This window comes from Corallococcus terminator (assembly GCF_003611635.1).
In the GTDB taxonomy this organism is placed as follows: domain Bacteria; phylum Myxococcota; class Myxococcia; order Myxococcales; family Myxococcaceae; genus Corallococcus; species Corallococcus terminator.
This window is the reverse complement of the sequence record NZ_RAVZ01000028.1, coordinates 1-45766: the sequence shown is the minus strand read 5'-3', so window position 1 is coordinate 45766 and position 45766 is coordinate 1. Positions and strand designations below refer to the sequence as shown.

Genomic DNA, 45766 nt, shown 5'->3' with positions numbered 1-45766 from the left:
GTGGGAGGCCGGGGCTTCGTGGTGATGGCGGGGCCGTGTGCCGTGGAAGGCGCGGAACAACTGGAACTGTCAGCAAGGGCAGTGGCCCATGCGGGGGCCCACCTGCTGCGCGGCGGCGTGTTCAAGCCCCGCACCAGTCCGTATGCGTTCCAGGGCATGGGCGAGCCGGGGCTCAAGCTGCTGGTGGACGCCGGCCGCCGTCACGGGCTGCCCATCATCAGCGAGGTGATGGAGACCGAGCAGTTGCCGCTGATGGCGCAGCACGCGGACATCCTCCAGGTGGGCGCGCGCAACATGCAGAACTTCGGGCTCCTGCGCGCGCTGGGCCGGCTGCGCAAGCCGGTGCTGCTCAAGCGCGGGCTGTCCGCCACGGTGCAGGAGTGGCTCAACGCCGCCGAGTACATCCTCGCGGGTGGCAACGAGCAGGTCATCCTGTGCGAGCGCGGCATCCGCACCTTCGAGACCGCGATGCGCAACACGCTGGACCTGGCCGCGGTGGCGTGGGCGAAGGAGAAGTCGCACCTGCCCGTCATCGTGGATCCGTCGCATGCGACGGGGATTCCATCGCTCATCGCGCCCATGTCGCTGGCGGCGGCGGCGGCGGGCGCGGACGGACTTTTGATTGAAGTTCACGCAAGGCCGGAGCAAGCCTTGTGCGACGGGCAGCAGGCGCTGTCGCCCGAGGATTTTGCTGCGTTGATGCGACGGCTTCCCGGCGTGCTCGCCGCGGTGGACCGTCACCTTTGGACGCCGGAAGGTCCGGCACAGATCGCTGAGGCGCGATGAGCACAGAAGTCCGACAGATGTTCTCCTCCATCGCCCCGCGCTACGACGTGGCGAATGAAGTCCTCTCCTTCGGCGTGCACCGGCTGTGGCGGCGCACGGCGGTGAAGCTGAGCCAGGCGAAGGAAGGCAGCCATGTGCTCGACTGCGCCACCGGCACGGGCGACCTGGCGCTGGCGTTCAAGCGCAAGGTGGGGACCACCGGGCGCGTGGTGGGCACCGACTTCTGCCCGGAGATGCTGGAGAGCGCGCCCGCCAAGGCGGCCAAGGCGGGCCTGGAGGTGGAGTTCCAGGTACAGGACGCCATGGCGCTCACCCTCCCGGACAACAGCTTCGACGTGGCGTCCATCTCGTTCGGCATCCGCAACGTGGATGATCCGGTCAAGTGCCTGCAGGAGATGGCGCGCGTGGTGCGCCCGGGAGGCCGCGTGGTGGTGCTGGAGTTCGGCCAGCCCACCGGTCCCTACGGCGTGCTGTTCCGCTTCTACAGCAAGACCGTCATGCCGACGGTCGGCGGGCTGCTGACGGGCAACCGCGCCGCGTTTCAGTACCTGCCTCGCACCGCCGCGGCCTTCCCCGCGGGCGAGCGCTTCCTTTCCCTGATGGACCAGGCCGGCGCCTATTCTGAGCGCGCCGCCCACCCCCTGCTGTTCGGAACCGCCTACGTCTATGTTGGAACCGTCCGCTGAAAACCAACGCCGCCTTGTCGCACAGGTCGTTGCGTCGGTAGATCCCAGGCTCCAGCAGGTGCTCCAGGGGACGCTCTCGTCCCCGGGGCCCTGCCCCCGACCGCTGAACACCCAGACCGTGGTCATCGCCGGTCATCGCGCCGCCGGCAAGACGCGCCTGCTGCCGCTCGTCTCGAAGCTGCTCGGGCGCACCGGGTTGGATCTGGACTCGGAGCTGGAGCGCCGTCACGGGCGCCCGCTGCGGACCTGGGTCGCGGAGTCCCCCTCCACCTTCCGCGCCGCTGAACGCGAGACGCTGGGCCTGCTGCCCGGAGGCAGCGTGGTGTCCGTGGGCGGAGGCTTCCTGTCGCACCATCCGGACGCGCTCCAGGGCCACTTCACGCTCGTCGTCCCCGTGACCTTCGACACGTACCGAGAGCGGCTGACGGCGGACACCACGCGCCCCCGTCTGCGCGCGGACGTTTCGCTGGAGGAGGAGTTGCACTCGATGTTCCATGAGCGCGAAGCCCTCCATGCCCGCGTTCCCACCATCTCCCTGGCGGACTTCCTCCGGGGCTGCCTTGCCCAGGAGTCCACGTGAGGGCCACCCGGCGGATCATCACCCTGCCCCCCACCCTCACCGGCGAGGACGCCCTGGGCTTCGCTCGCGACGGTCTGCGCCGGGGCGCTGACGTGGTGGAGGTGCGCACCGACCTGCATGCCCCCGACGCCATCGACCCGGAGGCCCTGTCGCGCGTGATGCCGCTGCTGGTCTCCGAGCGCGGCAAGCCCCTGCCCACGCACTGGGTCCAGGCCGCGTGGCGCGTGGACCGGGACGTGGAGCGCGCCAATGCTCTGGATGCGCCCCCGGGCCGCCTGCTCGCGTCGCACCACGCGGAAGGGCCGCTGACGACGGCGGAGGCGCTGCGGCGCTGGTCGCGCCCGCTTCCGTCGGATGCGCTGGTGAAGCATGTGGAGCCCATGGACGTGCCCTCGGACCTGGAGGTGCTGCTGGAGACGCAGCGCCAGCTTGTGGCCCGGTTCGGCGCGGAGCGCGTGACGGTGCTGGGCATGGGGCCGGTGGCGCTTCCTGCTCGCGCGGTGCTCTCTTCCCGCAACGGGCTGGAGTACCTGGCGATGGGCGGAGCGTGGACGGCCGCGCCGGGCCAGCGCCTGCTGGACGACGTGGTGCGCGAGCACCGCAAGGCGAAGGGTACGGACACGCCGCGCCTGGGCATCCTGGGGACTTCGATTCCCCACTCGCGCTCGCCGCGGATCCACCGTCAGCCGTTTGATCGCATCGACCTCGCGGAGGCCGCGCCGGTGGAGGCGGTGGTGGATTCGCTGCTGCCGCACTACGCGGGCTTCGCCGTCACCAGCCCCTTCAAGATGCGGCTCGCGCGGCACACCGGTTCGTCCCTGGAGGCCATCAACACCCTGGTGCGCCGGGGCTCGCGGTGGGAGTCCTTCAACACCGACACCGAGGGCGCCCGCGCGGTGCTGGAGCGCCTGGGTTCGACGTCGGTGTCGGTGCTGGGCGATGGTGGGTCCACCCAGGCCCTGCGACTGGTGGCGACAGAACAGGGCCTTGCCCTGCGGGTCGTGCGCCGGGCCGAGGTCCAGGCCCCCCTCACCGGCGACTGGGTGTGGACGTGGCCGGACCGGGTGGCCCCGCCCGAAACCCTGCGATTCGAGGGGGCGCGCGTGGCGGTGATCGCATACGGTGCGCCCGGCCGGCGCGTCGCCGCGGAGATCGTTAGCCGCGGGGGCACCCCTCTCCTGCTCGGTGCGGCGTGGTTCGTCGCCCAGGCCCGGCGGCAGCGACAACTCTGGGAAACGGCGACATGAATACTTTTGGCACCCTCTTCCGGCTGACGACCTTTGGCGAAAGCCACGGCCCCGCGCTCGGCTCCATCCTGGATGGCTGTCCCGCGGGCGTTCCGCTCACGCGAGACCTGCTCCAGGCAGCCCTGGACCGCAGGCGCCCCGGGCAGTCCGCCCTGGTGACGGCGCGCAACGAGCCGGACAGCGTGGAGATCCTCTCCGGCGTCTTCGAGGACAAGACGCTGGGCACGCCCATCGCGGCCATCGTGCGCAACACGAACCAGCGCTCGCAGGACTACAACCAGTTGGCGGCCGTGGACCGGCCCGGCCACGCGGATGCCGTCTGGCGCGAACGCTACAAGCACCGGGACCACCGGGGCGGCGGCCGCACCAGCGGGCGCGAGACGCTCTGCCGCGTCATCGGCGGCACCATCGCGGAGGCGTACCTCGCCCGCGACCTGCCCACGCTGAGCACCGTGGCCTACGTGTCGCAGGTGGGTGAGCTGGTCGCCTCCGTTCCGGCGCCGGGCCTCACGCGCGCGCTCGTGGACGCGCACCCCACCCGCTGCCCGGACGTCAACCTGCGCGACGAGATGTCCCGACAGATCCTCGCCGCGAAGGAGGCCGGGGACAGCCTGGGCGGTGCCATCGACGTGCGCGTGGAGGGCCTGCCCGTCGGTCTGGGCGAGCCCATCTTCGGCAAGCTGAAAGCGCTCATCGCGCAGGCGCTGGGCAGCATCGGCGCCGTCACGGGCGTCATCTGGGGCCCGCCGGATCTGCTCCAGCGCATCGGGCAGCCCGGCAGCCAGTTCCACTCCGTGAAGGACGCGTACGGTGGCATCCAGGGTGGCCTCGCCAACGGCGAACCCATGCAGGTGCGCGCCTTCTTCAAGCCCCCCGCGACGCTCGCGGATCACGCCAAGGGCGGCCGTCACGACCCGTGCATCATGCCCCGCGCCGTCCCGGTGCTGGAGGCCATGGTGTCGCTCGTCATCGCCGACCTCGTCCTGCAACTCAACGCCCGGCCCCACTCCGCATGAGCTCCCTTCCTCCCGGTGCCTATCGCCCCCCGGCTGACCGCTGGGGTTCCTTCACGAAGCTCGCCTCCCGCCTGCCCGAGGGCAGCGTGGCCGTCGTGGACCGCACGGTCGCGCGCTTCCATCCCACGCTCATCCCCGCGCTGGAGGCCCGCTCGCCGCGCGCCATCATCCAGTTGGTCGGCGGTGAGCGCGCCAAGAGCATGGCCTCGCTGGAGAAGGTGCTCGCGGGCGGGCTGAACCTGCCGCGCTCCGGCACGCTCGTCGCCGTGGGCGGTGGCACCGTGGGCGACGTCGCCACGGTGGCCGCGCACCTGCTCAAGCGCGGCGTGCGCCTGGTGCAGGTGCCCACCACGCTGCTCGCGGCGGTGGACAGCAGCCTGGGCGGCAAGGGCGCGGTGGACCTCACCGTGCGCGGCCGCGTGGTGAAGAACCCCGCGGGCGTCTTCCACTACGCCGATGAGACCTGGCTGTGCCCGGAGCTGTACGCCACGCTGTCCGACGCGCAGGTGCGCGAGGGTTCCATCGAGGCGTGGAAGATGGTCGCCTCGCTGGATGCGGGCCTCTTCAAGCGCTACGTGCGCACGCCTCCCGCGCTGGAGAAGCTGGTGAAGGACGCGCGCGGCCTGAAGGAAGGCATCTGCGCGAAGGACCCCTACGAGCACCAGGGCCTGCGCCGCGTGCTCAACTTCGGCCACACCTTCGGCCACGTGCTGGAGAGCCTGTCGCGCTTCAAGCTGTCGCACGGCGACGCCGTGGGCCTGGGCATCCTCTGGGCCCTGGATGTCGGCCGGCACCTGGGCATCACGCCGGAGCCGGTGGCGCATGAAGTGGAACGCGCGCTGACGCGGGGCCCGGGCGTGCTGGGCCGCGACCATGCCGCGGAGCTGTCCCGCCGCGAGTCGCTGAAGGACGTGGCCGCGCTCCTGGACGCCGACAAGAAGGCCGGCGCGAAGGGCGAATTGCGCATGGTGCTGCTCACGGCCGTGGGCACCGCCGAAGTCGTGGATGTGATGCCGAAAACCTGGCGCGCCCTGTGGCCCGCCTGGACCCGTGGAGCCCGCCCTTGAGCCATGCCTCGCCGAGCCGTCTCACCGTCGACCCGAGCGCCCTGAGCGCCTCCCTGCTCACCCCGCCCGTGTCGAAGTCGGACGCCCAGCGAGCCCTGGTCCTGGGACACCTCACGGGTGCCTGGCCGTTGCCGTCGGTGCAGGCGGAATCGGACGAGGACCTTCCCGCAGACGTGCGCGTGCTGCGCCGGGGCGTGGAAGCCCTGCGCCAGCCCGCAGGCCCCGTGCGTGACGTGGACTGCGCGGACGGAGGTGCGCCGTTCCGCATCCTCGTCACCCAGGCCGCGGTGACGCCCGGGGCCCGCGTGCGCTTCACCGGCACGCCCCGCCTGGGCGAACGTCCCCACGGCCCGCTCTTCACGTCGCTGAAGCAGGCCCTGGCCTCCACGGGCCTGACGCTCACCGAAGGGACCCCGTGGCCGGTGGAGCTGCACGCGCCCCAGGACACGTCGAAGGTGGCGCCGGTGTTCCGCGTTCCGGGCGAGCAGAGCAGTCAGTACGCCTCCAGCCTCCTGCTGGGCTGCGCGGAGCGGTTCCTGCGGGAAAAGCGCGCGTGGAGCGTGGAGATCGAAGGCACGCTCACCAGCGCCGGCTACATGGACCTGACGGTGGCGTGGCTGCGCCGCTTCGGCTTCACCGTGGAGCAGTCCGAAGGCCGCTACGCCGTCACGGCGTATCAGGCCCCCGCGTCGGTGCCGTCCCTGCCCGGGGACTGGTCGTCCCTGGGCTACCTGGTGCTCGTCGCGTGGCGCACCGGCGGCACCGTGGAACGGGCCGAACCGGAGAGCGCCCACCCCGACCAGGCGATCCTCCGGCTGGTCGCGGATGTGGGTTTGCGAATGGTCCCGGCAGGCGCTGCTAATACCTGGCGCTTCGAAGGCGACGCGACCGGCGAGCTGCGTGCGACAGGCAAGGAGTGCCCGGACCTGCTGCCGACGCTGGCGGCGCTCGCGTGTGTGTTGCCCCGGCCCACGACGCTGACGGATGTGGGCATCCTCCGGGTCAAGGAGAGCGACCGGCTGGAAGGCATCCGGACCCTGGTGGCGGCCTACGGCGGCACCACGGAGCTGACGGCCGGCCCCGAGGGAGAAGTGCTGCGCATCGTGCCTCCGAAGACGAAGCCCGCGCGCTTCGCCATCGACAGCCGGGGTGACCACCGACTGGCGATGTCAGCGGCCACCCTGTGTGTGCTGTCCGGGGTGCCCCTGGAACTGACGGGGCCGGAGTGCGTGGAGAAGAGCTTTCCTGGTTTCTGGCGGCAGCTCGCGCGTTCGGGTGTTCGCTATTCCTGAGCGGGGCGAAACGCCCCGAAGGTTCGCCTCTCGGACTTATCGTTCTTTTTTGTTGAAAGCGTCCGCCGCCCTGTGAAATCTCCGCCCATGCCCAAGGACACGCTGACGATCACCGACAATCGGACCGGGAAGACGTACGAGGTCCCGATCGAGAACGGCTGTATCCGGACCCCCGACCTGCGCCAGATCAAGACCGGTAGCGATGACTTCGGTCTGATGGGCTACGACCCGGCGTTCCTGAACACGGCGAACTGTAAGAGCGCCATCACGTTCATCGATGGCGACAAGGGCATCCTGGAGTACCGCGGCTACCCCATCGAGCAACTGGCGGAGAAGTCCAGCTTCCTCGAGGTGGCGTACCTGCTCCTGAAGGGCGAGCTGCCCACGGAGAAGGAGCTGTCGGTCTTCACCGACCTCGTCACGCACCACACGTACGTGCACGAGAACGTGAAGTCCTTCATGGACGGGTTCCGCTACGACGCGCACCCCATGTCCATGCTCGGCTCCACCGTGGCCGCGCTGTCCGGCTTCTACCCGGACGCGAAGAACATCCGTGACGAGCGCAGCCGCGAGATCCAGATCACCCGGCTCATCGCGAAGATGCCCACCATCGCCGCGTTCTCCTACCGGCACACGATGGGCCTGCCGTACGTCTACCCCAGCAACGACCTGTCCTACGTCGCCAACTTCCTGACGATGATGAAGCACATCGGCGGGGCGTACAAAGTGCACCCGGTGCTGGAGAAGGCGCTGGACGTGCTCTTCATCCTCCACGCGGACCACGAGCAGAACTGCTCCACCACGTCGGTGCGCACGGTCGGCTCGTCGCAGGTGGATCCGTACTCCGCGGTCGCCGCGGGCGTGGGCGCGCTCTACGGCCCGCTGCACGGTGGCGCCAACGAAGCCGTGCTGCGCATGCTCCGCGACATCGGCCACGTGTCGAAGATCCCGGAGTTCATCAAGCAGGTGAAGGGCGGCGAGGGCGAGAAGAAGCTCATGGGCTTCGGCCACCGCGTCTACAAGTCCTACGACCCGCGCGCCAAGGTCATCAAGCGCGTGGCGGACGAGGTCTTCGAAGTCACGGGCAAGAACCCGCTGCTGGACATCGCGCTCGAACTGGAGCGCATCGCGCTCGAGGACGAGTACTTCGTGAAGCGCAAGCTGTACCCCAACGTCGACTTCTACTCGGGCCTCATCTACGAGGCGATGGGCTTCCAGGCGGAGATGTTCCCCGTCCTGTTCGCCATCCCCCGCACGGTGGGCTGGTGCGCGCAGTGGGAGGAGATGGTCACGGACAACGAGCAGAAGATTGCCCGCCCCCGTCAGATCTACACGGGCGCCACCCGCCGCGACTACGTCGCCCGCGAGAAGCGCACGGGCCAGAAGTAGCCATCGCTTGAATCCCTGAAGCACGTGAGGGGCGAAGGATCCGCAAGGGTCCCTCGCCCCTTTCGCTTGTCCGGACTCCGGCGTCAGTCATGGTGCGCGGCGGCCCCGTTCGGCTCGCGGTAGAGCGCCTCGATGGCGGCGGCGAACTTCTCCTCCACCACCTTGCGGCGCACCTTCATGCTGGGCGTGAGCTCTCCGCTCTCGGTGGTGAACTCGCAGGTGAGCACGGTGAAGCGCTTGATGGTCTCGAAGCGCGACAGCTTCGGGTTCACCTCGCGCTCCAGGGCCTCGTGCAGGTGCTGCTGGAGCCTCGCGTCCTTCGCCAGGGTGGCCACGTCCTCCGGCCAGCCGCGCTCCTTCGCGAGCCTCCGCACCCGGTCCGGCTCCAGCGTCACCAGCGCCACCAGGTAGTTGCGCCGGTCGCCCACCACCACCGCGTGGCCCACGGGCGACACGGCCTTGATCAGCTCCTCGATGTTCGCGGGCGACGTCTTCTTGCCGCCGGAGGTGACGATGATCTCCTTCTTGCGCCCGGTGATGCGCAGGAAGCCCGCGTCGTCCAACTGCCCCACGTCCCCGGTGTGCAGCCACCCGTTGTCCAGCAGGTCCTGCGTGGCGGCGGGGTTGCGGTGGTAGCCCAGGCACACGTTGCCGCCCTGGACGAGGATCTCCCCGTCCTCCGCGATGCGCACCTCCACGCCCAGCATGGGGCGGCCCACCGTGCCCAGGCGGGCGCACTCGGCGGTGTTCACCGTGGCGGGGCCCGTCACCTCCGTCATGCCCCAGGCCTCCAGCAGGACGACGTCGATGGAGGCGAAGAAGTCCAGCACCTCCCGGCCAATGGGCGCCGCGGACGTGGCGAACACCTTCGCCTCATTCAGGCCGATGCGGGTCTTCAAGGGCGCGAACACCAGCTTCTTCGCCAGCGCGTACTTGGCCTCCATCAGGATGGGCACGCGCTCCTGGTTGAGGACGCGCGTGTTGCGCTCCAGGGCCGTGCCCCGCGCCCACTCCACCAGCCGGCGCTTCAGGGGCGGCTGCGCGGCCAGCCCCTCCTCCGCCTTCGACTTGAACTTCTCCCAGACGCGCGGCACCCCGAAGAAGATGGTGGGCCGGACCTCCTGGAGGTTCTTGCCCAGCGCCTCCAGCGAGTCCGCGAAGTACACCTGCATGCCCATGAGCAGCGGCCCGTGCAGGGAGACCACCTGTTCGGCGATGTGGGACAGGGGCAGGTAGGACAGGAGCCGGTCGTCCTCCATGTCCCGGAAGTCCATCGTTTCGCCCAACTGCTTCGCCGTCCACGCGAGGTTGCGGTGGCTCAGGGCGACGCCCTTGGGCTGGCCGGTGGTGCCCGACGTGTAGATGAGCGTGCCCAGGCCGTCCGGGTGGAGCGCGTGGACGCCGTCCCAGTAGGGGCCCTCATCCGCCCTGCCCCCGGAGGCCACCACGTCCGCGTACGTCTCCACGCCTTCGGGGAGCGACATGGGCTCGTCCACGACGATGACGTGCTTGAGCGCCGGCAGCCGCTTCTGGAGCTCCAGGGCGGTGGCCAGGTGCTTCGCGTTCTCCACCAGGAGGAAACGCGCCTCGCAGTGGCCCAGGATGTAGGTGAGCTGCTCCAGGCTGCTGGTGGTGTAGAGCCCCACCGGGACGCCGCCCAGGGCCATGGCGCCCAGGGCCGCCACGTGCCACGCCTCGCGGTTGAAGCTCAGGATGCCCAGCGGGTCCCCTTCCCGGAACCCCCGCCCGTACAGCCCCAGGGCGAAGCGTTTGACGCGCTGGGCATAGTCGAACCAGGAGGTGGGCACGTAGGTGCCCTCTTTGTGGGACCAGAGTGCCGGCCGGTGTTCCAGCCGGGCGGCCTGGTCATGCAGCGCATGCAGCATCGTCTTGGGCAGGTCCATCGGCTGAACGTAGTGGAAGCGCCCGGGCAGAACCAAGTCTTCGCGTCTCCGACGTTGACAGCATGTTCACCTGCTTTGTATGCCGCGCCCGACCATGAGCATCGACTTCACCTGCCAGAAGTGCGAGGCGAGCTTCGAGTTGGAAGCCCAGGACCTCATCGAAGGGACGGAGAAGATCATCTGTCCCCACTGCGATACGAAGGCGCCCGCCAACCTTTCCGAGGACTTCGTCGCCGCGCTCACGGAGATGCGCGCGCAGATCGCGACGTTGAGCAAGAAGTACTTCGCCGTCACGTTGGCGCTGGAGGCCGAGGAGTTGGAGGACGACCTCGACGACGATGATGACGACGAGGAGGAGTCGGAGGAGGACGACGACGTCGACGAGGACGATGACGACGAGGAGTCCGAGGACGACGAGGACTACGACGACGAAGCCGAGGACGAGGAGCAGGACCGCTAGTCGCGCCTTGTTCCCGCCTGCCCGCCTGCCCTCCAACCCGGAGGGCAGGGCCCCGTGGGCTGCTCGCGTCGGCGGGAGTGCGCTGCCCTTTCGGTGAAGGGAGAGGTGCGTAGGTTAGGGATGTGAAAACGTCCAACCGCGCCAACTTCTTCGTCGCTCCGTTCACGGCCGTGGTGCTGGCGCTGGGAGGACTGCTCTTCCTTCCGGCCTTCGGTATCCCCGGCGCCATCGCGGCCTCCGGGCTGTCGGAAGGAAAAGAGAAACCCTGCCTCACCGAGAAGGGCAGTGACCCCAAGGCCTGCTCGGAGCTGGTGGAGTTGGAAGTGAAGGACGTCGTTCCCCTGATGGAGGCCCAGACGCACGCCGTCGTTCTGACCACCAAGGACGGCCAGACGGTGCTCCCCCTCTTCGTGGATGAAGGCGCGGCGGTCTCCATCGCCTTCCGCCTGGCCGAGCGTCCGCCTCCGCAGCCGCTGTCGCAGGACCTGCTGGACGACGTGGTGTCCAAGCTGGGCGGCAAGGTCACCGAGGTCCGCATCGACGACCTGCGGGACAACGTCTACTCCGGCCGCGTCTTCCTCCAGCAGGGCCAGAAGCAGCTCGCGCTGGACGCCCGGCCTTCGGACTCCATCGCCATGGCCATGCACAGCAACGCGCGCATCCGCGTGACGCGCAAGGTGCTGGCGCTGGCGGGCATCACCCGCGCTGAAATCGAGGCCCTCCAGCAGCAGCAGGGCATGGGCGTGGGAGGCAGTGGCCAGGGAGGGGACATGGACATGGGTCCCCTGCCCCCGCCGCCGCCCATGGGGCCCAGCGCCGGCACGCCGAAGCCGCCCTCGGAGGACATCGGCATGGACCGCTCCGCCCCGGAGCAGCCGATGGTGGCGCCCGTGGGCAAGGGTCAGCAGATCGACCTCTAGCTCCCCGCGGTCCCAGCAACGGCGAAAGCCCGGCCCCCACTCCCAGGGTAGCCGGGCTTTCTTCGTCTCAAGCGTCTGAGAGCCACGAATGGCGTGCGCCGGCTGGCGGTAACTTTCCGCCCAGCGCGTGGGTGAAGAGTTAGTCCTTCGGGCGCAAGCCTGTCAAGCCGGCCACCCCCTGGGGCTAGGATGCGCGGCCCTATGCGCAAGGCGAAGATCATCTGCACGCTGGGGCCCGCTTCGGACTCCAGGGACGTCATCGAAGGGCTGGTCCGCGCGGGCATGAACGTGGCCCGGCTGAACTTCTCCCACGGTACGCACGAAGAGCACCGGCAGCGCATCCTGCGCATCCGCGCGGTGTCGAAGAAGCTGGGCGTGCCGGTGGCCATCCTCCAGGACGTCCAGGGCCCCAAGGTGCGCCTGGGCAAGTTCGAGGGCGGCCAGTTGATGGTGACGGCCGGCGACACGGTGACGGTGACGACGCGGGCCGTGCTCGGCCAGGGCCGCGTCATCCCCACCCCCGTGCGCTCGCTGCCCCGGGACGTGGAGAAGGGGCACGTGGTGCTCCTGGACGACGGCCGGGTGCGCCTGCGCGTGCTCAAGGTGGACGGCCGGGACGTGTCCTGCCGCGTGGAGGTGGGCGGGCTGCTCAAGGACCACAAGGGCCTCAACCTGCCGGGCACGGCCATGTCCGTTCCGACGATCACGGAGAAGGACAAGCTGGACCTGGCGTTCGGCCAGGAGGTGGGCGTGGACTACGTGGCGCTGTCCTTCGTGCGCTCCGCCCAGGACGTGCGGCAGGCCCGAGCGCTGGTGGCCCAGCGCAAGACGCCCCTCATCTCCAAGATTGAAAAGCCCCAGGCGGTGGAGAACCTGGAGGCCATCGCCGCGGAGTCGGACGGGGTGATGGTGGCCCGGGGGGACCTGGGCGTGGAGATGCCGCTGGAGCAACTGCCGGCCATCCAGAAGCGCGCCGTGCGGGAGGTCAACCGCATGGGCGGCATCGTCATCGTCGCGACGGAGATGCTGGAGAGCATGGTGAACAACGCCCGGCCCACGCGCGCGGAGGTGTCGGACGTGGCCAACGCCATCCTGGATGGCGCGGACGCGGTGATGCTGTCCGGTGAGACGGCCGCGGGCCGCTACCCCACCGAAGCGGCGGCCACCATGGCGCGCATCGTGGAGGAGACGGAGCGCACGGGCACCACGTCCCTGGTGCACTCCCCCTTCGAGCGCTCCGAGGACCTGGGCACCGGCATCGCGGCGGCGGCGGTGGCGGCCTCGCGGCAGCTCAACATCGGGACCATCATCGCGTACACGGAGAGCGGCCACACCGCGCGGCTCATCTCCGAATTCCGCCCCGGCGCGCGCGTCATCGCGCTGACGCCCAACGCGGACACGGTGAACCGGATGGCGCTGTACTGGGGGGTGACGAGCCGGCTGGTGAAGCGCGTCGCGACCACGGACGCCATGCTCAAGCAGGTGCGCCGCCTCTGCCACGAGGAGCGCCTGTGCGAGCCCGGCACGCCCGTCATCGTGGTGGCCGGCGTGCCCCTCAACGTCCCGGGCAACACCAACCTGATGAGCATCCACCGCGTCTAGCGCGCGGTGGACGCCCAGACACCGGACAAAAGCCCTGCTCGACTCAGAAGGGCTTCTGCGCGAAGTCGTAGAGCTTCTCCACCGACAACTGGCGGTAGCGCTCCACGTTGAGGGCCCGCCGCGCGCACTCCCACACGAGGTCGCGCGCCGGACGCTCCGGCTCCTTCTTCTTGCGGCGCTTCACCTCGGCCTTGATGGACTTGAGCGCCATCGCCGGGTGGTAGCAGAAGGCCGAGGAGAACAGCAGGTGTCCACCGAAGGGGACGAGGCGCGCCTCCAGCACGTCCCCCGTCTCCAGGCCCGCGACGTGGCGGCGCTCCGTCACGTCGAAGTCCTTGCCGGTGAAGAGCTCGCGCAGGCGCACCATGCCCTTGCCCAGCTTGCGCACCTCGAAGAGGCCGTGCACCGTCTCCGTGAAGCTGCGGAAGGCGTTGGCCTCCTCCGGCGGAGCGGACTGGGTGCGCTGCTCGAACAGCTCCACGGCCGGCGTCTTGCCGGTGAGCGGCGAGACGCGGTCGTAGAGGTAGTAGTCCAGGAACGACGCCATGCGCAGCTCGAAGAACTTGTCGTCCTCGAACACCTCGCCGGTGAGGCGGAAGTACTCCGCCTTCGCGTCGAGCAGGTCCGGCTTGCGCGACTCCTCGCTTCCGAAGGCGATGAGCTGGTCCAGGTAGGGCTGGTACGACAACGGGGTCAGCGCGGTGTCCATATGAGCGGTGGGCGCCTTTTCATCCCGCCATCAGCGTCGCGAAGCGGCTGAACAGGTAGCGCGCGTCGTGAGGGCCGGGCGAAGCCTCGGGGTGGTACTGCACGCTGAAGGCCCTCGCGTCGGGAACGGCCAGGCCCTCCACCGTACCGTCGTTGAGATTGATGTGTGTCACCACGGCCTTGCCCTTGAGGCTGGCGTCGTCCACCGCGAACCCGTGGTTCTGCGCGGTGATCTCCACCTTGCCCGTCGTCAGGTCCTTCACGGGCTGGTTGCCGCCCCGGTGACCGAACTTCATCTTGTAGGTCCGGCCGCCCAGCGCCAGCGCCATGATCTGATGCCCCAGGCAGATGCCGAACACCGGCACCTTGCCCAAGAGCGCCGCCACCGTGCGGTCCGCGCCCTTCACCGCGGCCGGGTCGCCCGGGCCGTTGGCCAGGAAGACGCCGTGCGGCTTGCGCGCCAGCACCTGCTCCGCCGTGGTGTTGGACGGCACCACCGTCACGCGGCAGCCCACGTCCACCAGGTACTGGAGCATGGAGCGCTTGAGGCCGTAGTCGTACGCCACCACGTCGTACTTGAGCTCCGGCTCCGGGCGCTTGTCCCCGGGCGCCAGGAACACGTCCGGCGACGGCGTGGTGAACAGGTACGGCTCCTTGCAGGAGACACCCGTCGCCAGGTCCATGCCCTCCATGCCCGCGGCGTTCCGGGCGCGCTCGGACAGCGCGGCCAGGGAGACGTTCTCCGTGGAGATGATGCCCATCTGCGCGCCGTGCGTGCGCAGGTGGCGCACGAGCCTGCGCGTGTCCACGCCTTCGATGCCGGCGCGGCCATGGCGCGCGAGGAACGCGTCCAGCGTCTCCTCCGAGCGCCAGTTGGAAGGCGTCCGCGTGAGCGAGCGCACCACCATGCCCACCGCATGCGGCTGGCCTGATTCCTCATCCGAGGCGTTCGCCCCGATGTTGCCCATCTCCGGATAGGCCATGGTGACGATCTGCCCGACGTACGAGGGATCCGTGAGGATCTCCTGGTAGCCGTACATGGACGTGTTGAAGACCACCTCACCCACCATCTCGCCGGACGCGCCGAAAGCGCGCCCTTCGAAGGTGGTGCCATCCGCCAGTGCGAGCACCGCCCGTTTCGTCATCACCGCGACTCCTTGAGCTGACCGTCCTCGAACACACACCGGCCCCCCACCCACGTCTGCGCCACGCGACCCTTCAGCGTGCGCCCATGGAAGGGGGTATTGCGACTGCGGGAATAGAACCGGTGGGCATCCACCGTCCACTCCTCCCCAGGTGATACGACCGTGATGTCCGCTGGTGACCCGGGCGCCAGGTGACCGCCTGGCAGGCCGAATACCCTCGCGGGCCCTTCCGACAGCAACTCCACCGCCCGGCGCGGCGTGAGCACGCCCTCGTGCACCAGCGCCAGTGTGAGCCCCAGCGCCGTCTCCAGTCCGACGATGCCGTTGATGCCCTTCTCGAACTCCACCTGCTTGTCGGACACGCCGTGCGGCGCGTGGTCCGTGGCGATGGCGTCCACCGTGCCGTCCACCAGCGCCTCGCGCAGCGCCCTCACGTCCCCGTCACCCCGGAGCGGCGGCGCCATCTTCGCGTGGGTGTCGTAGTCCCCCACCGCCCGGTCATCGAGCGTGAAGTGGTGCGGCGCCACCTCGCAGGTGACGCGCAGGCCGCGCTTCTTGGCCTCGCGGATGAGCCGCACGCTGCCCTCGCACGACACGTGCGCGACGTGCAGGCGGCCCTTCGTCTCCTCCAGGAGCACCAGGTCGCGCGCCACCATGGCCACCTCCGCGGAGGCGGGGATGCCGCGCAGGCCCAGGCGCGTGGACGTGGCGCCCTCGTGCATCGCGCCGCCCGCGGACAGCGTCAGGTCCTCCTCGTGCACCATCACCGGCACGTCGAAGAGCGTGGCGTACTGGAGCACCCGGCGCATCAGCGCCGCGTTCATCACCGGGCGACCATCGTCGGTGAGGGCCACGCAGCCCGCGCCCACCAGCTCGCCCGCCTCCGACAGCTCCTCGCCCTTGAGGCCCTTGGTGATGGCCCCCGCCGGGTACACGTGGCACAGGTCCGCGTCCCGAGCGCGTGACAGCACCAGCTCCGTGACGAGCGCGCTGTCGTTGACGACCTTCGTGTTGGGCATGGCCACGACGCCGGTGAAGCCGCCCGCCACCGCCGCGCGGCAGCCGGTGAGCACCGTCTCCTTGCCCTCCTCGCCCGGTTCGCGCAGGTGCACGTGCAGGTCGATGAAGCCCGGCACCAGCCACTTGCCGGTGGCGTCCACCACGCGCGCGTCCTTCGGCGCGGGAAGCACGGCCTCCGACACCTGGGCCACCCGTCCGTCCGTCACGAGCACGTCACGGATGCCGTCCACCCCGTTGCGCGGGTCGATGACGCGCGCCCGCTGGAAGAGCACCGACGTCATGATGCGCACCTCTCCAGGATGGCCCGGCGCACCGCGACGCCGTTGGACACCTGCTCCAGGATGACGCTGCGAGGCCCGTCCGCCACCACCGGGGACAGCTCCACGCCGCGGTTGATGGGGCCCGGGTGCAACACGGGCGCGTCCGCCTTCATCCGCTCCACGCGGGCGGGGGTGAGGCCGAACAGGCGCGAGTACTCCCGCTGCGAGGGCAGGAAGGCTTCCGCCATCCGCTCCGTCTGCAGCCGGAGGCACATCACCGCATCCGCCTGGGGCAAGACAGCATCCAGTTGGTGCGTCACCTCCCCGCCCATCTCCTCCAGCCCGGGGGGTAGGAGGGTGGGCGGCCCGCAGAGCACGACACGGGCCCCCAGCGCCTTCAGGCACACCAGGTTGGAGCGGGCCACGCGGCTGTGCAGCACGTCACCCACGATGAGCACCGTGCGCCCTTCCAGGGAGCCCCAGCGCTGGCGCAGGGTGAAAGCGTCCAGCAGCGCCTGGGACGGGTGCTCGTGGGCGCCGTCGCCCGCGTTCACCACGGCGCACTTCACGTGCCGGGCGACGAGGTGCGGCGCTCCGGAGGAGCGGTGCCGGATGATGATGACGGCCGGGCCCAGGGCCTCGATGTTGCGGGCGGTGTCCAGGAGCGTCTCCCCCTTGGATACCGACGAGCCGACGAAGCTCCAGTTGAGGACGTCCGCCCCCAGGCGGCGCGCGGCCACCTCGAAGGAGGAGCGCGTCCGGGTGGAGTCCTCGAAGAAGAGGTTCGCCACGACCTTGCCGCGCAGCACGTGCGAGGCATCCGGTCCGCCGGGCAGATGCGCCTGTGCGCGGTCGAGCAGCGCTTCCAGCTCGTCCCGCCGCCAGCCTGCGATTCCGAGAAGATGTCTCATGGGCCGGGGCCGCCGCGTACCGCGCGCCGCACGTTGCGTCAAGCGTGACGCGCGGCGCTCCGACAGGGACGTTCAGCGCACCGGTTCGAAGAAGCGCTCCACCCGCAGGCCCGTGCCGCCAAACAGGTTGCCCAGCAGGCCGCCCCAACCGAGCGACAGCCACACCACCATGGCCTTGCCCTTGATGTGGCCGTACGGCACGTATTCCACGTCGTGGTGGCCGGGCGCGCCCAGGCCGTAGCGGCTGTCCGCGCTGTTGTCGCGGTTGTCACCCATCACGAAGACGCTGTTGGCGGGCACCGTGTAGGGACCTTCACGCTCACGGCCCGGCAGGCGCAGGGGGTGCTGGAGCGCCGAGTGCACCACGCCGCCAATGTCCTCGCGGTAGAGCACTTCCTCCTGGTCGAACCAATTGCCCGTCGTGTCGTCCTGGTTGTGGACGATGTAGTCCGCCGACACCAGCGTGCGCGGCTGCGGCTGGCCGTTGATGTGGATCACCCCGTCGAGGATCTCCACCACGTCCCCGGGGATGCCGATGACGCGCTTGATGAAGTCCGTGGACTCGTTCACGGGGTTGTTGAAGACGATGACGTCCCCGCGCATGGGCGCCCGCACGATGCGGAACGGCACCACGTTCATCAGCGGGATGCGCACGCCGTAGATGAACTTGTTGACGAAGACCTGATCGCCAATCTGGAGCGTGGGCAGCATGGAGCCGGACGGGATGCGGTACGGCTCCACCAGCACCGTGCGGATGACCAGCGCGATGAGCAGCGCCTTGGCGAAGCCGCCCACGAAGTCCCACGCGGACTGCTTGCGGTACGCGCCCAGGTGCTCCTGGGTCATCAGCTCCAGCGCCTTCAGCTCGGCGCGCAGCACCTCCGCGTCGCCCGCCACCGCCGCGTTGTCCACGCGCAGGGCCTGCTCGGTGATCTTCTCCGCCACCGCCGGAGACACCTTGTCCTTCATGCGCTCCAGGATGCGCTCGTCCTCCGCGATGAGCTCCCGCGCCTCGTGCCGCAGCGTGCGCAGGAGCGACTCCTTCTTGGAGGCGGTGCGCCACACCAGCAGGCCCACGAAGGCGATGACCATCAGCAGGCCGAACCCCTTGATCAGGGGCTGCGCCCAGGACGCCGTGTCCGGCGCCATTTCGATCAGCGTGACGTAGGGCACGAACGCCAGGCCCACGCCGCACAAGGGGGCCCAGAGGCTGGTGAGCAGCTCGCGCCACAGCAATTGACGGCGGGCCTTGAGCTGCTCCGGCGTGCGACGCGCGGCCATGGCCGCTCCCAGCTTCGCGGAAGGACTGGCCGTGCTCATAGGGCTACTGCTCCGTCTTGAGGACCGCGAGGAAGGCTTCCTGCGGAATCTCCACCGTGCCGACCTGCTTCATGCGCTTCTTGCCCTCCTTCTGCTTCTCCAGGAGCTTGCGCTTGCGGCTGATGTCGCCGCCGTAGCACTTGGCGAGCACGTTCTTGCGCATCGCGGAGATCGTCTCACGGGAGATGATCTTCGCGCCGATGGCGGCCTGGATGGCCACCTCGTACATCTGCTTGGGAATCACTTCCTTGAGCTTCTCGCAGACCTCGCGGCCGCGCTGGTACGCGCGCTCGCGGTGCACGATGACGCTCAGCGCGTCCACCGGCTCCCCGTTGATGAGGATGTCCAGCCGGGCCAGGTCCGCTTCCGCGTAGGCGGACAGCTCGTAGTCGAGGCTGGCGTAGCCGCGCGACACGCTCTTGAGCCGGTCGAAGAAGTCGAACACGACTTCCGCCATGGGCATCTCGTACGTCACCTGCACGCGCGTGCCGCTGGAGCCCAGGTACTTCATGTCCTTCTGCACGCCACGCCGGTCCTGGCACAGCTTCAGGATGGCGCCCAGGTGCTCGTTGGGCACGTGGATGTGACAGGTGAGGATGGGCTCCTCGAACTTGGTGATGTTCTGCGTCGGCGGCAGCTTCGCCGGGTTGTCCACCAACATCACTTCGTCCTTGGTGGTCGTGATGCGGTAGACCACCGACGGCGCCGTGGTGATGAGGTTGAGGTTGTACTCGCGCTCCAGCCGCTCCTGGACGATCTCCATGTGCAGCAGGCCCAGGTAGCCGCAGCGGAAGCCGAACCCCAGCGCCGTGGACGACTCCGGCTCGTAGGTGAAGGCGGAGTCGTTGAGCGTCAACTTCGCCAGCGCGTCGCGCAGGTTCTCGTAGTCGGCGGAGTCCACCGGGAAGATGCCGCTGAAGACCATCGGCTTGACTTCCTTGAACCCCGGGAAGGGTTCCGCCGTGGACCGCGCCTCTTCCGTGACGGTGTCGCCGACCTTCGCGTCCTGCAGCTCCTTCACGTTTGCGACGAGGACACCCACCTCGCCGGCCATGAGCTGCGTGACGGGGCGCGAGAACGGGCTGAACACGCCCAGCTCCTGCACCTCGAAGGCCTTGTTGTTGCTGAACATCTTGATCTTCTGCTTGAGCTTCAGCGTGCCTTCCAGCACGCGCACCAGCACCACGACGCCCCGGTAGTTGTCGTACCAGGAGTCGAAGATGAGGGCCTTGAGCGGCGCGTCCACGGCACCCGTGGGCGGCGGCACCAGCTTCACCACCGACTCCAGGATGTCGTGGATGCCGATGCCCTCCTTCGCGGAGGTGGGCACCGCGGTGGACGCGTCGATGCCGATGACGTCCTCGATCTCCGAGCGCGTGCGCTCCACGTCCGCGCTGGGCAGGTCGATCTTGTTGATGACCGGGATGATGGCCAGGTCGTGATCCAACGCCATGTAGACGTTGGCCAGCGTCTGCGCCTCCACGCCCTGGCTCGCGTCCACGACGAGCAACGCGCCCTCGCACGCGGCGAGGCTGCGGCTCACCTCGTAGGCGAAGTCCACGTGCCCCGGTGTGTCGATGAGGTTGAGGACGTAGTTCTGGCCGTCCTTGGCGGTGTACGTCATCCGCACGGACTGGGCCTTGATGGTGATGCCCCGCTCACGCTCGATGTCCATGTTGTCGAGGAACTGGGCCTGCGCCTCACGCTTGGTCAGCGTGCCTGTTTTTTCCAGGAGGCGGTCGGCCAGCGTCGACTTTCCATGGTCGATGTGGGCGATGATGCAGAAGTTGCGGATGTGCGCGTTTTCAGCCGGCATGTTCAGGGCGCTCGATCAGTCGCGAAGCGGGCGTAGGTAACACCGAACCGCCCTAAAATCCACGACTGCGCACACGCGCCCGCCCGGCCTTCCACCCACCGGACGACGGCCGTTCCCCCCGCCACCCAGGCCAGGGGGAGGCTGCCGCCACCGGGGCGCTTCCCGACTAACCCCGGACCCGAACGGGACCGGCCTTGTCGCGGAAGAACTGGAGGGTATGGCGCAGGCCGTCCGCCAGTTGCACCGTCGGCTCCCAGCCCAGGACCTTCTTGGCCAGCGACGCGTCGATGCAGGAGCGCATCTGTTCGCCCGGCTTGCCCGGCGCGTGCGCCACCTTGAGCGAGCTGCCGCCCGCCTGCGCGATGAGCTCATAGAGGCGGTTGATGTCCGTCTCCACGCCGGTGCCGATGTTGGCGGCGCCCACGTAGTCGCTCTGGAAGGCCAGGTAGTTGGCGCGCGCCACGTCCGGACCGAAGACGAAGTCCCGCGTCTGCTTGCCTTCCCCGAAGATGGTGCAGCCCTGCCCCGCGATGACGCGCTGGCTGAAGATGGCCACCACGCCCGCCTCGCCGTGCGGGTTCTGACGGGGGCCGTACACGTTGGCGTACCGCAGGGCGACGAAGGGCACGCCGTACTGGGCGCGGTAGTAGCCCAGGTACAGCTCGCCCGCCGCCTTGGAGACGCCGTAGGGCGACACCGGCCGCGTGGGGTGGGACTCCGTGGCGGGGAAGTAGTCCTGCTCGCCGTAGATGGCGCCGCCGGTGGAGCTGAAGATGACCTTCTTCACCTCGCTGTGGCGCGCGGCCTCCAGCAGGTTGAGCATGCCGCGGATGTTCACGTCCGCGTCGAAGCCCGGGTCGTCCACGCTGCGGCGCACGTCCATCTGGGCGGCCAGGTGACAGATGACCTGCGGCTTCTCCGCGCGGATGAGCTCCGCGGCCTCGCGGCTGCGGATGTCGTGCACGGCCAGCCGCACGCGCGGGTCCAGGTTCTCCTTCTTGCCGCCCGACAGGTCGTCCAGCGCGATGACCTCATGGCCATTGCGCAGGAACTCGTCACACACGTGCGAGCCGATGAAGCCCGCGCCGCCGGTTACCAGGACTTTCACGCCGTTCTCCCCCGGGCCCGCCGCCGCCAGGGGAGCAGGGCCGTCGAAACCTTCGCGTTCACTCGCGCGCGGCCAACCTAAGTCCCGCTGGGACGACCGGCAACCTCTCGGAAGTACGCGATGGTCTCCTTCAGACCGTCCTCCAACAGGACCTTGGGCTCCCACCCGAGCAGCGTGCGCGCGCGGGTGATGTCCGGCTGACGCTGCTTCGGATCATCCTTGGGCAGCGGGTGGTAGACGATCTGCCTACCTCCGCCCGCCGCGTCGCGCACGGCCTCCGCGAACTGCTTGATGGTCATCTCGCGCGGGTTGCCGATGTTCACCGGGCCCCGGACATCCGACAGCACCAGCCGCACGAGGCCGTCCACCAGGTCCTTCACGTAGCAGAACGAGCGCGTCTGGCTGCCGTCGCCGAAGACGCTGAAGTCCTCGTTCTTGAGCGCCTGGCCCACGAAGGCGGGCACCACGCGGCCGTCGTTCAGGCGCATGCGCGGGCCGTAGGTGTTGAAGATGCGCACGATGCGGACTTCCACGCCCCGGCTGCGCTCGTAGGCGGCGCTGATGGCCTCCGAGTAGCGCTTGGCCTCGTCGTACACCGAGCGCGGCCCGATGGGATTCACGTTGCCCCAGTAATCCTCCTTCTGGGGGTGCACCAGCGGATCGCCGTAGACCTCCGACGTGGAGGCCATCAGGAACACGGCCTTCTTCTTCTCCGCCAGCTTGAGCGCGTTCTCCGTGCCGATGGAGCCCACGCGCAGCGTCTCCAGGGGGAGGTTCGCGTAGTCGATGGGCGAGGCCGGCGAGGCCAGGTTGAGGACGTAGTCCACCGGACCGTCCACTTCGAGGCCGTCGATGATGTCCTGCTTCACGTACTGGAAGCCCGCGCGCGGCTTGAGCGTGCGCACGTTCTGCTCGTTGCCGGTGATCAGGTTGTCGACCGCGATGACGGACTCCGCGCCGTCGTCCAGCAGTCGCTCACACAGGTGCGAGCCGACGAATCCAGCACCACCCAGCACCACCGCCCGCTTGCCACGCATGCTCGTCACGTCACGCCTCGTTCTTCAGGAGAGTTCGTCGAAGGTCGACTGGCCCGGCAGTTGCGCCTTGTACTTCTCCAGCACCAGGTCGATGCCCTGCCGGATGTACTCGGCCACGGGCACCTTCGTCTTCTGGTTCAGCGCCTTGAGCAGTTCGTTCTGCTCCGGAGTGATGTAGATGGTGGTGCTGACTTTCTTTCGGGCCATGGCGATACGTGAAAATATATGGAATGACGTGGCCTGCGAAAGCACGGAGTGCGAGCGGCGCGAACAAGGCGCCCTGCCCGCCCGGGAGGCAGCGTGATTCCTAGCAACCGTTTGATTTTCCTGGGATTCCTTGTGGCTGGAACCCTGTCCGGGTGCGCGTCCCAGAAGCCCGCGGAGAATCCTGACGCGGCGCGCAAGCGCCCGGAGGCTGAAGCCATCCGGGGCAAGCCCGCCGAAGGGGAGACCGTCACGCAGTTGGACGCGAACGGCGACGGGCAGACGGACGTGTGGGAGTTCCGCCTGAAGGACGTCCTGGTGCGCAAGGAGCTGGATCTGAACTGGGACGGGCGCGTGGACGTCACCCAGTACATGGATCCGCAGGGCGCGAAGGTCCGCGAGGTGATGGACCTGGACTACGACGGCAAGGTGGACGCCACGTACCAGTACGCCGAAGGCAAGCGCACGCAGGGCGAGCGGGACCTGGACGGCGACGGCAAGTCGGACTCGTGGCTGTACTACGAGAACGACACGCTCGTGCGCAAGGAGCGCGACGCGAACCACGACGGCCGGGTGGACTACTGGGAGTACTGGGAGGGCGGTCAGGTGGACCGCATCGGCGAGGACCTGGACGGCGACGGCACCGTCGACCAGTGGACCCGCAACCCCAAGACGAAGCCCGCCGCGGAGTGACGCCTCGACGCGGCCGGCGCGCTCCCGGGTCTCCTCGGGTGGGCGCCGGCGCGGAAGCGGGACGGCTGACCGCTACGCCTTGCTGGTGCCGGCGCGGCCGTACGAGTCTTCCAGCCGCACGACGTCATCCAGCTCGGGGGTGCTGACCTCGAGGATGTCGCAGTCGGTGATGGCGACCATGCGGTGCTTGGTGAACGGCGTGATGTGGTAGCTCTCGCCGGGGTTCATCTCCTTCTCGATGAGGCCCTGGCCTTCGTCGACGACGAAGAGGAGCTTGCCGCTCTGGACGTGGATGGTCTCGTCCTTGCGTTCGTGGAACTGGAGGCTCAGCTTGTGCCCCGCCTTCACGTGCAGGAGCTTGCCCACGTAGCGCTCCGTGTGGGCCCAGATCAGCTCATGGCCCCAGGGCTTCTCCACCCGCTTCGTCGTCGTCATGGTGCTTCTTTCTTCCTTGCCCAGCGCTAGTTCGTGCCGGCCACGTAGGCGTCGAGCTGGGTTTCGCGCTTGAAGTCCGTCAGGTACCGGCCCGCCGCCTCCTTCGAGGCGAAGGAGCCCATCCGGACACGGTACCAGGTGCCCTTGCCGGGCACTTCCGCAGCCAGGATATACGGGGCATAGCCTCGGTCGCGCAACCGGGCGGCGAAGCGGTCGGCATCCGGGCGGCTCTGGAACGCGGAGAGCTGGAGCGTGAACGCCCCACCCTTCACGGCCTCCGCCGGGCGCGGGGGCTCCGCGGGGAGCTGCTGGGCCCGGGCGATGGCCTCCTTCATCCCCCCGTCACGTGCGGCGGTGCGGGTGGGAACCGGCGTCTCCTCCACCTTTCCCTTCACGGGCTCCGGCTTCACTTCCGGCTTCGCGGCGACGGCGACCTTGGCGGGCTCCGGCTTCACTTCCGGCTTCGCGGCGACGGCGGGGGCGTCGTCCGACACGTCATCCTGCGCGGGCAGCTCGCCGGTGTCGGGGTCCGGCGTGGGGGCCAGGGGCTTCGCGGCGACCTTGGCGGGCTCCGGCTTCACTTCCGGCTTCGCGGCGGCGGTGGCCTTGGGGGCCTCCGGCTTCGCGGCGGGCTTGGGCGCGGGCAGCGGCGGCAGCGGGTCCGCGGACGCCTTGCGGGTCAGCTCGTCCGGGAAGGTGAGCGGCGGCTCCTGGCGCGCGTCGTGGAGAACCTGCGCGTTGGCGTCCAGCGCGGAGAGCAGGTCCGGGGCGGCGGCCGTCTGCGCGTCGCCGGAGAGCTTCTTGCCCACCACCACGCCCAGGACGAACACCGCGCCCATCACGACAATGCCGGCGATCAACAGGCTGACGATCTGGCGATTGTCCAACGAGACGTCGAACTTCTCCTTCATCCGGTGGGCGTCACGCATGGCAGGGCGAACCTCAGTCGCGCGCACGGGCCGTGTTACGGCCTGTAGCGACAGCGTGCGCGCAAGCTACGCCCCACCCCCATGCGGGTCAAATTCACGGAAGGGGGGTCTTGACGCCGCTTCAAGGCGACGCGCGCGAGGCCAGAAGTCGGGCCCCGGCGCGGTCGGACAACCTCAGACGATCCACCCGCCGCCGAGCACCCGGTCGCGGTCGTAGACCACCGCGGCCTGCCCCGGCGTGACGGCGCGCGCGGGCGCATCCAGTTGCACCGACACGAGCCCGTGCGGCGAGATGTGCACGCGGCCCGGAGCCCCCGCGTGGCGGTGGCGGATCCGCACCTCCACCGCCTGTTCCGGCGGGGGCGGCGCGTCCACCCAATGCGGCTGGAGCAGGCCGAACTGCGCGCGGCCGGTGCCCTCCGCGGGGCCCACGACGACGCGGTTCGTCTCCGGCTCCAGGCGCTGCACGTACCGCACTTCACCGCCGCCCAGGTTGAGGCCCTTGCGCTGGCCCACCGTGAAGCGGTGGATGCCGTTGTGCGTCCCCAGCACGCGGCCCTCCGGATCCACGACCTCGCCCGAAGGCTGCGGCCCGGCGACCTTCTCCACGAACCCGGCGTAGTCCCCGTCGGGCACGAAGCAGATCTCCATGCTCTCCGGCTTGTGGGTGGTGGGCAGGGCGTGGCGTTCCGCGACGGCGCGCACCTCCGCCTTCGTAAGGTGGCCCACGGGGAAGAGCACGTCGCGCAGCTCCTCCTGGCCCAGCGTGAAGAGGAAGTAGCTTTGGTCCTTCGCGGCGTCCGCGGCGCGGCGCAGGTGGAAGCGGCCGTCCACCTCCTCCACCTGGGCGTAGTGGCCCGTGGCCAGCCGGGCGCCCAGGGCGCGCGCGCGCTTGAGGAGGAAGTTGAACTTCACGTCGCGGTTGCAGGCGACGCAGGGGATGGGCGTCTTGCCGCCCAGGTACGACTGGACGAACGGGTTGACCACCCGGTCCTGGAAGATCTCCTCGGCGTTGGCCACGTAGAACGGGATGCCCAGTTGCTGGGCCACCGCGCGGGCATCGTCGATGTCATCCGGACTGCAGCAGCTTCCACACTTCGCGTTGCCCTCGTAGGACCACACGCGCAGGGTGATGCCGATCACCTCATGGCCCTGCTCCTTGAGCAGGGCGGCGGCGGCCGAGGAATCCACCCCACCGCTCATGGCAACGACGACTCGCATGGGGCTCCTTCCTACACGCCCCCGGGCCTGGACGCACGGCCGGAAGGCACTCCAGGCCCCCTTCCCTGCCCTCCAGCCGGGGGGAAGGTGGCCTTTCAGTCGCTTCGCGTCGTGTTCCACGCCGTCAGCAGCGCGCGGAGCTGGTCGGCCGTGTTCCGCGAAGGGTCGTCCAGCACCGCCTCCACGAGGTGGCGGGTCGCCTCGCCCACCTTCGGGGACGGCCCGATGCCCAGCGTGGACATGATGTCGCCCCCGGTGAGCGCCAGCTCCTTCGCGGACAGGGGCGGCTTCGCGGCCGCGAGCAGTCCCAGTCGCTCGGCCAGGGACGCCAGCGCGGGGAGCTGGTCCGGCGCCCGGGCCTGGACGCGGGCCTGCGCCACCGCGAGCAGCGCGGGGAGCTGCGCCGGGCCCACCCGCGCGAGCAGCCGGCGCAGGGACGGATCCGTGTCCGACAGGCGCGTCTCCAGCTTCGCGTGTTCGATGAGCAGGCCCACGAGGTCGGCGGACTTGTTCGGGAACTTCAACCGCATGCACAGCTCACGGGCCTGGGGTCCCGTGACGAGGTCCGCGAGCAGCGTGGCCATGCGGACATCCAGGTCCAGCGGCGCGGCCTGCGTGGCGACGCGGGCGAGCCGGGCGGCTTCGGCATCCGCGCGGGCCAGCTCCGGCAGGAAGACCTCCAGGAGCCCCGTCTCCGCGAGGAGCTGGAGCCCTGCTTCGGCGCGCGGGGACAGCAGCAGCTTGCAGAGCTCCTCGCGCACGCGCTCCAGGGCGACCTTGCGGAAGACGGCCAGGGTCGCGGGGATGGCGTCGCGGGTGTCGGGCTCCAGCGTGAAGCCCAGCACGGCGGAGAAGCGCACGGCGCGCAGCGGGCGCAGGCCGTCCTCGGAGAAGCGCTCCAGCGCGGAGCCCACGCATTTGATCAACCGGGCCGGCAGATCCACCTGTCCGCCGAACGGATCCACCAGCTCCTTGTCCAGCGGGTTGTACGCCATCGCGTTGATGGTGAAGTCGCGCCGGGACAGGTCCTTGACGATGTCTCGCTCGAAGGACACGGAGCTGGGACGGCGGCCGTCCAGATAGTCCCCCTCCGAACGGAACGTCGTCACCTCCACGTGGTTGCCCCCGGTGACGACCGTGACCGTGCCGTGCTGGATGCCGGTGGGGATGACCTTGCGGAACGCCTTCTGGACCTCCTCCGGAAGCGCGCTCGTCGCCACGTCGAAGTCCTTGGGGTGGACCTGGCGGACCATGTCCCGCACACAGCCGCCCACCAGATAGGTGGCGTGGCCCAGCTCGCGCAGGCGGGCGATGACTTCGAGCACGGGCTTGGGGATGTCGGCGTTGTGGAGGTTGGCGATCATGGCTGCTGGGGGTGGGAGGAGGCGGGCGGCTTACGTTGCCCCCTTCCAAGGGGCATTGCCAACCGGATCGCCCGGGGGGTGCCCGTCTGGTAACGGTGGGAAGGCCATGTCTGAATCCCGCACCCTCGCGGTGCACGTCCACGATGCCTGTGACGTGTACGTGGGCCGAGCCTTCCGCGTCTGGACGAAGCCCGGTCCCCTCAACCCCGTCCCGGGCCGCTTCGGCAATCCGTTCAAGCCCGGAGGCGTGAAGACGCAGAAGGCGATGCTTCGCACCTACTTCGAACCCTGGCTGTCCGCCCTCCCCGCCGACGAGGCCGCGCGGATCCGCGAGGAGGCGCTGCGCCGCATGGGCCCGGAGCCGGACGCCTTCGAGTCCTTCCGCTGGTACCTGGAGCTGCGCACCCGTCACGACGCGGACTACCTGCGCGACGTTCGGGCCCTGCGCGGCAAGCGCCTGGGCTGCTGGTGCAAGCCGGGGCCCTGTCACGCGGACGTGCTGGCCGCCTGGCTGGAGACCGGCCCTGGCGGTCGTCCGGCCTCCTCGCGGGAGTAGAACCTACTGGCCAGATGGTTTCCTTGATTTATAAGTAGGCAGGTATTTCACGCCTTTCAAGGAGAACACGATGAGTGAAATCAACATCCGCCGTGGGTCCCGTTTCCGTCACGCCTGGGCCCTGGTGATGGCACTGCCACTGGCCTCCGCGTGCAGCCCGGCTCCGGAGGCTCCTGAAACAGAGGCCGAAGCGGCACAGGCGCCAGCGCCGCTCATGTCCGCGATCACCAACACGTCCTTTGAAACGAATACCAGCGGCTGGTCTTCGTGGCAGGGAACGTTGACGCGGGAAGCCCGGACGGGAGCACCGGATGGCCAGTACGTCGCTCGCGTCACCGTCGGCGGCGCGGCCACCCTGTATTCGCTGGACGGCGCGCAGAGCGCCATCGCCAACGCACCGCAGGGCCAGACGTATACGGCGACGGCGTATGTCGCCGCGGGCAACACCGGCACGGTGGGCAAGCCCGTGAGCCTCATCCTCCGGGAGAAGAGCGCCTCCGGCACCACGTACAAGCTCTTCACGGCGGACGCGACGCTGACCACCGCCTTCCAGCGGCTCACCATCACGGGGACCGTGGAGCGCGTGGGTGACACGGTGGATGTGTATGTCCTCCAGAGCCAGGCGACGTCGGGCAATGCCATCCTCGTGGATGCCGTGACGCTGGTGGCCGGGGGCGGCTCGGGCCCTTCAGGCGAACCGATGCCGGTGGGCGACCTCACGAACTGGCGGCAGGTGTTCACCGATGACTTCACCACCTCGGTGCCGGTGGGCCAGTTCCCGGCGGCGGTGTCGTCGAAGTGGAGCGTCTATCTGGACGGTTGGAAGGACACGAGCAAGCACGGCACCTATTCCCCCTCCACGGTCGTCAGCATCCAGAACGGCGTGCTCAACAAGTACCTGCACACCGTGAACGGCGTGCACCGGGTCGCCGCGGTGCTCCCCAAGATTCCGGGCGCGACGGCGAGCGGCGGACTGCCCGCGGGTCGCTTCGCGGTGCGGTTCAAGGCCGACCCGGTGCCCGGCTACAAGACGGCGTGGCTGCTCTGGCCGGACAGCGAGGTGTGGCCGCGCGACGGGGAGATCGACTTCCCGGAAGGCGACCTCGACGGCACCATCGCCGGGTTCATGCACCGGCAGAACGGCACCTCCGGCGGGGACCAGGACGCGGTCTCCACCAGCGCGCGTTTCACGTCATGGCACACGGCCATCATCGAATGGACCCCGGGCCGGTGCCGTTTCATCCTGGATGGGACGGTCATCCTGGACAAGACCAGCCGCGTGCCCACCACGCCGATGCACTGGGTCCTCCAGACGGAGACGGACCTGAGTGGCACCGCACCCTCCTCCAGCGCGGCCGGCAACGTGCAGATCGACTGGGTCGCCGTCTGGGTTCCGAAGTGACACCCACGGATTTCATGTTTCACGCGTTACACTGAGACTCCGCGTGCGATGCTCCTGGCTTCACCCCCCAGGAGCACCTCATGTCCCTGTCGTATTGGAAGTCGTGGGTTGTCGTTCCCTTGATGTGTTGTTTCGCTTGTGGTCCCGCAATCACACCCACGGAGCTGGAGATGCCGGAGGACGGCGTCGAAGCCTCCCAGTCATCCGCGGTCGTCGTCAGCGGGGGCTCCCTGCTGTCGGCGCGCTATCAGCACACGGCCACGTTGCTCGGCAACGGCAAGGTGCTGGTGGCGGGTGGCGGAACGCCTTCCGGCGAGATGGCCACCACGGAGCTGTATGATCCGGCCACCCTGACGTCGAGCAGCGGCCCGTCCATGGCCACCGCGCGCCGCTCCCACACCGCCACGCAGCTCCAGGACGGCAGCGTGCTCGTCGTGGCCGGCATCGGAGGAAGCGTGATCGCGTCCGCCGAGCGCTACCTGCCGGGCACCAACACCTGGACCGCCGCCGCGCCCCTGCCGCGCAACAGCTACGGGCACAGCGCCACGCTGCTCGCGGACGGGCGGGTGCTGGTGGTGGGCGGGGTCGGCATCGTCACCAATGCCCACCTCTACACGCCGTCCACGAACACCTGGGCGGCCACGGGCTCGCTCAACGCCGGGATGATGGGGCACGCCGCGGTGCGACTCGCGGACGGGCGGGTGCTCGTCGCGGGCGGTGGCAACTACACCACGTCGTCCAGCAACCACGCGGAGATCTGGGACCCCGCCACGGGCGCGTGGACCACCGTGGCCTCGATGAACACGGGCCGCAACGGCCACACGCTGCACCTGCTCGCCAATGGGAAGGCGCTCGTGACGGGCTATGCGCGGGCGGCGGAGCTGTACGACCCGGCGACCAACACCTGGACGAACACGGGCAGCACGGCCGTCACGCACTCGTCGGCGCCGTCGGTGGTCCGGCCTGACGGGAGCATCCTGATGGCGGGGGGCTCCTTCAACACCTACGGCGTGGAGCTGTACACGCCCGCCACCGCCGGATGGATCACGTTGGGGGCCATCACCCAGGGCCGCACCGATCACCCCACCATCGCGCTGGCGGACGGGCGCGTCCTGTTCATCGCCGGGACCACCTACAACGCCCAGGGCAACATGCAGGCGCTCTCCAGCGTGGAGGTCTACGATCCAACCGCCACCTGCGCGCCCACGACCTGCACGGCCCAGGGCAAGAATTGCGGCACCATCTCCGATGGCTGTGGCGCCACGCTGAACTGTGGCACCTGTAGCACCGGACAGACCTGCGGCGGCAACAACGTCTGCTCCTGCACCCCGACGACGTGCGCCGCGCAGGGCAAGAATTGCGGCACCATCTCCAATGGCTGCGGCGGCACCCTGAGCTGTGGCGCCTGTGGCACGGGACAGACCTGCGGCAGCAACAACGTCTGCGTGGCGAGCGCTCCCTCCTGTTCCCACAACGTCTGCACCACGGGCGCCGCACTGCCCCGGACGTGCAGCGGCTGTGTCAACACCGTGTGCTCGCAGGATCCGTATTGCTGCAACACCGCCTGGGACAGCCTCTGTGTCAGTGAAGCCAGCCAGTGGTGCGCCATCGCCCAGCCGGGGTGCGTCACCCCGATGTAGGCAGGGCCCGGGGTCCCTGGGACGACTCGAAAGCCCATCCCGGGGATTCCGACCCGGAGCAGGACGGCTGGGATTAGGCTGCGCCGCGAATGAAATACGCCTTCGTCTTCACCACCGCCGCGGCCCTCCTGGTCTTCCTGGCAAGCACCCTCCAGGGCCTCGGGTGGCTGCTGCTGTGGCCAGCGGTGAGCTTCGCCGGGGTGGCGCTCGCCTACGCGGGCCTCGGTCCGGGCGTCTTCGGCAAACAGCCAGACGGGAGGATGCGGCCGGGGGCGGTCCTCGCGCTCCTGCCCTACCTGGGGCTCACCTGGAGCACCTGGCACCTCGCGCGGATCCTCTCGCGCGAACGGCCCCACGATGAAGTGGCGCCGGGCGTCCGGGTGGGACGCCGGCTGTTGCCGGGCGAGCTTCCCGGGGGCACCGCGGCCGTGCTCGACCTGACCTCCGAGTTCATCGAGCCTGCGGGAATCCGGGGGACCTGCCGCTATGTGTCGCTGCCCATCCTGGATGCATCGACGCTGCCCCTGGAGCAGGTGGTCCCGGTCCTGCGGGAGTTGGCCACCCTGCCCGGCCCCATCTACGTGCACTGCGCCCAGGGCCATGGTCGCACGGGCATGATCGCCGCCGCGCTCCTCGTCGCACGGGGGGATGCGCCGGATGGGCGGACGGCCCTCGCGAGCGTGCAACGCGTGAGGCCCGCGGTGCGGCTGTCCCCCGCGCAGACACATGCGCTCGACCTCCTGTCGGAGGCGCTGCGGCGCCCGCCCGCGGCGTGACAGGCCCTCCCGGAAAACGACACGCCGGACGGGGAGACCCTCCCGCCCGGCGTGGAACCTGCTCAGGAGACCTGCGGACGCCGACTACTTTCCGGCGACGAAGGACTCACCCAGGATGGTGAAGTCCTTGGCGGCGGCCTTCACGTCGATGCCAGAGAAGCCGGTGTAGGGGTAGTGACCCTCCTTCACCTCTTCGACGATCTCCAGGTAGTCGCCCTTGAGCTGCTTTCCATCCACATCCAGCGTGAAATCACCCGGCCGGCCGCGGAAGCTCCAGACGCAGGCGCCCGTGGTGATGGAATCGAAGAAGCCCGTGGAGGCGTGATTCCGGAAGCCGATGTTGATGGGGTGGAAGCGGATGTGGATGTCGTACCACGAGGAGTTGACGCCGTAGTCCCACTCGTAGTGCTGGAAGCCCAGGAAGCGGTTGTTCTGATACAGGTTCACGCGGTACGCCGAGCCGCCCGGCGTGCCCGTGAACGTGGGCTGGAGGACCACCTCATCCCCGTTGCCCGTCAGGCCGATGCGCAGCGAGCTGACCACCTGGTCACCATCGCGCGCCGTCAACTCGAGGCCCTGCGCCGACGCGCCAAGCCCGATGATGTCAGGCGTCAGCTCCCAGCTCGTGGCCCGGGGGAACACGCTGGTGAAGCCGTCCGTCTTCACGTCCGCGAGCCCGGAGACCGCGATGCCCTTGCCGCTCTTCGCGACCTTCGCACGGCCCGTCGCGCAGTTCTTGATGCCGGAGAAGCCTTCGACGCACTGCTGTTCGGCCTTCGCTTCCTGCGTCGAGAGCGCGTCACCGGCCGGTGACTGCGTCTCGTCGCCCTGGCAACCCGCGGCGGTCAGGCTCAAGAGCGCAGCCGCCACCAGGCGGCACGTCAGTTGGATATTCATGGATGGGACCTCTCGTTGGGGGGATGGAGAAGAACTGTCTGCCGGGTCCGATGACGACCCGGCGCGGACCCATGCACCCTTCGAGCCAGGGCTACCGCAACGCGGCATTTCCTCTGAGACACACCGACATACCCGCAGGGAAACCGGCGCTGAGTAGCAGGGTGCGCCACAGATTCACGCGAGCCGTAACATGTTTCGCTACAGCCCAACACACCCCGAGTCACCCTGGCTTCACACAGCGTTGACTCCCGCGGGATGTGGCTGCGGAGAAGTCAAACACCACGTCACCCACCGCACAATCACCTGCACTGAACGGTGCCCCTCCCTGCAACACGATTGAAGGCCCATCCGCATTCCCTCAATGCTCCCTTCTTCCTATTCCTCCACAAGGCGGAATCATGCCCATACGCAAATCCCAGAGACTCGCCAATCCAATCAAAACCCTACCAGACTCCGTCAAACTGACCGATGGCAAGCAGTACGGGATTCACGACAGCAACAAGAAAGCGACAACAGGCAACAAGGAAACGGCATCGCTGTTTGTCAACACGACGGCTCCGAAGCCGAAGACTTTCGAAGGAGTACTTACCAGTCCGACCCGCTACCAACGAGGAAGCGACTCCTTCGAGCGACGCCAATACCCCCAGGCTCCCCAAGACTGCATGCACAACGCGGAGCAGTTCCTGCACTCAAAGGAACTTCCGCTGCCCAACAAAAAGCAATACACCCTTGCCAGCAAGGAAAAGGTGACGGGGCAAGTGCTGGGTGATAGCGAAGCCAAGAACATCAAAGCTTCTCAAGATGCCATGGAGAAGAACAAGAAAGCAGTGGGCGTCGGCGCGAATCCCAAGCCCGGGGAAGCCTATGGAATCATCAGACAACGAGCCGAGCCGGATGTTGTTCAGTCCCCGTACCACTTCGCGCCCGTGGTCGCCAGGGACGGCAAACAAACCCTCACCGTGGAGCAGACGGCGGGGAGAGCGGACGCCAAAACGACAAACACTGCCCACCCCATCCTCGACATGTACAAGGTCGGCGACACCAAGGACTCCTTCCAGGGGAGGTATGGCACAAAGGATGGGTACGGCGAGGATGCCATCGCCATCGTGGCCCAGAAACACGGGCCGGAAACACGAGACGTGACGCCTGAGCCTTCGGAACGTCCGGCCAAGCGCCGCAAGCTCTTCTGACCGCGCCGCGGCTGTAACATGTAACGTTACAGACCGATACACGCAGGGTCACGACGGCTCCACTCTCAGCGCGCGCTTGCGGCCTTCTTGCGGAATTCGATGATGGGCGACGCATCGAGCTTCCACTCGCCGTTGACGCGGCGGACTTCGATCTGCACCGGTGCGGCCGAACTCTGGAGTACGACCCGCTCGGGCTCCTCCAGCAAGCGGGTGATCTTCATCTCCCGGTCATCACTGCGCCCACCCAGCCTCTGCGTCCCGCCGCCACGTCCAACTCCTTGCTCGCTGTTAAGCACGGCTTAAGAGCCTATGGGGTCCCGTGCGCCTAATCCAGCGTGGGACCTGAGCGTATCTTCCTCCGTGAGTAGGTTTTGGTCTGGCAGGAAGATGTTGAACCCAGGAGTGGAAATGAAAACGCTCGCCACGACGGTCTTATCGCTCGCGCTGCTCGGTCCCGCGCTCGCGCAGAGCGTTGCTCCCGGTGGCCCCAAGGGGGTGGTTGCTCCCCCGGCTGCTTCGAGCGGCAATGCGCAGAAGCTGAACATCGCTCGAAACGGCTCGCAGGCCTCCTACAAGGGGCCCGCCGAGAACTTCACGGGCTCTGTCCGCGTCGACCCGTTGTTCCAGCCAAACGCTCCCTCACGCACGGCGGGCGCCTACGTCACGTTCGAGCCCGGTGCCCGCTCCGCATGGCACACCCATCCGCTCGGGCAGACGCTGATCGTCACCGCCGGCTCGGGCCGGGTCCAGCGCTGGGGCGACCCGGTCGAGGTGATCCGACCCGGAGACAGGGTCTGGATCCCGCCCGGGCAGAAGCACTGGCATGGCGCCTCCCCCACTACCGGGATGACCCATCTCGCCATCCAGGAGCAGCTCGAAGGCAAGAGCGTCGAATGGCTGGAGAAGGTCAGCGACGCGCAGTACGGCAGCCTGCCCCAAGGAGAGAACCCATGAGCAACCCCAAGCCTGAATCCGCCGCGCAGAAGGCCCTTGGCGACTTCGCGCCGAAGCTGGTCGAACTCACCGACGAGGTGCTCTTCGGAGACGTCTGGGAACGGCCGCAACTGTCCAAGCGCGACCGCAGCCTGATCACCTGCGCGGCACTCGTCGCGACCGGCAAGACCGAACAGATGGACTTCCACTTCCCGCGCGCCCTCGAAAACGGCGTGACGCAGGAGGAACTCGTCGAACTCATCACCCACCTGGCGTTCTACACCGGCTGGCCCAACGCCATGTCGGCCGTGACGCGCGCCAGGGCGCTGCTGGCGAAGAAACAGCCCTGAGCCCTACAGCGTCTTCACGGACAGCTCCCGGGCCACTTCCACGAAGAGGCGCAGCGGCGTCGAGCGCTGCGCACGGCTGGGGTAGTAGAGGAAGAAGCCGGGGACCGTGGGCGCGTACGCTTCGAGCACCCGTTGCAGCCGTCCGGTCCTCAGATGCTCGGTCACCAGGGGCTCGAAGACATACGCCAGCCCCACTCCCTGCTCCGCCAGGGGTACCGTCAGATGGCTGGCATTGGTGACCACCCCGCCACGCACCGGCACGCGCCAGTTCCTGCGGCCCCGCTCCAGCTCCCAGGCGTAGAGCGCTCCAGTGGACCGCATGCGGAAGGTGATGCACTCGTGGTTCAACAGGTCCTCGGGGCGCTGGGGCGTGCCGTGGCGCGCGAGGTAGTCCGGCGAGCCCACCACCACGAAGCGGAACGCATCGGTGAGACGCACCTGCACCATGTCCCGCTCGATGGCCTCGCTCAGCCGCACGCCCGCGTCGTAGCCCTCCGCCACGATGTCCACGAAGCGCTCCTCGACGACGACCTCCACCTCCACCCGCGGGTGCCGCAAGCGGAAGGCGGGGACCACCGGGGTGATGATGTACGGCACCGCCGCCGTGGGCACCGACAGCCGGACACGGCCCACCGCCTCTCCCGGTTGCGCGGAGACCTCGGCCAGGGCGGTGAGCGCCTGCCCCAGCGCCGGGCCCGCCCCCTCCACGAGCCGCCGTCCCGCGTCCGTCAGCGACACGCTGCGCGTCGTGCGCGTGAGCAGCACCACGCGCAACTGCCCCTCCAACTGCCGCACCGTCTGGCTCACCGCCGCCGTGGAGACGCCAAGCTCGCGCGCCGCGCCGCTGAAGCTGCGCAGGCGGGCCACGGCGAGGAACACCTGGAGCTGGGAGAAGGGAGCCGTATTCATGCGCGAGAACCACCTTCGAGGGCTGCTGGGAGCGGTTGCTCCACCGCTTGCATGCGGCCACGCTACCGGAGCACGTCCGCCGCACTGTTAAGTCTCACTTAAGAGCCTATTGCCTCCTCCGTGCGTAGTCATCCCCGGTGCTGGCGCGTACTTCTCTTCGTGAACGGGGCTCAACAGCAACAGCCCCAGTCCCCCCACGGAGATTTGAAGAACATGCTCACCGTCAATGCCTACGCGGCCACGTCCGCGACCGCCCCGCTCGGTCCGACCACCATCGAGCGTCGTGACCTCGGCCCTCGCGACGTCCTCATCGAGATCAAGTTCGCCGGCATCTGCCACTCCGACATCCACAACGCTCGCAACGAGTGGGGTGGAGCGACCTACCCCATCGTCCCCGGCCATGAGATTGCCGGCATCGTCTCCAGGGTCGGCGCCGAGGTCACCCGCCACGCCGTCGGCGACCGAGTCGGCGTCGGTTGCCTGGTCGACTCCTGCCGCGAGTGCGTGAACTGCCGCAAGGGCGAGGAGCAGCACTGCCTCAAGGGCTTCATCGGGACCTACGGCGGCGTCGGCAGGGACGGCAAGCCCACCCAGGGCGGCTACTCCACCCACATCGTCGTGGCCGAGGACTTCGTCCTGAAGATCCCCGAGGGCATCTCGCTCGACGCCGCCGCGCCGCTGCTGTGCGCCGGCATCACGACGTACGCGCCGCTGCGCCACTGGGGCGCCGGTCCCGGCAGGAAGGTCGCCGTCGTGGGGCTTGGCGGGCTCGGGCACATGGCCGTGAAGATCGCGCACGCGATGGGGGCCGAGGTCACCGTCCTGTCGCAGTCGCTGAGCAAGAAGGAGGACGGCCTGCGCCTGGGTGCGGACCACTACCACGCCACGAAGGATCCGGAGACGTTCCAGAAGCTCGCCGGAACGTTCGACCTCATCGTCAACACGGTGAGCGCGAAGATCGACCTGGACGCCTACCTGTCACTGCTCGCCCTGGACGGGACCTTGGTCAACGTGGGCGCCCCCGCGGAGCCGCTCTCGCTCCAGGTGTTCTCCCTCATCATGACCCGCCGCTCGTTCGCGGGCTCGCTCATCGGCGGCATCCAGCAGACGCAGGAGATGCTCGACTTCTGCGCCAAGCACGGGCTCGGCTCCGACATCGAGGTCATCCCGGCCACCAAGATCAACGAGGCCTACGAGCGCGTGCTCGCCTCCGATGTTCGCTACCGGTTCGTGATCGACATCGCGACCCTGAAGTAGCCCCACGGCCTCCCCACCATGGTGAATTTCTTCATCCGGCGGCCCGTGTTCGCGGCGGTCCTCTCCATCCTGCTCACCCTGGTGGGGGCCATCGCCATCCCCAACCTGCCCATCGCGCAGTACCCGGACCTGGCCCCGCCGCAGGTGACGGTGACGGCCACCTACGTGGGCGCCAGCGCCGAGGTGGTGGAGAGCGCCGTCACCATCCCGCTGGAACAGGAGATCAACGGCGTGGAGGGCATGCGCTACATCTCCTCCACTTCGAGCAACGACGGCACCAGCGCCATCACCATCACCTTCGAGCCCACCCGTGACATCGAGGTGGCCACGGTCGACGTGCAGAACCGCGTGGGCCGCGCCGCCGCCCGCCTGCCCTCGCAGGTGAACCAGACGGGCATCGTCGTCAACAAGGGCGCCAACCAACTGCTCATCTCCTTCGGCCTCTACAGCCCCGATGAGCGCTTCGACGCCGAGTTCATCAGCAACTACGCCGACATCAACCTGAAGGATGCCCTCAAGCGCGTGCGCGGCGTCAGCGACGTGCGCCTGTTCGGTGAGCGCAGGTTCAGCATGCGCCTGTGGTTGGACCCCACGGAGCTGGCCCGCCGCAAGCTCACGCCCCAGGACGTGGCGCGCGCGCTCCAGGAGCAGAACCTCCAGGTGGCCGCCGGTCAGGTGGGCCAGCCTCCCAGCCGCTCGAATCAGGACTACCAACTGGCGGTGCGTGCGAGCGGCCGGCTCATCGAGCCCGAGGAGTTCGACGAGATCGTCGTGATGCGCGGCTCCGACGGCCAGTTGGTCCGGGTGAAGGACGTCGGCCATGCCCAGATGGGCGCGGAGAACTACAGCCAGTTCTTGCGCTTCAACGGCCGCCCTGCCCTAGGCCTGGGCGTCAACCAGTTGCCCACCGCCAATGCGCTGGAGGTTCGCGACGCGGTGGCCCGGGAGATGGAACGGCTGGGGCAACAGTTCCCCTCGGGGCTGGAATACCGCGTCTCCACCGACACGACGCTCGCGGTGCGTGCCTCCATCCATGAGGTGCTCAAGACGCTGGTGGAGGCCATTGCCCTGGTCATCCTCGTCATCTTCCTCTTCCTGCACGGCTGGCGAAGCGTGCTGATCACCGCGCTCACCCTCCCCGTGTCGCTGGTGGGCACCTTCGCCTTCGTCAAGCTGTTCGGCTTCTCCATCAACACCCTCACGCTGTTCGGCCTCACCCTGGCCACGGGCCTGGTGGTGGACGACGCCATCGTCGTCATCGAGAACATCGAGCGGCTGATGGTGGAGAAGGGCTTCAGTGCCCGGAAGGCCGCGCGCGAGGGCATGAAGGAGGTGGCCGGCGCGGTGGTGGCCATCTCCATCGTGCTGGTGGCGGTGTTCGTCCCGGTGGCCCTGTTCCCCGGCACCACGGGCATCATCTACCGCCAGTTCGCCCTCACCATTGCTGCCTCGGTGGGGCTGTCCACGGTGTGCGCGCTCACGCTCACGCCCGCGCTGTCGGCCCTGCTGCTCAAGCGCCACCACGGGGAGAAGTGGATCTTCTTCCGCAAGGTGGATCAGGTGCTCGACGGGACGAAGCGCCTCTACGGCGGGATGCTGCGCCGCCTGCTCAAGCACCCCTTCGCGGTGATGCTCGTCTTCGTCGGCTTCCTCGGCGCCACCGTGGCCCTCTTCAGGGTGGTGCCCACCGGCTTCATCCCGGACGAGGACCAGGGCTACTTCATCATCTCCGTGCAGGGGCCCGAGGGCATGTCACTCACCCGTACGGAGAAGGTGGTCAAGGAGGTGGAGACCATCGTGAGCGCGCAGCCTGAAGCGCGCGTCATGTTCGTGGTCGGCGGCACCTCCCTGGGCAACAACGGCCCCAACCTGGCCCAGGTCTACGTCAACCTCCAATCCTGGGAGCAGCGCCAGGGCGAGGCGCATTCGGTGGCCGCGATGGTGGAGCGGCTGCGCGGCCCGCTCGCGGCGATTGGTGAGGCGAAGGTGGTGCCCCTGCTGCCGCCCGCCATCCGAGGCGTGGGGGCGGTCGGCGGCTTCCAGTTCATCGTCGAGGACACCTCGGGCGGACGCGGGCTGTCCGAGCTGGCCACCGCCGCCCAGGAGCTGGTAGGGCGCGGCGGTGAGGACGACCGCCTGCGCGGCGTCTTCACCTCCTTCACGGCCGACACACCGCTGCTGAACGTGGAGGTGGATCGCCAGAAGGCCAAGGCGCTCGACATTCCCATCGATCAGATCTTCGGCACCCTTCAGCTCTACATGGGCAGCCAGTACGTCAATGACTTCAACTACGCGAGCCGCACCTACCGCGTGTACCTGCAAGCCGCGCAGCAGTTCCGCGACACGCCGCAGGACATTGGCGCCTTCTATGTCCGCAGTGACAACGGGGAGATGATTCCGCTCGAGTCCCTGGTGAAGGTGACGCCGACCACGTCCGCGCAGATCATCCGCCACTACAACCTCTTCCGCTCCGCGGAGCTCAATGGACAGGCAGCCCCCGGCGTCTCCTCCGGGCAGGCCATGTCCACCCTGGAGGCGCTGGCCGCTCAGGTGCTGCCCCAGGGCACGAGCACGGAATGGTCCGGCCTCTCCCTTGAACAGAAGGAGAGCGGAGGCCAGACGATCGTCATCTTCGGACTGGGCCTGCTCTTCGTCTTCCTGGTGCTCGCCGCCCAGTACGAGAGCTTCACCCTGCCCCTGGTGGTCATCCTCTCGGTGCCGCTGGCGGTGCTGGGCGCCCTGGGATTGCAGATGCTGCGCGGGCTGCCCAACGATGTCTTCTGCCAGGTGGGGCTTGTGATGCTCGTGGGTCTGGCGAGCAAGAATGCCATCCTCATCGTGGAGTTCGCGGAGCAACTGCGCGAGCAGGGACGCAGCGCAGTGGAGGCCGCCATCGAAGCCTCCGAGGTGCGCCTGCGCCCCATCCTGATGACGTCCATCGCCTTCCTGCTGGGCGTGGTGCCTCTCATGCTGGCCACGGGCGCCGGTGCCGCTTCTCGCAACAGCCTGGGCACGGCGGTCTTCGGAGGCATGCTGGTGTCCACCGTCGTCAACCTCGTCTTCATCCCCAGCCTCTACGTGCTCATGCAGAAGCTGCGGGGCGAGTCGAAGCGGGCGCTCGATGAGGAGGAAGACGAGGAGCTGTCCGCGGCGCACCCTTGAACGCACTGCGTTGCCCTTCGTCGAATGACAAACATCTCACCGGCCAGAAGCCAACCCAGCCTCCCGGTCTGGCTCGACTGTTGCTGATGCCTCTCTTCGCAGTCCCTGAAGGAGAGTCAGCGTGAGACGGATGACAGGTGCAGTGGCGTTGTGGGGAATGGGTGTGGTGCTCGCGACCTTGAGTGGGTGCGGAGCGCCACTGGCAGTGGAAGAGAATTCACACGAGCCGGGGGCGGAGACGGTCGGCACGGAGGGCGCCGCGTTGACCACGCGGACGGTCGTCCTGGAGCCCACGGCGGACGCGCACGTGGAAGCCGCGTTCCCGACGACACGCTTCGGCTCTTCCTCCACCTTGAAGGTCGCGCAAACGCCCACGGCGCTGACGTACCTCCGGTTCTCGGGGGCCCAGCTCCCCGTCGCCGGGACGGTGACGTCCGCGCGGCTGCGCCTGTTCGCGCTGAACAACGCCTCAGAGGGCGTCGCCGTGCACAGCCCAACGGGTGTGCACACCTGGAACGAGGACGTGACGTGGGACACCCGGCCGAGTTGGAGCGATTCCTGGCTCACCTCCACGTCGGGGTCCGTGAGCAGCGGAACGTGGGTGGAGCTCGACGTGTCGGGCACGTACTTCCCCAGCCGCTACTACAACGTCAGCTACCTGCTCTCCGCGAAGGGCACGGACAGCCTCACGTTCGCGTCGGGTGAATACGCCGAGGTGGGCTTGCGACCGCAGTTGGTCCTCACCGTCGAGTCGGGCGAAGACAACCCACCGCCGCCCCCCGCGCCGCTCACGCTCTCCGGCGCGCCGGTCTCCTTCGCCGCGAGCGCCGACACGTTCGTTTCGGCGGACAGCCCGACCGTGGCCCAGGGCAGCGCCACGACGTTCAAGGTGGACAGCGCGCCCATGCAGGAGGCCTACCTGCGCTTCCCGGTGCAGGGGCTGACGGAGGCCGTGCAGCGCGCGGTGCTGCGCCTGTACGTGAGCTCCGGTTCGGATGAGGGCCCGGCCGTGTACGCGCTGACGGGGCAGCCCTGGAGCGAGTCGATCGTCACGTGGAATTCGCGGCCGGCCCGCACGGGCAGCGCGGTGGATGCCGCGCAGGGCGTCGCGACGGGGAGCTGGGTGGACTACGACGTGACGGACCTGGTGCGGGGCAATGGGGACATCTCGTTCGGGCTGTATTCCACGTCGAGCGACGGCGTCACGTTCCACTCGCGGGAGAGCGCGAATGCGTCACTGCGTCCCCAACTGCGGGTCTGGACGGGCGCGTCGAAGCCCGCTCCAACGGATGCATGCCTGACGCGCACGGAGTACGTCGCGGACCCGCTCCCCGCGCTGCACGACACCTACGCGGCGGCGGATGCGCCGGACACGAAGTTCCAGCACCGCGCCTCGCTGCGGGTGGACGCGGATCCCCGGGAGGAGGCCTTCCTGCGCTTCGATGTGCAACTGCGACCTGAGCGCATCCAGCGGGTGGCGCTGCGCCTGTATGCCATTGACGGCACGGGCAACGGCCCCCGGCTGTACCGGGCGACGGCGTTCGAGGGGGCGACGACGGATTGGAACCACCGCCCGACGGCGCAGGGCGAGCCGCTCGTGGACCTGGGAGCGGTGTCGCGGGATGCGTGGGTGGAGCTGGATGTGACGAACGTCGTGACGGCGTCCGGGACGTATGCCTTCGCGCTGCTGCCGGACAGCACCAACAGCGTGGGCTTCGCGTCCACGGACGCGGAGGAGCACGGCATCCTCGGTGGCGCGCCCCGGCTGGTCGTCACGTATGAGAGCGCTCCGTTCTGCTCGTACCGGGGCACGAAGCCCTCGGGGACCACGGCCTGGGTGCGCCAGGAGGGAGGCGCGGAGCCCGAGTCTCCCCGTCACGTGGCGCCCGCGCCGGATGGCGGGTTCGCGGTCGTCACCCGGTTGTCCGGCACGGCGCCCCTGGCCCCCGCTTCGGGCCACAGCGTCTCCCTGCACCGGGCGGATGGGAGCGTCGCGTGGACGCGCTCCTTCCCGCAGGCAGGGGTGCTCCTGGAGAAGGTGGTGGTGACCGCGGTGGGCAACGTGCTGGTCGCTGGCAGCTACACGGGGGCGCCGGACCTGGGCAAGGGTGCGCTGCCCCAGGGCTCCGGCATCGTGGTGATGAAGCTCACGCCCACGGGCACGGTGGACTGGACGCGCGGCTTCCGGGCCTGGTTCGACACCACGGACGACCACTACGACAACCCGATGAACGTGCTCGACCTGGCCACGGATGCCCACGGCAGCGCGGTGCTCGTCGGCACGTTCTGGGGCTACACGGACTTCGGCACCGGGCCGGTGTACTCGGGCAAGCCGTTCCCGTACGACGACGATTACCCGAACTCCTATGTGCTGAAGCTCCAGTGGGACGGCGCGCACCTCTGGTCGCGCGTGCTGGCAACGCCGTCCCTGACGGGCACCCAGGCGAGGAGCGTCGCCGTGGATGCCAGTGAGCGCGTCATCGTGGGCGGCGTGGCGGGGTACGACACCGACTTCGGTGGCGGCGCGGTCGCCGGGCGCGGAGGCTTCGTCGCCCGCTATGGCGTGGGCGGCGACTTCGGCTGGGCGCGGGTGTTGAGCGCTCCGCGAAGCGACGTGTCCTCCGTGGCCGTGCTGCCCGACCAGCGCATCGCCTTCACCGGGAACTTCAACGGCTACCTGTCGTTCGCCGGGCAGGGCTACGTCAGCCGTGAGCCGGAGGAATATGACGGGCCCAGGGATGCGCTCGTGGGCGTGCTCACCGAGGCGGGCGGAGACGTGGCCCTCCGTCAGTTCGCGCACTCCGGGTTCACGGACATGGTGGTGGACGGGGCCGGGAACATCGTGACGACCCAGGACGGCGACGGGAACCTCGTCGGGCTGGGCGAGGTCGGCTCGCAGCAGGACATGCTGCCCCGGCCGACGCTGGCGGCCTTCGGTCCCAACCTGGAGTCCCGGTGGGTCCGCGTGCTGGGGCCCCTGTCCACGTATGGCCTGCACCTCGCATCCTCGCCGGACGGCCTCGTGGTGGCGGGCACCCTGGCACAGGCGTTCGAAGTGGACGGCACCTGGTACACGCCGCGCGCCCGGAGATCCGACGTGCTGCTGATCAAGCTGAAGGAGTAGTCACCCGGGCCTCGGGGCTCCCGCCTGCGAGCGGGGCCCCGGGGCGCCGGCGCCTCTCACAGCATCTTGCAGTAGTAGACGCTCATGTCGTCGCACCACCAGCCCCGGCACTTCGCGCCGCGGATGAAGTAGCCCTCGGGGGCCCACCAGAAGCTGGTCTCGTCGGAGATCCATCCCGACCAGGCACAGTCCCCTACGGTGCGCCCGGTGATGTATGTGCATTCCAGCGACACGCTGTCGCAGTAGCCCCCGGAACACGACAGGCCCGTGACCCAGGAGCCCGAGGGACAGAGGGTTGGGTTCACCGTCTCCTCGGAGAACGGCTGCGTCCACGTCACGTTGGCGTACCCGGAGTTGCGCGGGATGTTGTTGCAGACGAGCCCCACGTTGTCGCAGTTGAAGCCGCCACACCCCAGGCCATACGCCACCGACGTACCGCTGCAGTGGATGGGCGGCTGCTCCTCCGACGTCGAGCCCGCGTAGCTCGACGCCTGCTGGACCTCGGACCACTGCGCCTCGTCGCCCGGGAGGCCCTCCTCCTCCAGGCCGGGGCCGCAGCCGGGGAAGGACAACACAAGGGTCAGGGCGGCGAGCAGCGTCAGTCGCTTCATGGGGGCGTTTCCTCTCAGGGAAGGGACCTTCCCCGGTGTTACGCCCGCGCCCTGGAACATTCCCGCGGCCCTACAATGCTGGCGTGATGTTGTATGCTTTGACCCAGCCCCCCAGGAGGTCCCCCCCTATGCCGTCCAAGCTCAAGCTGCCGTCGCTCAAGACGTCCACCGCCAGCACGCCGCGCACGCCGGCCACGTCCACGCCGAAGTCCGCCGCGAAGCCAGACGACTGGTACATGAAGAAGCCGCTGGGCGCCCCGAAGCTGGTGAGCCAGCCCGCGGATGAGAAGAAGCTCACGGACGCCATCAAGCGCGACCTGCTCAGCCCGGGCCTCAAGGTGCGCACGGAGGAGGTGGCGCTGGAGGACGACCGCAAGGTGCGCATCACCACCGTGGGACAGATCAAGATTGGCGAAACGGACAAGCAGCCGGGCTTCACCCGGGCGGCGCTGACGGACCTGCAGAAAATCTCCAGCACCCAGACGGGCCGCATGGAGCTGGAAGGCATCAACCGCCACTCGGGCCTCAACGGCACCACCGAGAAGCACGTGCAGATCTGGAAGAAGGACGAGAGCGGCACCACCGACAAGGCGGCCGCCAGCAAGCCGTTCGGCATCCAGGAGGGCGCCAAGGTGGAGTACAGCCCGCAGAACGGCATCCCCGATCCGAAGCACGCCTCGCACAAGGAGAAGTACGGCGCGTGGGGCACGCCCGACAACAAGCCCTCCGACTCCACCCTCCTCCATGAGTTGCACCACGCGCGCGAGTACGTGGACGGCACCATCGACACCAAGAGCGCGGTGAAGCGCGGCAACAAGTCGGACCTGGCGCTCAGCGAGATGAGCGCCGCAGGCCTGGATGGCTTCAAGGACAGCGCGTTCATCCAGGGCAAGGCGCCGCTGACGCGCCCGTCGGAGAACACCTACCGCCACGAGCAGGGCCTGCCGCAGCGCACCTTCTACTCGGACAAGGCCGAGGTGAAGAACACCGGCGTCAACCGCCTGCTCAAGGGCCCCGTCAACCTGGAGCCCAAGCTGTCCACCGAGGACGCGGCGAAGCTCGCGACCTACAAGGACAAGACGCCGGTCATCAAGGAGTAGCCCGTCCTGGGCCAGGCCAGCTTCCTGGACGGCGCGCTAGGCCTTCCTGGACAGCCAACTGACGATGAGCGAGGCCAGGGTCTCCGCCGCCGTGGCCTCATCGACGAGGCCACGGAGCATGTCGCGTGAGATCGCCTCCGCCGCGCCGATGATGCCGACGCAGCGCAGGTGCAGCGCGTCCTTCTTCAGGTCCGAGTAGGGTGCGAGCGCTTCGCGATAGATGGCCACGTAGCTGTCGAGCAGCGCGCGATGGAAGGACTCCATCTCCTCGTCGCCCTTCAGCGCCGCCGTGATGGCATGCCACTCCGGGCCGGCCGACGTGCAGCAGTGCATGTAGGCGGCGCTCATGACCCGGGCGACGTCCTCCAGCCGCTTGCGCGTGCGCTTGAGCGCCTCCAGGAGCGCCTGGACCTGGCGGGCGTCAATCTGCTCGTAGAGGGCAATCAACAACCCCGACCGCGTCTTGAAGTGCTCGTAGGCAATGGGCTTGCTGACGCCAGCCCGCTCGGCCACGTAGCCGAGCGTCAACGCGTCGGTCCCCTGCTCTCGAACGATGGTCTGCGCGATGTCGAGCAACTGCTCGCGTCGCTGCGCCTTCGGCAACTTCCTGGCGGGGGTCTCACTCATGCGGGTGACGTTTCGTAATCCCCCCGGGTGGCCACCTCCAAGAAAACATGGCGAACCTACTATTGGTAACTTACTTATCGTAGCGAAGGTCGAATCCGTACCCGCCCTGCCC

General features: G+C 68.7%; 42 protein-coding genes. 23 read left to right on the top strand and 19 right to left on the bottom strand.

The genetic code is table 11. The features are described from left to right. From aroF to D7V88_RS06730, 8 genes are all read left to right on the top strand, one after another. Positions 1-786, top strand: a 786-nt coding sequence (aroF, locus tag D7V88_RS06765) for a 3-deoxy-7-phosphoheptulonate synthase (protein WP_244238028.1), incomplete at its 5' end; no start/stop codon positions are given. Further along, positions 783-1472 carry a bifunctional demethylmenaquinone methyltransferase/2-methoxy-6-polyprenyl-1,4-benzoquinol methylase UbiE gene (gene ubiE / locus D7V88_RS06760; protein WP_120539774.1) on the top strand — a complete coding sequence of 230 codons (690 nt, stop codon included), beginning with the start codon at positions 783-785 and terminating at the stop codon, positions 1470-1472. The genes aroF and ubiE, both read left to right, overlap by 4 nt. Before the next feature lie 118 nt (positions 1473-1590). After that, positions 1591-2052 carry a shikimate kinase gene (locus tag D7V88_RS06755; RefSeq protein ID WP_244238027.1) on the top strand — a complete coding sequence of 154 codons (462 nt, stop codon included), beginning with the start codon at positions 1591-1593 and terminating at the stop codon, positions 2050-2052. After that, positions 2049-3299: a shikimate dehydrogenase gene (locus tag D7V88_RS06750; RefSeq protein WP_120539772.1), complete on the top strand. Its 1251-nt coding sequence runs from the start codon at positions 2049-2051 to the stop codon at positions 3297-3299. The genes D7V88_RS06755 and D7V88_RS06750 overlap by 4 nt, the downstream gene beginning before the upstream one ends. Next, the gene (aroC, locus tag D7V88_RS06745) at positions 3296-4315 is read left to right on the top strand and encodes a chorismate synthase (protein ID WP_120539771.1); all 1020 of its coding nucleotides are present in this window, start codon (positions 3296-3298) and stop codon (positions 4313-4315) included. The genes D7V88_RS06750 and aroC overlap by 4 nt, the downstream gene beginning before the upstream one ends. Next, positions 4312-5382 (top strand): 3-dehydroquinate synthase, encoded by a 1071-nt coding sequence (locus tag D7V88_RS06740; protein ID WP_120539770.1) that lies wholly within the window; start codon positions 4312-4314, stop codon positions 5380-5382. The genes aroC and D7V88_RS06740 overlap by 4 nt, the downstream gene beginning before the upstream one ends. Beyond that, positions 5379-6674 carry a 3-phosphoshikimate 1-carboxyvinyltransferase gene (locus D7V88_RS06735; RefSeq protein ID WP_120539781.1) on the top strand — a complete coding sequence of 432 codons (1296 nt, stop codon included), beginning with the start codon at positions 5379-5381 and terminating at the stop codon, positions 6672-6674. The genes D7V88_RS06740 and D7V88_RS06735 overlap by 4 nt, the downstream gene beginning before the upstream one ends. Before the next feature lie 87 nt (positions 6675-6761). Then, the gene (locus D7V88_RS06730; protein WP_120539769.1) at positions 6762-8063 is read left to right on the top strand and encodes a citrate synthase; all 1302 of its coding nucleotides are present in this window, start codon (positions 6762-6764) and stop codon (positions 8061-8063) included. 83 nt (positions 8064-8146) lie between these two features. Here the strand turns inward: D7V88_RS06730 and D7V88_RS06725 are convergent, their stop codons facing one another. Next, entirely contained in the window at positions 8147-9967 is a 1821-nt protein-coding gene (locus tag D7V88_RS06725) for an AMP-dependent synthetase/ligase (protein WP_208726155.1), read from the bottom strand. Between the two features lie 94 nt (positions 9968-10061). On the opposite strand from D7V88_RS06725, the gene D7V88_RS06720 reads away from it, so the two are divergent. From D7V88_RS06720 to pyk, 3 genes are all read left to right on the top strand, one after another. After that, positions 10062-10427, top strand: coding sequence for a hypothetical protein (locus D7V88_RS06720; RefSeq protein WP_244238026.1), 366 nt, complete (start codon positions 10062-10064; stop codon positions 10425-10427). Positions 10428-10549: 122 nt separating this feature from the next. Then, on the top strand, positions 10550-11347 hold the full coding sequence (locus D7V88_RS06715) for a bifunctional nuclease family protein (protein ID WP_208726153.1): 798 nt from the start codon (positions 10550-10552) through the stop codon (positions 11345-11347). Between the two features lie 201 nt (positions 11348-11548). After that, on the top strand, positions 11549-12949 hold the full coding sequence (pyk, locus tag D7V88_RS06710; protein WP_120539767.1) for a pyruvate kinase: 1401 nt from the start codon (positions 11549-11551) through the stop codon (positions 12947-12949). A 43-nt stretch (positions 12950-12992) separates the two neighbouring features. On the opposite strand, the gene D7V88_RS06705 is transcribed toward pyk, so the two are convergent. From D7V88_RS06705 to D7V88_RS06665, 9 genes are all read right to left on the bottom strand, one after another. Beyond that, a complete protein-coding gene (locus D7V88_RS06705; protein WP_120539766.1) occupies positions 12993-13658 on the bottom strand; it encodes a DUF7986 domain-containing protein in 666 nt (221 codons plus the stop codon). A gap of 19 nt (positions 13659-13677) precedes the next feature. Beyond that, positions 13678-14802: a glutamine-hydrolyzing carbamoyl-phosphate synthase small subunit gene (gene carA / locus D7V88_RS06700; protein ID WP_120539765.1), complete on the bottom strand. Its 1125-nt coding sequence runs from the start codon at positions 14800-14802 to the stop codon at positions 13678-13680. After that, a complete protein-coding gene (locus D7V88_RS06695; RefSeq protein ID WP_208726151.1) occupies positions 14802-16103 on the bottom strand; it encodes a dihydroorotase in 1302 nt (433 codons plus the stop codon). The genes carA and D7V88_RS06695 overlap by 1 nt, the downstream gene beginning before the upstream one ends. Further along, positions 16100-16993: an aspartate carbamoyltransferase catalytic subunit gene (locus D7V88_RS06690; protein WP_120539764.1), complete on the bottom strand. Its 894-nt coding sequence runs from the start codon at positions 16991-16993 to the stop codon at positions 16100-16102. The genes D7V88_RS06695 and D7V88_RS06690 overlap by 4 nt, the downstream gene beginning before the upstream one ends. A 72-nt stretch (positions 16994-17065) precedes the next feature. Next, a complete protein-coding gene (gene lepB / locus D7V88_RS06685) occupies positions 17066-18313 on the bottom strand; it encodes a signal peptidase I (protein WP_120539763.1) in 1248 nt (415 codons plus the stop codon). A 4-nt stretch (positions 18314-18317) separates the two neighbouring features. Beyond that, positions 18318-20129 carry a translation elongation factor 4 gene (gene lepA, locus D7V88_RS06680; protein ID WP_120539762.1) on the bottom strand — a complete coding sequence of 604 codons (1812 nt, stop codon included), beginning with the start codon at positions 20127-20129 and terminating at the stop codon, positions 18318-18320. 166 nt (positions 20130-20295) lie between these two features. Continuing rightward, complete coding sequence (locus D7V88_RS06675) at positions 20296-21237, bottom strand: NAD-dependent epimerase/dehydratase family protein (protein WP_120539761.1); 942 nt, start codon at positions 21235-21237, stop codon at positions 20296-20298. A gap of 77 nt (positions 21238-21314) precedes the next feature. Beyond that, positions 21315-22274: a UDP-glucuronic acid decarboxylase family protein gene (locus tag D7V88_RS06670; RefSeq protein ID WP_120539777.1), complete on the bottom strand. Its 960-nt coding sequence runs from the start codon at positions 22272-22274 to the stop codon at positions 21315-21317. Between the two features lie 24 nt (positions 22275-22298). After that, entirely contained in the window at positions 22299-22481 is a 183-nt protein-coding gene (locus D7V88_RS06665) for a ribbon-helix-helix domain-containing protein (RefSeq protein ID WP_120530896.1), read from the bottom strand. 132 nt (positions 22482-22613) lie between these two features. Between D7V88_RS06665 and D7V88_RS06660 the strand changes: the two genes are divergently transcribed. Next, positions 22614-23171 (top strand): hypothetical protein, encoded by a 558-nt coding sequence (locus tag D7V88_RS06660; protein WP_244238025.1) that lies wholly within the window; start codon positions 22614-22616, stop codon positions 23169-23171. Positions 23172-23243: 72 nt separating this feature from the next. On the opposite strand, the gene D7V88_RS06655 is transcribed toward D7V88_RS06660, so the two are convergent. From D7V88_RS06655 to D7V88_RS06640, 4 genes are all read right to left on the bottom strand, one after another. Then, the gene (locus tag D7V88_RS06655; protein ID WP_120539759.1) at positions 23244-23606 is read right to left on the bottom strand and encodes a cupin domain-containing protein; all 363 of its coding nucleotides are present in this window, start codon (positions 23604-23606) and stop codon (positions 23244-23246) included. 26 nt (positions 23607-23632) lie between these two features. After that, positions 23633-24535, bottom strand: coding sequence for an SPOR domain-containing protein (locus D7V88_RS06650; protein ID WP_120539758.1), 903 nt, complete (start codon positions 24533-24535; stop codon positions 23633-23635). Between the two features lie 174 nt (positions 24536-24709). Further along, a complete protein-coding gene (gene mnmA, locus D7V88_RS06645; RefSeq protein WP_120530892.1) occupies positions 24710-25756 on the bottom strand; it encodes a tRNA 2-thiouridine(34) synthase MnmA in 1047 nt (348 codons plus the stop codon). Between the two features lie 95 nt (positions 25757-25851). Continuing rightward, positions 25852-27120 (bottom strand): CCA tRNA nucleotidyltransferase, encoded by a 1269-nt coding sequence (locus D7V88_RS06640; RefSeq protein WP_120539757.1) that lies wholly within the window; start codon positions 27118-27120, stop codon positions 25852-25854. Between the two features lie 106 nt (positions 27121-27226). Here D7V88_RS06640 and D7V88_RS06635 point away from each other — a divergent pair, with 106 nt between their 5' ends. The 4 genes from D7V88_RS06635 (at position 27227) to D7V88_RS06620 (ending at position 31494) form a co-directional block, all read left to right on the top strand. Beyond that, positions 27227-27676, top strand: a complete 450-nt coding sequence (locus D7V88_RS06635) for a DUF4326 domain-containing protein (protein ID WP_120539756.1) — start codon at positions 27227-27229, stop codon at positions 27674-27676. 70 nt (positions 27677-27746) lie between these two features. Further along, positions 27747-29078, top strand: a complete 1332-nt coding sequence (locus D7V88_RS06630) for a carbohydrate binding domain-containing protein (RefSeq protein WP_120539755.1) — start codon at positions 27747-27749, stop codon at positions 29076-29078. An 80-nt stretch (positions 29079-29158) separates the two neighbouring features. Beyond that, a complete protein-coding gene (locus D7V88_RS45375; protein ID WP_120539754.1) occupies positions 29159-30718 on the top strand; it encodes a Kelch repeat-containing protein in 1560 nt (519 codons plus the stop codon). An 89-nt stretch (positions 30719-30807) separates the two neighbouring features. Next, positions 30808-31494, top strand: coding sequence for a phosphatase domain-containing protein (locus D7V88_RS06620; RefSeq protein ID WP_120539753.1), 687 nt, complete (start codon positions 30808-30810; stop codon positions 31492-31494). An 84-nt stretch (positions 31495-31578) separates the two neighbouring features. Here the strand turns inward: D7V88_RS06620 and D7V88_RS06615 are convergent, their stop codons facing one another. Next, positions 31579-32391 carry a hypothetical protein gene (locus tag D7V88_RS06615; protein ID WP_120539752.1) on the bottom strand — a complete coding sequence of 271 codons (813 nt, stop codon included), beginning with the start codon at positions 32389-32391 and terminating at the stop codon, positions 31579-31581. Between the two features lie 398 nt (positions 32392-32789). Here D7V88_RS06615 and D7V88_RS06610 point away from each other — a divergent pair, with 398 nt between their 5' ends. Next, positions 32790-33581, top strand: a complete 792-nt coding sequence (locus tag D7V88_RS06610; RefSeq protein ID WP_147448639.1) for a hypothetical protein — start codon at positions 32790-32792, stop codon at positions 33579-33581. A 65-nt stretch (positions 33582-33646) separates the two neighbouring features. On the opposite strand, the gene D7V88_RS42930 is transcribed toward D7V88_RS06610, so the two are convergent. Next, complete coding sequence (locus tag D7V88_RS42930; RefSeq protein WP_158625021.1) at positions 33647-33802, bottom strand: hypothetical protein; 156 nt, start codon at positions 33800-33802, stop codon at positions 33647-33649. Between the two features lie 187 nt (positions 33803-33989). Between D7V88_RS42930 and D7V88_RS06605 the strand changes: the two genes are divergently transcribed. Then, the gene (locus tag D7V88_RS06605; protein ID WP_120539750.1) at positions 33990-34535 is read left to right on the top strand and encodes a (R)-mandelonitrile lyase; all 546 of its coding nucleotides are present in this window, start codon (positions 33990-33992) and stop codon (positions 34533-34535) included. Beyond that, on the top strand, positions 34532-34864 hold the full coding sequence (locus D7V88_RS06600) for a carboxymuconolactone decarboxylase family protein (RefSeq protein ID WP_120539749.1): 333 nt from the start codon (positions 34532-34534) through the stop codon (positions 34862-34864). Before D7V88_RS06605 ends, D7V88_RS06600 begins: the two co-directional genes overlap by 4 nt. A gap of 3 nt (positions 34865-34867) precedes the next feature. On the opposite strand, the gene D7V88_RS06595 is transcribed toward D7V88_RS06600, so the two are convergent. Then, a complete protein-coding gene (locus D7V88_RS06595; protein WP_120539748.1) occupies positions 34868-35773 on the bottom strand; it encodes a LysR family transcriptional regulator in 906 nt (301 codons plus the stop codon). 213 nt (positions 35774-35986) lie between these two features. On the opposite strand from D7V88_RS06595, the gene D7V88_RS06590 reads away from it, so the two are divergent. The 3 genes from D7V88_RS06590 to D7V88_RS06580 all read left to right on the top strand — a co-directional run bounded on the left by D7V88_RS06590 (position 35987) and on the right by D7V88_RS06580 (position 43316). Continuing rightward, the gene (locus D7V88_RS06590; RefSeq protein ID WP_120539776.1) at positions 35987-37030 is read left to right on the top strand and encodes an NAD(P)-dependent alcohol dehydrogenase; all 1044 of its coding nucleotides are present in this window, start codon (positions 35987-35989) and stop codon (positions 37028-37030) included. Positions 37031-37048: 18 nt separating this feature from the next. Then, the gene (locus D7V88_RS06585; RefSeq protein ID WP_120539747.1) at positions 37049-40192 is read left to right on the top strand and encodes an efflux RND transporter permease subunit; all 3144 of its coding nucleotides are present in this window, start codon (positions 37049-37051) and stop codon (positions 40190-40192) included. 205 nt (positions 40193-40397) lie between these two features. Then, positions 40398-43316, top strand: a complete 2919-nt coding sequence (locus tag D7V88_RS06580; RefSeq protein ID WP_244238024.1) for a CBM96 family carbohydrate-binding protein — start codon at positions 40398-40400, stop codon at positions 43314-43316. 56 nt (positions 43317-43372) lie between these two features. On the opposite strand, the gene D7V88_RS06575 is transcribed toward D7V88_RS06580, so the two are convergent. Then, positions 43373-43927: a hypothetical protein gene (locus D7V88_RS06575; protein WP_120539745.1), complete on the bottom strand. Its 555-nt coding sequence runs from the start codon at positions 43925-43927 to the stop codon at positions 43373-43375. Between the two features lie 128 nt (positions 43928-44055). On the opposite strand from D7V88_RS06575, the gene D7V88_RS06570 reads away from it, so the two are divergent. Beyond that, positions 44056-45027 carry a M91 family zinc metallopeptidase gene (locus tag D7V88_RS06570; protein ID WP_158625020.1) on the top strand — a complete coding sequence of 324 codons (972 nt, stop codon included), beginning with the start codon at positions 44056-44058 and terminating at the stop codon, positions 45025-45027. A 36-nt stretch (positions 45028-45063) separates the two neighbouring features. On the opposite strand, the gene D7V88_RS06565 is transcribed toward D7V88_RS06570, so the two are convergent. Then, a complete protein-coding gene (locus D7V88_RS06565) occupies positions 45064-45654 on the bottom strand; it encodes a TetR/AcrR family transcriptional regulator (RefSeq protein ID WP_120539743.1) in 591 nt (196 codons plus the stop codon). Positions 45655-45766 lie beyond the last annotated feature (112 nt).

Bases quoted from the DNA above. Each gene is read 5' to 3' on its own strand.
- D7V88_RS06575 (WP_120539745.1), bottom strand. From the start codon at position 43,927: ATGAAGCGACTGACGCTGCTCGCCGCCCTGACCCTTGTGTTGTCCTTC.
- D7V88_RS06630 (WP_120539755.1), top strand. From the start codon at position 27,747: ATGAGTGAAATCAACATCCGCCGTGGGTCCCGTTTCCGTCACGCCTGG.
- D7V88_RS06730 (WP_120539769.1), top strand. From the start codon at position 6,762: ATGCCCAAGGACACGCTGACGATCACCGACAATCGGACCGGGAAGACG.
- D7V88_RS06600 (WP_120539749.1), top strand. From the start codon at position 34,532: ATGAGCAACCCCAAGCCTGAATCCGCCGCGCAGAAGGCCCTTGGCGAC.
- D7V88_RS06570 (WP_158625020.1), top strand. From the start codon at position 44,056: ATGCCGTCCAAGCTCAAGCTGCCGTCGCTCAAGACGTCCACCGCCAGC.
- D7V88_RS06695 (WP_208726151.1), bottom strand. From the start codon at position 16,103: ATGACGTCGGTGCTCTTCCAGCGGGCGCGCGTCATCGACCCGCGCAAC.
- D7V88_RS06620 (WP_120539753.1), top strand. From the start codon at position 30,808: ATGAAATACGCCTTCGTCTTCACCACCGCCGCGGCCCTCCTGGTCTTC.
- D7V88_RS45375 (WP_120539754.1), top strand. From the start codon at position 29,159: ATGTCCCTGTCGTATTGGAAGTCGTGGGTTGTCGTTCCCTTGATGTGT.
- D7V88_RS06635 (WP_120539756.1), top strand. From the start codon at position 27,227: ATGTCTGAATCCCGCACCCTCGCGGTGCACGTCCACGATGCCTGTGAC.
- D7V88_RS06565 (WP_120539743.1), bottom strand. From the start codon at position 45,654: ATGAGTGAGACCCCCGCCAGGAAGTTGCCGAAGGCGCAGCGACGCGAG.
- D7V88_RS42930 (WP_158625021.1), bottom strand. From the start codon at position 33,802: ATGAAGATCACCCGCTTGCTGGAGGAGCCCGAGCGGGTCGTACTCCAG.
- D7V88_RS06650 (WP_120539758.1), bottom strand. From the start codon at position 24,535: ATGCGTGACGCCCACCGGATGAAGGAGAAGTTCGACGTCTCGTTGGAC.
- D7V88_RS06670 (WP_120539777.1), bottom strand. From the start codon at position 22,274: ATGCGTGGCAAGCGGGCGGTGGTGCTGGGTGGTGCTGGATTCGTCGGC.
- D7V88_RS06665 (WP_120530896.1), bottom strand. From the start codon at position 22,481: ATGGCCCGAAAGAAAGTCAGCACCACCATCTACATCACTCCGGAGCAG.
- D7V88_RS06595 (WP_120539748.1), bottom strand. From the start codon at position 35,773: ATGAATACGGCTCCCTTCTCCCAGCTCCAGGTGTTCCTCGCCGTGGCC.
- D7V88_RS06585 (WP_120539747.1), top strand. From the start codon at position 37,049: ATGGTGAATTTCTTCATCCGGCGGCCCGTGTTCGCGGCGGTCCTCTCC.
- D7V88_RS06640 (WP_120539757.1), bottom strand. From the start codon at position 27,120: ATGATCGCCAACCTCCACAACGCCGACATCCCCAAGCCCGTGCTCGAA.
- pyk (WP_120539767.1), top strand. From the start codon at position 11,549: ATGCGCAAGGCGAAGATCATCTGCACGCTGGGGCCCGCTTCGGACTCC.
- mnmA (WP_120530892.1), bottom strand. From the start codon at position 25,756: ATGCGAGTCGTCGTTGCCATGAGCGGTGGGGTGGATTCCTCGGCCGCC.
- lepA (WP_120539762.1), bottom strand. From the start codon at position 20,129: ATGCCGGCTGAAAACGCGCACATCCGCAACTTCTGCATCATCGCCCAC.
- D7V88_RS06705 (WP_120539766.1), bottom strand. From the start codon at position 13,658: ATGGACACCGCGCTGACCCCGTTGTCGTACCAGCCCTACCTGGACCAG.
- D7V88_RS06740 (WP_120539770.1), top strand. From the start codon at position 4,312: ATGAGCTCCCTTCCTCCCGGTGCCTATCGCCCCCCGGCTGACCGCTGG.
- lepB (WP_120539763.1), bottom strand. From the start codon at position 18,313: ATGAGCACGGCCAGTCCTTCCGCGAAGCTGGGAGCGGCCATGGCCGCG.
- D7V88_RS06605 (WP_120539750.1), top strand. From the start codon at position 33,990: ATGAAAACGCTCGCCACGACGGTCTTATCGCTCGCGCTGCTCGGTCCC.
- ubiE (WP_120539774.1), top strand. From the start codon at position 783: ATGAGCACAGAAGTCCGACAGATGTTCTCCTCCATCGCCCCGCGCTAC.
- D7V88_RS06725 (WP_208726155.1), bottom strand. From the start codon at position 9,967: ATGGACCTGCCCAAGACGATGCTGCATGCGCTGCATGACCAGGCCGCC.
- carA (WP_120539765.1), bottom strand. From the start codon at position 14,802: ATGACGAAACGGGCGGTGCTCGCACTGGCGGATGGCACCACCTTCGAA.
- D7V88_RS06690 (WP_120539764.1), bottom strand. From the start codon at position 16,993: ATGAGACATCTTCTCGGAATCGCAGGCTGGCGGCGGGACGAGCTGGAA.
- D7V88_RS06590 (WP_120539776.1), top strand. From the start codon at position 35,987: ATGCTCACCGTCAATGCCTACGCGGCCACGTCCGCGACCGCCCCGCTC.
- D7V88_RS06610 (WP_147448639.1), top strand. From the start codon at position 32,790: ATGCCCATACGCAAATCCCAGAGACTCGCCAATCCAATCAAAACCCTA.
- D7V88_RS06615 (WP_120539752.1), bottom strand. From the start codon at position 32,391: ATGAATATCCAACTGACGTGCCGCCTGGTGGCGGCTGCGCTCTTGAGC.
- D7V88_RS06720 (WP_244238026.1), top strand. From the start codon at position 10,062: ATGAGCATCGACTTCACCTGCCAGAAGTGCGAGGCGAGCTTCGAGTTG.
- aroC (WP_120539771.1), top strand. From the start codon at position 3,296: ATGAATACTTTTGGCACCCTCTTCCGGCTGACGACCTTTGGCGAAAGC.
- D7V88_RS06655 (WP_120539759.1), bottom strand. From the start codon at position 23,606: ATGACGACGACGAAGCGGGTGGAGAAGCCCTGGGGCCATGAGCTGATC.